Origin of the sequence: Streptomyces sp. NBC_01506 (assembly GCF_045040295.1) — a bacterium.
Taxonomy (GTDB): domain Bacteria; phylum Actinomycetota; class Actinomycetes; order Streptomycetales; family Streptomycetaceae; genus Streptomyces.
This window is the reverse complement of the sequence record NZ_CP109422.1, coordinates 2074042-2131712: the sequence shown is the minus strand read 5'-3', so window position 1 is coordinate 2131712 and position 57671 is coordinate 2074042. Positions and strand designations below refer to the sequence as shown.

49 protein-coding genes and 1 pseudogene (2 of these 50 only partly in view) are annotated in these 57671 nt (G+C 70.4%); 41 read left to right on the top strand and 9 right to left on the bottom strand.

The features are described 5' to 3' along the window. The 6 genes from OG329_RS08845 to OG329_RS08820 all read left to right on the top strand — a co-directional run. On the top strand, positions 1–1681 hold the 3' portion of the coding sequence (locus tag OG329_RS08845) for a GNAT family N-acetyltransferase (RefSeq protein ID WP_405793916.1). 1493 nt of this gene lie to the left of the window's left edge; the window shows 1681 of its 3174 coding nt (coding positions 1494–3174); the start codon falls outside the window, past its left edge; it ends in the stop codon at positions 1679–1681. A 229-nt stretch (positions 1682–1910) separates the two neighbouring features. After that, on the top strand, positions 1911–2510 hold the full coding sequence (locus tag OG329_RS08840) for a DUF5998 family protein (protein WP_405793914.1): 600 nt from the start codon (positions 1911–1913) through the stop codon (positions 2508–2510). Next, positions 2510–3730, top strand: a complete 1221-nt coding sequence (locus OG329_RS08835) for an alkaline phosphatase family protein (RefSeq protein WP_405793913.1) — start codon at positions 2510–2512, stop codon at positions 3728–3730. The genes OG329_RS08840 and OG329_RS08835 overlap by 1 nt, the downstream gene beginning before the upstream one ends. Before the next feature lie 43 nt (positions 3731–3773). Next, positions 3774–4424: a thymidine kinase gene (locus OG329_RS08830; RefSeq protein WP_405793911.1), complete on the top strand. Its 651-nt coding sequence runs from the start codon at positions 3774–3776 to the stop codon at positions 4422–4424. Between the two features lie 127 nt (positions 4425–4551). Then, positions 4552–5469, top strand: coding sequence for a ribokinase (locus OG329_RS08825; protein ID WP_405793910.1), 918 nt, complete (start codon positions 4552–4554; stop codon positions 5467–5469). Positions 5470–5527: 58 nt separating this feature from the next. Then, positions 5528–6595, top strand: a complete 1068-nt coding sequence (locus OG329_RS08820; RefSeq protein WP_405793908.1) for a LacI family DNA-binding transcriptional regulator — start codon at positions 5528–5530, stop codon at positions 6593–6595. Positions 6596–6821: 226 nt separating this feature from the next. Here OG329_RS08820 and OG329_RS08815 read toward each other — a convergent pair whose 3' ends face one another. Continuing rightward, positions 6822–7742, bottom strand: coding sequence for a ribokinase (locus OG329_RS08815; RefSeq protein ID WP_405793906.1), 921 nt, complete (start codon positions 7740–7742; stop codon positions 6822–6824). Between the two features lie 263 nt (positions 7743–8005). On the opposite strand from OG329_RS08815, the gene OG329_RS08810 reads away from it, so the two are divergent. The 5 genes from OG329_RS08810 to OG329_RS08790 all read left to right on the top strand — a co-directional run bounded on the left by OG329_RS08810 (position 8006) and on the right by OG329_RS08790 (position 15025). Then, positions 8006–9508 (top strand): MDR family MFS transporter, encoded by a 1503-nt coding sequence (locus OG329_RS08810; RefSeq protein ID WP_405793904.1) that lies wholly within the window; start codon positions 8006–8008, stop codon positions 9506–9508. 59 nt (positions 9509–9567) lie between these two features. Beyond that, complete coding sequence (locus tag OG329_RS08805; protein ID WP_405793903.1) at positions 9568–10602, top strand: NAD(P)-dependent oxidoreductase; 1035 nt, start codon at positions 9568–9570, stop codon at positions 10600–10602. Positions 10603–10629: 27 nt separating this feature from the next. Next, entirely contained in the window at positions 10630–11709 is a 1080-nt protein-coding gene (locus tag OG329_RS08800; RefSeq protein ID WP_405793902.1) for a Gfo/Idh/MocA family protein, read from the top strand. Between the two features lie 563 nt (positions 11710–12272). Continuing rightward, on the top strand, positions 12273–13640 hold the full coding sequence (locus OG329_RS08795; protein ID WP_405793901.1) for an ADP-ribosylglycohydrolase family protein: 1368 nt from the start codon (positions 12273–12275) through the stop codon (positions 13638–13640). A 95-nt stretch (positions 13641–13735) separates the two neighbouring features. Beyond that, entirely contained in the window at positions 13736–15025 is a 1290-nt protein-coding gene (locus OG329_RS08790; protein WP_405793899.1) for an MFS transporter, read from the top strand. 187 nt (positions 15026–15212) lie between these two features. Here OG329_RS08790 and OG329_RS08785 read toward each other — a convergent pair whose 3' ends face one another. Then, positions 15213–16013 carry a VOC family protein gene (locus tag OG329_RS08785; RefSeq protein ID WP_405793898.1) on the bottom strand — a complete coding sequence of 267 codons (801 nt, stop codon included), beginning with the start codon at positions 16011–16013 and terminating at the stop codon, positions 15213–15215. A gap of 263 nt (positions 16014–16276) precedes the next feature. Between OG329_RS08785 and OG329_RS08780 the strand changes: the two genes are divergently transcribed. Then, positions 16277–17113 (top strand): sulfurtransferase, encoded by an 837-nt coding sequence (locus OG329_RS08780; protein ID WP_405793897.1) that lies wholly within the window; start codon positions 16277–16279, stop codon positions 17111–17113. A 58-nt stretch (positions 17114–17171) separates the two neighbouring features. Here the strand turns inward: OG329_RS08780 and sepH are convergent, their stop codons facing one another. Beyond that, positions 17172–18224 (bottom strand): septation protein SepH, encoded by a 1053-nt coding sequence (gene sepH / locus OG329_RS08775; protein ID WP_405793895.1) that lies wholly within the window; start codon positions 18222–18224, stop codon positions 17172–17174. Between the two features lie 488 nt (positions 18225–18712). Here sepH and OG329_RS08770 point away from each other — a divergent pair, with 488 nt between their 5' ends. Next, positions 18713–19543 carry a hypothetical protein gene (locus OG329_RS08770; protein ID WP_405793894.1) on the top strand — a complete coding sequence of 277 codons (831 nt, stop codon included), beginning with the start codon at positions 18713–18715 and terminating at the stop codon, positions 19541–19543. Between the two features lie 12 nt (positions 19544–19555). Here OG329_RS08770 and OG329_RS08765 read toward each other — a convergent pair whose 3' ends face one another. Together OG329_RS08765 and OG329_RS08760 are read right to left on the bottom strand one after the other, a co-directional pair. Beyond that, positions 19556–20893, bottom strand: a complete 1338-nt coding sequence (locus tag OG329_RS08765; protein WP_405793892.1) for a D-arabinono-1,4-lactone oxidase — start codon at positions 20891–20893, stop codon at positions 19556–19558. Then, the gene (locus tag OG329_RS08760; protein ID WP_405793890.1) at positions 20835–22100 is read right to left on the bottom strand and encodes an MFS transporter; all 1266 of its coding nucleotides are present in this window, start codon (positions 22098–22100) and stop codon (positions 20835–20837) included. Before OG329_RS08760 ends, OG329_RS08765 begins: the two co-directional genes overlap by 59 nt. Positions 22101–22258: 158 nt before the next feature. On the opposite strand from OG329_RS08760, the gene OG329_RS08755 reads away from it, so the two are divergent. Then, entirely contained in the window at positions 22259–23413 is a 1155-nt protein-coding gene (locus tag OG329_RS08755) for a ferrochelatase (RefSeq protein WP_405793889.1), read from the top strand. Between the two features lie 76 nt (positions 23414–23489). Next, the gene (locus tag OG329_RS08750) at positions 23490–24317 is read left to right on the top strand and encodes an inositol monophosphatase family protein (protein ID WP_405793887.1); all 828 of its coding nucleotides are present in this window, start codon (positions 23490–23492) and stop codon (positions 24315–24317) included. A 110-nt stretch (positions 24318–24427) separates the two neighbouring features. Here the strand turns inward: OG329_RS08750 and OG329_RS08745 are convergent, their stop codons facing one another. Beyond that, entirely contained in the window at positions 24428–24601 is a 174-nt protein-coding gene (locus tag OG329_RS08745) for a hypothetical protein (RefSeq protein WP_187280419.1), read from the bottom strand. Positions 24602–24958: 357 nt separating this feature from the next. Between OG329_RS08745 and OG329_RS08740 the strand changes: the two genes are divergently transcribed. From OG329_RS08740 to OG329_RS08725, 4 genes are all read left to right on the top strand, one after another. Then, positions 24959–25612, top strand: coding sequence for a response regulator transcription factor (locus tag OG329_RS08740; protein WP_023538150.1), 654 nt, complete (start codon positions 24959–24961; stop codon positions 25610–25612). A gap of 5 nt (positions 25613–25617) precedes the next feature. Then, positions 25618–26859: a sensor histidine kinase gene (locus OG329_RS08735; protein ID WP_405793886.1), complete on the top strand. Its 1242-nt coding sequence runs from the start codon at positions 25618–25620 to the stop codon at positions 26857–26859. 388 nt (positions 26860–27247) lie between these two features. Next, positions 27248–27544 (top strand): DUF4193 domain-containing protein, encoded by a 297-nt coding sequence (locus tag OG329_RS08730; RefSeq protein WP_023538148.1) that lies wholly within the window; start codon positions 27248–27250, stop codon positions 27542–27544. Between the two features lie 13 nt (positions 27545–27557). Continuing rightward, the gene (locus OG329_RS08725; protein WP_405793884.1) at positions 27558–28472 is read left to right on the top strand and encodes a hypothetical protein; all 915 of its coding nucleotides are present in this window, start codon (positions 27558–27560) and stop codon (positions 28470–28472) included. 17 nt (positions 28473–28489) lie between these two features. On the opposite strand, the gene OG329_RS08720 is transcribed toward OG329_RS08725, so the two are convergent. After that, positions 28490–28981, bottom strand: coding sequence for a DUF3093 domain-containing protein (locus tag OG329_RS08720; RefSeq protein WP_405793882.1), 492 nt, complete (start codon positions 28979–28981; stop codon positions 28490–28492). Between the two features lie 58 nt (positions 28982–29039). On the opposite strand from OG329_RS08720, the gene OG329_RS08715 reads away from it, so the two are divergent. The 8 genes from OG329_RS08715 to OG329_RS08680 all read left to right on the top strand — a co-directional run bounded on the left by OG329_RS08715 (position 29040) and on the right by OG329_RS08680 (position 36460). After that, positions 29040–29660: a PaaI family thioesterase gene (locus tag OG329_RS08715; protein WP_405793880.1), complete on the top strand. Its 621-nt coding sequence runs from the start codon at positions 29040–29042 to the stop codon at positions 29658–29660. Beyond that, positions 29657–30181 (top strand): dUTP diphosphatase, encoded by a 525-nt coding sequence (dut, locus tag OG329_RS08710; RefSeq protein ID WP_405793878.1) that lies wholly within the window; start codon positions 29657–29659, stop codon positions 30179–30181. Before OG329_RS08715 ends, dut begins: the two co-directional genes overlap by 4 nt. Before the next feature lies 1 nt (position 30182). Then, positions 30183–30965 carry a DUF3710 domain-containing protein gene (locus tag OG329_RS08705; RefSeq protein ID WP_405793877.1) on the top strand — a complete coding sequence of 261 codons (783 nt, stop codon included), beginning with the start codon at positions 30183–30185 and terminating at the stop codon, positions 30963–30965. Positions 30966–31118: 153 nt separating this feature from the next. Beyond that, positions 31119–31859, top strand: a complete 741-nt coding sequence (locus tag OG329_RS08700; RefSeq protein ID WP_405793875.1) for an ABC transporter ATP-binding protein — start codon at positions 31119–31121, stop codon at positions 31857–31859. Positions 31860–31994: 135 nt separating this feature from the next. After that, positions 31995–34538 (top strand): DUF4118 domain-containing protein, encoded by a 2544-nt coding sequence (locus OG329_RS08695; protein WP_405793874.1) that lies wholly within the window; start codon positions 31995–31997, stop codon positions 34536–34538. Between the two features lie 29 nt (positions 34539–34567). Continuing rightward, a complete protein-coding gene (locus OG329_RS08690; protein ID WP_405801714.1) occupies positions 34568–35290 on the top strand; it encodes a response regulator in 723 nt (240 codons plus the stop codon). Positions 35291–35323: 33 nt separating this feature from the next. Further along, positions 35324–35710, top strand: coding sequence for an OB-fold nucleic acid binding domain-containing protein (locus tag OG329_RS08685; protein WP_405793873.1), 387 nt, complete (start codon positions 35324–35326; stop codon positions 35708–35710). A gap of 3 nt (positions 35711–35713) precedes the next feature. Beyond that, positions 35714–36460, top strand: a complete 747-nt coding sequence (locus OG329_RS08680; RefSeq protein ID WP_405793871.1) for a DUF3159 domain-containing protein — start codon at positions 35714–35716, stop codon at positions 36458–36460. A 701-nt stretch (positions 36461–37161) separates the two neighbouring features. Here the strand turns inward: OG329_RS08680 and OG329_RS08675 are convergent. Together OG329_RS08675 and OG329_RS08670 are read right to left on the bottom strand one after the other, a co-directional pair. After that, positions 37162–37833, bottom strand: coding sequence for a potassium channel family protein (locus OG329_RS08675; RefSeq protein ID WP_405793869.1), 672 nt, complete (start codon positions 37831–37833; stop codon positions 37162–37164). Then, entirely contained in the window at positions 37833–38501 is a 669-nt protein-coding gene (locus OG329_RS08670; protein WP_405793868.1) for a potassium channel family protein, read from the bottom strand. Before OG329_RS08670 ends, OG329_RS08675 begins: the two co-directional genes overlap by 1 nt. A 302-nt stretch (positions 38502–38803) precedes the next feature. Between OG329_RS08670 and OG329_RS08665 the strand changes: the two genes are divergently transcribed. From OG329_RS08665 to OG329_RS08600, 14 genes and pseudogenes are all read left to right on the top strand, one after another. Continuing rightward, positions 38804–39145, top strand: a complete 342-nt coding sequence (locus tag OG329_RS08665) for an ArsR/SmtB family transcription factor (RefSeq protein WP_405793867.1) — start codon at positions 38804–38806, stop codon at positions 39143–39145. Continuing rightward, positions 39142–39411, top strand: a complete 270-nt coding sequence (locus OG329_RS08660) for a hypothetical protein (RefSeq protein ID WP_405793865.1) — start codon at positions 39142–39144, stop codon at positions 39409–39411. The genes OG329_RS08665 and OG329_RS08660 overlap by 4 nt, the downstream gene beginning before the upstream one ends. A gap of 179 nt (positions 39412–39590) precedes the next feature. Further along, positions 39591–41702 (top strand): MMPL family transporter, encoded by a 2112-nt coding sequence (locus tag OG329_RS08655; protein WP_405793864.1) that lies wholly within the window; start codon positions 39591–39593, stop codon positions 41700–41702. 146 nt (positions 41703–41848) lie between these two features. Then, positions 41849–43900, top strand: a complete 2052-nt coding sequence (locus OG329_RS08650; protein WP_405793862.1) for an APC family permease — start codon at positions 41849–41851, stop codon at positions 43898–43900. A gap of 111 nt (positions 43901–44011) precedes the next feature. Next, positions 44012–45376, top strand: a complete 1365-nt coding sequence (locus OG329_RS08645; RefSeq protein ID WP_405793861.1) for a class I SAM-dependent RNA methyltransferase — start codon at positions 44012–44014, stop codon at positions 45374–45376. A 785-nt stretch (positions 45377–46161) separates the two neighbouring features. Continuing rightward, positions 46162–46443: pseudogene (locus OG329_RS08640) on the top strand (DUF4365 domain-containing protein); the annotation flags it as partial. A 58-nt stretch (positions 46444–46501) separates the two neighbouring features. Then, on the top strand, positions 46502–46825 hold the full coding sequence (locus OG329_RS08635; protein ID WP_405802235.1) for a hypothetical protein: 324 nt from the start codon (positions 46502–46504) through the stop codon (positions 46823–46825). 40 nt (positions 46826–46865) lie between these two features. After that, complete coding sequence (locus OG329_RS08630; RefSeq protein WP_405793859.1) at positions 46866–47258, top strand: hypothetical protein; 393 nt, start codon at positions 46866–46868, stop codon at positions 47256–47258. Beyond that, positions 47255–48589, top strand: coding sequence for a BREX system ATP-binding protein BrxD (gene brxD / locus OG329_RS08625; RefSeq protein WP_405793858.1), 1335 nt, complete (start codon positions 47255–47257; stop codon positions 48587–48589). The genes OG329_RS08630 and brxD overlap by 4 nt, the downstream gene beginning before the upstream one ends. Then, positions 48586–50799, top strand: coding sequence for a DEAD/DEAH box helicase (locus OG329_RS08620; RefSeq protein WP_405793856.1), 2214 nt, complete (start codon positions 48586–48588; stop codon positions 50797–50799). The genes brxD and OG329_RS08620 overlap by 4 nt, the downstream gene beginning before the upstream one ends. Positions 50800–51065: 266 nt before the next feature. Then, complete coding sequence (locus OG329_RS08615; RefSeq protein ID WP_405793854.1) at positions 51066–51227, top strand: hypothetical protein; 162 nt, start codon at positions 51066–51068, stop codon at positions 51225–51227. 565 nt (positions 51228–51792) lie between these two features. Then, positions 51793–53346, top strand: a complete 1554-nt coding sequence (locus OG329_RS08610; protein WP_405793852.1) for a TIGR02677 family protein — start codon at positions 51793–51795, stop codon at positions 53344–53346. Beyond that, entirely contained in the window at positions 53343–54689 is a 1347-nt protein-coding gene (locus OG329_RS08605; protein ID WP_405793851.1) for a TIGR02678 family protein, read from the top strand. The genes OG329_RS08610 and OG329_RS08605 overlap by 4 nt, the downstream gene beginning before the upstream one ends. Further along, positions 54686–57671, top strand: the 5' portion of a protein-coding gene (locus OG329_RS08600) for a TIGR02680 family protein (protein ID WP_405793849.1). 1172 nt of this gene lie beyond the right edge of the window; 2986 of the gene's 4158 nt are visible here — the first part of the coding sequence; it begins with the start codon at positions 54686–54688; its stop codon lies off the right edge, out of view. The genes OG329_RS08605 and OG329_RS08600 overlap by 4 nt, the downstream gene beginning before the upstream one ends.

Below are 57671 nucleotides of genomic sequence, written 5' to 3'. Positions count from 1 at the left end.
CCAGCCGCTGCCGGCCGGACCTCATGTGGCGATCCTCGGCAACTCCGAGTCGCTGGGCCTCCTTACGTATGACGCCTGTCTGACGGAAGGGCTGCGCCCGCTCCCACCGCTCGACCTCACGACATCGGCCCGCCCCGAGGACTTCGGTACGGCGCTGGCCGCCGCGCTGGCGGATCCGGGCTGCGACGCGGTCGTCGTCACGGCGATTCCCTGGGTCGGCGAGAACGGCGCGATGGAGTCGGGCGACGGCGAGGTCCTGGCGACGGTGCTCCGCGAGGCGGCCTCGACGGCGCCGGCGAAGCCGGTGGCGGTGGTCCACCTGGAGATCGGCGGCCTGGCGAAGGCCCTCTCGGCGGCCACGACGACGGCGCCGAGGCCGGGGGAGGGGGCGGGCGCGGTCCCTGGTGCCGCGCCGCCCGCGACCGGCCCGGCACCGGCCGCCGACGGGCCGGGGCCCGTGCCGGCGCCGCCGAGCGCCCGGGGCGCGTCGACAAGCCGGCCGACGGAAGCCGCCCCCCAGGGCACCGGCCGCGAAGGCCCGACCGCGCGGCCGGTGCCGGTGCCCGGCACCGTCACCGCCCCGCCCGCACCCGCGCCGCCGGGCGCGGACAGGGCGCCCGGCGACGCGGCGTCCTCGCGCGGTGGCGGCGACGCGGCGGAGGCGACCGGGTCGGTGACGGGGGACGGTTCGGCCGACCACGGACAGCCGCCCCCTCCCCCCGGATCCGGTGGCGACTCCCCGCCGGAGGCCGTCAGCACCGGCGCCGCGCCGGACGGCGAGAACGCGCCGGACGAAGCCGACGCCCCCCGGCGGATCCCCGCCTACCCCGCCGCCGAGCGCGCCGTGCGCGCGCTCGGCCAGGCCGTCACCTACGCGCAGTGGCGGCGACAGGCGGCGGAGCCCGGCAAGGTGCCCGAGTACGACGACATCGACGAGAGCGGGGCCGCCGGACTCATCGACCGGGCGCTCGGCGACGCGCCCGCCGACCCGCACGGGACGAGCCTCGGGGACGACGACACCCGCCAACTGCTCGGGCGGTACGGCATCGCCGTACGTCCCACCCTGCCCGCGCCCGGACCCGACGCCGCCGTCGAGGCCGCCGCCCGGCTCGGATACCCCGTCGCCCTCAAGACCACCGCGCCGCATCTGCGCCACCGGGCCGACCTCGGCGGCGTACGGCTCGATCTCGCCGACGAGAACCGGCTGCGCGCGGCGTACCGCGAACTGACCGAACTGCTCGGCGACCCCGCCGAACTGCGGCCCGTCGTCCAGGCGATGGCGCCGCGCGGGGTGGACACGGTCGTGCGCGCCGTGATCGACCCGGCCGCCGGCGCGGTGCTCTCGTTCGGGCTGGCCGGAGTGGCCTCCGAACTACTGGGTGACGTCGCGCACCGCCTCGTCCCGGTCACCGACCGCGAGGCGGCCGAACTGCTCCGGTCCATCCGGACGGCACCGCTCCTCTTCGGCTGGCGCGGCTCGGCGCCCGTCGACACCGACGCCCTCGAAGAACTGCTGCTGCGGGTGTCCCTGCTCGTCGACGACCACCCGGAGATCGTCTCCGTGGCGCTCGAACCGGTGGTGGTCGCCGCGCACGGCCTCTCGGTACTCGGCGCGAGCGTCCGGCTCGCCCCGCCCCCGTCCCACGACGACCTCGGACCGCGCCGTCTCCCCAGCTACTAGGTCCTGTCCGGCGGATCTTCGGGGATCAGGCCGGGGCGGCTGGTGCGGTGCATCGCAAGGCGGAGGATCATTCTCGTACTGGACGTACTTGGATGACTCCGACAACGCAGGGAGGTGCCGTGCCAGGCGTCCCGGACCCCCGAAGATCCGCCGGACAGGGCCTAGAGCCACCAGGCCCCCGGTCCCGCACGGTCCCGGCCATACATCCCGCCACCGTAGGATGGGGCCCATGGCGAAGACCGGTACGACGACCCAGGGGCTGCGCACGGCGATCGAGCGCAGTGGCTACTACCCGGCGCTCGTGGCCGAAGCGGTTGAGGCCGCTGTCGGCGGCGAGCCGATCGCGTCGTATCTGGTGCACCAGGAGACGACCTTCGACTCCAACGAGGTCCGCCGGCATGTCACCGTCCTCGTCCTCACCGCCCACCGCTTCATCGTCAGCCACACCGACGAGCAGGCCGCCGACACCAGTTCGGCGACCCCGTACGCCACCACCTCGACCGAGTCGGTCAAGCTGGACCGGATCTCGTCCGTCGTGGTCAGCCGCGTCGTCGCGAACCCCGAGTCGTACACCCCCGGCACCCTGCCCCGCGAGGTCGTCCTCACCATCGGCTGGGGCGCCGTCGCCCGTATCGATCTGGAGCCCGCCGCCTGCGGCGACCCCAACTGCGAGGCGGACCACGGTTACACCGGCAACTCAACCGCCGACGATCTGAGCCTGCGCGTCAGCGAGGCGGGTGACGGGCCCGACACCGTCCAGCAGACGCTCGTCTTCGCGCAGTCGCTCTCCGAGGCCACGGCCGCCGCCCCGTCCTCGACCGGCCGTTGATGACCGCGCAGCCCACCGACTGGCAGGACCCGGTCCCGCTCGCACTGAACACCGCGCCCGTCCCCGAGTACGGCGGCGGCTCGCTCGCCGACCTGCTGCCCACGCTCGTCGCGGGCCAGGGCGTCCCCGTCCCGGGTGCCGTTCCCGGCGCCCCGGCCGCCGTCATCCCCGAACTCACCCCGGCCGACCGCAACTGCGTCTTCCTGATCGACGGCCTCGGCTGGCAGCAGATCAAGGACCACCCCGACGAGGCGCCGTATCTGACGTCGCTGCTGGGCACCTCACGCGGCTCCACCGGCCGGCCGATCACCGTCGGTTTCCCCGCCACCACCGCGACATCCCTCGCCTCCGTCGGTACGGGCCTGCCGCCGGGCGCCCACGGTCTGCCCGGCTACACGGTGCGCGACCCGGCGACCGGCGCGCTGATGAACCAGCTCCGCTGGCGCCCGTGGACCGAGCCACACATATGGCAGCCGTATCCGACGATCTTCCAGCTCGCCGACGCCGCCGGGATCCACACCGCGCAGGTGTCCTCCCCGATCTTCGAACGCACCCCGCTCACCGAGGTCGCCCTGAGCGGCGGCACCTTCCACGGCCGGCTCTCCGGCGAGGAGCGGATGGACCTGGCCGCCGCCCAACTGGCCGCCGGGGACCGCTCGCTGGTCTACACGTACTACAGCGAGGTCGACGGCAAGGGCCACAAGTTCGGTATGGACTCCGACGCCTGGCGCGGCCAGTTGATGTACGTGGACCGGCTCGCCCAGCGTCTCGCCGAGCAACTGCCGCCCCGCGCCGCCCTGTACATCACCGCCGATCACGGCATGATCGACATCCCCTTCGACGAGCGGTCGCGCATCGACTTCGACGAGGACTGGGAGCTGCGTGCCGGCGTCGCCCTCCTCGGCGGCGAGGGCCGCGCCCGCCACGTCTACGCGGTGCCGGGCGCCGCGGCGGACGTCCTCACCGTCTGGCGCGAGGTGCTGGGTGAACAGTTCTGGGTCGCGAGCCGCGACGAGGCCATCGCCGCGGGCTGGTTCGGCCCGCCCGGCGCGGTGGAGGAGCGGGTGTACGGGCGGATCGGCGATGTGGTGGCCGCCGCCCACGACGACGTGGTGATCACCGCGTCCGTCAAGGAGCCGCGCGAGTCCGAGATGGTCGGTATGCACGGCTCGATGACCCCCGTCGAGCAGTTGGTACCACTCCTCGAAGTACGCTCCTAGCCCCCTCCGCGTACCCATATACCTGAAAGGCCGTCACTTCCTCATGCCCGAGCTGGTGTTCTTCTCCGGAACGATGGACTGCGGAAAGAGCACCCTGGCTCTGCAGATCGAGCACAACCGCTCCGCCCGCGGCCTGCTGGGCATGATCTTCACACGCGACGACCGCGCGGGCGAGGGCAAGCTCTCCTCCCGGCTCGGCCTGGTCACCGACGCCGTCGAGGCCGCCGACGGCTTCGACTTCTACGCGTACATCGTCGACCGCCTCTCCCAGGGCGGCCGTTGCGACTACGTCATCGCCGACGAGGCCCAGTTCCTCGCGCCCGACCAGATCGACCAGCTCGCCCGCATCGTGGACGACCTCGACCTGGACGTCTTCGCCTTCGGCATCACCACCGACTTCCGCACCGAACTCTTCCCGGGCTCCCGACGCCTGGTGGAACTCGCCGACCGCGTCGAGGTCCTTCAGGTCGAGGCCCTGTGCTGGTGCGGGGCGCGCGCCACGCACAACGCCCGTACGGTCGGCGGACAGATGGTGGTCGAGGGCGCCCAGGTCGTCGTCGGCGACGTGCACCACTCGGAGGACGAGGTCGGCTACGAGGTGCTGTGCCGCCGCCACCACCGCCGCCGCATGACGGCGGCGACGGCCAGGGCCGCCGCGCTCTCGCCGGACGTGCTGCCGATCAACCACGGCTGACCGTTCTTCACTCGGCCGGCGCCCGTCCCTCCCCGAACAGGGGAATAGCATTGCCCATGGTGCGGCCGTGCGGTCATCGGTGGCCACCACCGTGCGGCGATTCGACGAGCACCGACGAAGGGAAGCAATGGCCGGGAACCTCATCGTGGTCGGGTCGGCGAACCAGGACTACGTCCTGTCGGTGGACGCCCTGCCGACCGGCGGGGAGACCCGGTTGGCACGCAGCCTGCGCCGGTTCCCCGGTGGAAAGGGCGCGAATCAGGCCGTTGCCGCGGCACGGCTCGGGGCCGGGGTCGCGATCGTCGGCGCCGTCGGCGATGACGACGACGGGGCCCTGCTCATCCGCGAGTTGCGCGCCGAGGGCGTCGACACCAGCGAGATCGAGATCACCTCCGCCGACCGCACCGGGCTCGCCTTCGTCTCGCTCCTGCCGGGGGGCGACAGCGCCCAGACAGTCGTCCCGGGCGCGAACCACGCCCTCAGCGCCACCCGGGCCGCCCACGTGGTACGCCGCCTCGCCACTCCCGACTCCGTACTCGTCGTCCAGGCCGAGATCCCGGCGGACGTCGTTTCCGCTGTCGTTCGCGCGGCGTCCGAGAACGGCGTACGGAGCGTCGTGAATCTCTCGCCGCTCATCGACCTGGCGGAGTCGGTGCTGCGTCTCGCCGATCCCCTGGTGGTCTACGGCGTCGAGGTCCCGGCGCTGACGGGCTTCGCGATCGACGGCAGGGAACGCGCCGAGGAGGCCGCCACGGCACTCCTGCGGTCCGCCCGGTCCGTGGTCGTCGTCGCCGATCACGACGGCGCCGCGTGGGCCGACCCCAGCGGCGGCGGATATGTGATGTCGCCCCACGTCGGCGCGATCGTGGACGCGACCGGTGCGGGTGACGCGTTCGTCGGGGCTCTCGTCACCCTTCTCGCGGAAGGTGCGAGCCTGAAGGAAGCCGTCCGGATCGGCGTGGAGGCCGGCGCCGTCGCCGTGTCGAGGGTGGGAGCCCAGGCTTCGTATCCCTACCGGCGCGACATTCGGCAGCTCAGGCGCTGACGGGGACGTGGCGCGGCGAACTGCTTCGTCGCGGTATTTCGAGAGTAGGGATGAGCAGATGGCGTCGAAGGTCACCCGCGCGGACGTCGCGCGCATGGCGGGCGTCTCGCCGGCGGTCGTCAGCTATGTCACCAACGGTGGGCCCCGTCCCGTGTCGGCCGCGGCGCGGGCGCGTGTGGAGGCGGCGATCGAGGCTCTGAGGTACCGGCCCGACGCCTTGGCGACCGCCTTCCGGGACGGCAGGACCATGTCGGTCGGACTGCTGATGCCGAGCCCGATGAATCCGTACTACGCGGAGATGGCGCAGGCGGTGGAGGTCGAGCTGGTACGGCGGGGCTACGTCCTGTCCATCGGGATCAGCGCCTTCAACGCCGAGCAGGACGAAGCACAGATCCGCTCCTTCGAGGACCGTCGTACGACGGGGCTGCTCATCGCGTCGGCGGCCTCACTGCACGGCAATTTCGCCGCGCACCAGTGGTCGACGCCGCATGTGGTGCTGGACGACGTGACCGAGGTTTCGCCGGAATCCCCTTCGGTGTACACGGATTCGTATTACGACGTCCGCCGTGCCGTCGATCATCTTCAGTACCACGGCCATTCCGCCGTCGCGTGCGTCGCCGGGCCGCCCACGTGGCCGGACGAGGCGCGGCGGGTGCAGGCGTGGCGCGACCAGCAGTCGGAGGCGGGCTTCCCGGCCGGCGACGACCTTGTGGGCCATGCCGACGTGAGCGCGGAAGGCGGATCGATGGCGCTGAGAGTGCTGCTGGAAGAGGACTCCTACCGCCGCTCCCGCCGCGAGCGCATGCCCACGGCCGTGGTCGTCACCAGCGACGTCCAGGCGTTCGGCGTGCTGCGCGTCTGCCATGAGCTGGGCATCGGCGTCCCGGACGATCTCGCGATCATCTCGTGCGACGGGGTGCGTCAGAGCCTGTTCGGCTGGCCGCGTCTGACTTCGATGCGCCGCCCACTGCGGGAGGTCGTCCGGACGTCGATCTCACTGCTCACGGGCAGCGAGAGCCCCGAGGCCAGGAACCCGGCCCCGCACATCTCCCTGCGCGGCAATCTGCTCGTCGGCGAGAGCTGCGGATGCGAGCCCACCATCCAGTGGTCCGGCGGTATGAGCTGACGGGGGCCGACCACGGCCGGGCCATGACTGAGCAGTAGCGCCGTCCGCCCGCAGGGCGGGGCGTGCGGCCCGCCGCGGAGCGGCTGACGACTCGCTCGGCGCGTGCGATCGCCAGGCGCAGGTTCGGCGTTGTGGACGGCCCGGCCGTACGTGGGCGACTTTGACGACAACGACGCGAGGTGCCGTGCCAGGCGTTCCGGGCCCGCGAAGATCCGCCGGAGGGGTCCTATGCGCCGGGTGCCCCGGCGACATCGGCTCGCGAGGGATACGACGCCTGCGCTCCGACGCGCGTGACGGCGACCGTGCCGACCTCGACGGCGAAGCGCACCGCTGTCTCAAGATCCCGGCCCTCCGCCAGCATGGTCGCCAGACCGCCGACGAAGGCGTCGCCCGCGCCGGTCGTGTCCACGACCTGACGCACTTCGGGAGCGCGGACGGTGCCGCTGCCCGTTCGGTCGGCCCACACCGCACCTGCCCCGCCGAGAGTGATCACGGCTGAGCCGGCGCGTCCGGCGAGCGTCCGTGCGGCCTGCTCGGCGGACTCCTGAGCGGTGACCGGGGCTCCGAGCAGCGCTGACGCTTCCACCTCGTTGACGATCAGCGGGGCCGCCGGACGAAGGACTGCCGCGGGCAGCTCGACGAAGGGCGCGAGGTTGAGGACGGTACGCGCGCCGGCCTCCGTACTCGCCTCGACGGCCGCCTGAAGGGCGGGCACCGGGATCTCTCCTTGCAGGACGACGACGGACGAGGCGTCGGCCAGTCGTCGGACCGTGCGTGAGACGCGCCCCGCGGCGAGCGTGAAGTTCGCGCCGGAGACCACGGTGATGGCGTTCTCCCCGTCAGGGAGAACGGAGACGAAGGCGACCCCGGTGCGTTCGGCAGTCGTGATCTCGACGTCGCCCGCGTCCACGCCCTCCGAACGAAGCTCGCCGATGAGGAGGGCCCCGTCGGGGTCGTCACCGACCGCACCGACGAAGTGCACGTCCGCGCCGAGGCGAGCCGCCGCGACGGCCTGGTTGACGCCCTTTCCACCTGGGAATCGCCGCAGTCGCCCGCCCAGGCGCGTCTCTCCGGGGCGTGGCAGGGCGTCACAGTTGATGACGTAGTCCTGGTTCGCGGACCCGACAACGATCACAGCGCCGGTCACTTTACGTCTCCTTCGTCGATCCTGTGCAACACGAGTTGACCATAGCGGTAACTCGTGTTGACATGGAAGTGCGGTGGACGGTGAGCGGCCATTTGACGGATCCGGCCGGACCCTCCCACCACGCGTCTCCACCGCGTGGCCCCCACCCGGTGCCCCGCACGACCCGAGCGGCCCGCCGCCGTGCGACCGCCGGCTGCCGGACATGTCACCCGCTCCACCCATCGACATGCCGCCCTTCACCCACCGACGACAGGAACGCGACCTTGGCACAACGACACGGATCTCAGGCGCCGGCAAGGGCGCGCGTCGTCATCGGGGTGCTGCTCGCCTCCTCGTTCGTCGTGGTACTGAACGAGACGATCATGACCGTCGCGATCCCGAGGCTGGTGACCGAGCTTGAGATCTCCGTCAACACGGCCCAGTGGCTGACCACCGCGTACATGCTCACGATGGCGATCGTGATCCCGACCACCGGGTTCATCATCCAGCGGTTCTCGACGCGAGCGGTCTTCGTCACGGCTTCCGCGGTCTTCATAGGCGGCACGCTGGTCGCGTCGGTGTCGCCCGGCTTCGGCCTGCTTCTGATCGCGAGGATTGTGCAGGCGAGCGCGGCGGGCGTGCTGCTGCCGCTGCTCATGACGACCGTGCTCACGCTGGCTCCCGCCGCGCGCCGGGGGACGCTGATGGGCGTGGTGACGATCGTCCTCGCCGTCGCCCCGGCGATCGGGCCGGCGCTCGCGGGGCTGGTTCTGCACTATCTCCCCTGGCGGTACCTCTTCGTCGTCCTGCTGCCGGTCGCCGTGGGCGCGCTGATCGTCGGGCTGGTGTTCCTGAGCAACATCGGAACGACGAGACGGACCACGCTGGACGGCCTGTCGGTGCTGCTGGCCGTCATCGGATTCGGCCCGCTCATCCTCGGGCTGAGCCAGCTCGGCGAGGCCCGTCACGGGGCGCAACGGCTGCTGGTCGCGTCGGGGCTTGTCGTCGCCGGAGCCGGGGCCGTAGCACTCTTCGCCTGGCGTCAGACGTTCCTCGTGAGGAAGCGGGATCCGGTGCTGGACATCCGGGTGTTCGCGGCACCGCAGTTCCGCCTCAGCCTGAGCATTCTCCTGTTGTGCATGGCCGCCTACTACGGCGCGCTGCTCGCTCTGCCGTACTACCTTCAGCGCGTCACCGGGCTCGACACCCTCACCACCGGTATGGCCATGCTGCCGGGAGGTCTGCTGATGGGGATCATGGGCCCCGTCGCGGGGCGCTTCTTCGATCGTTTCGGCCCGCGTATTCCGATCGTCGCGGGGACCGGGGCACTGATCGTCTTCTACGCCTGTTTCGCGTTCCTCGACACGGGCACCCCGGTCTGGCTCATCGCCGTTCTGTATGCCGGGTTCATGGGGCTGGGCATGGGGGTGATCTCCACTCCGGCCGTGACCAGCGCGCTGGAAGCCCTGCCTCCGGAGCGGTACTCACACGGGAACGCCGTGATCGCGTCGTTGCAGCAGGTGGCCGGCGCCGCCGGCAGCGCGGCATTCGCCGCGGCGTTCTCCCTGTCGGCGCTGGCCACCGGGCCGGGCGACGACGCCGGGGGCGAACTCACGGCCATCCGGATCGGCTTCGGCGTCTCGGCCGGGGTCGCCGCCGTCGCCTTCGTTCTCGCGTTCCGGGTCGCCAGGAAGCGACGACCCGACCCGGACGGCGCCTGGCCGGACCACCCGGACACCGAGGCCCTTGTTCCCTCGGGGACGTCAACTGCCCCCGAGGCGCGATGAGGGCGCACCGGCCCGACTCCGTCGAGCCGAACCGACGACAGAAAGAGGAGTGATTTCACATGCGGGACGTCATAGTCGTCAATGAGTCATTCGAACGCCATTGGTCCTACAGCGCCGACTTCGCGCGGCAGAGCTGGCAGAACTCGCAGAGCGAGACTCTTCAATTCGTCCGGCTCGCGCCCGACGACCACCGGCCGCTGGACAGACTGGAACTCCCGCAGGACACCCGGCGGCTACTCGTCCTGAGCTTCGATCTGGATCTCGGCGACGGATCCTTCCCGGCACTTCCGCACCTGAAGGAGGCCGCGTTCGCCGAGAAGCCCGCAGCCGACGAATTCACCGCCAACGCCGCCGCACGCGGGGTCGACGTATATTTCCCCCGGAACGAAGGCTTCTGGGCCCAGTCGGTCGCCGAGTTCGCGATCGGGCTGACCGTCAACGGCCTGCGCCGAATTCCACAGACATACGCGGCGATGCGCGACAGTCTCGACATCTGGCGGTACTACCCCGGGGAAGGCAACGGGCGCCCGCGTACGAGGGCCGCCCAGTTCGGCGACGACCCCGGCTTCGTCTCCGGCACCGTCGCGGGAAAACGCGTCCGCGTCGTGGGCATGGGCAACATCGGTACTCGATACGCGTCGTTCTGCTCCGCGCTCGGCGCGGATGTCGTCGGCTGGAGCGCGTCCGCGCCCGATCCGGTGTTCCACCGCTCCGGTGCCCGCCGCCGCTTCCGGCTCGAGGAACTCGTGGCGGACGCTGACATCTTCGCGCCCATGATCCCGCATCTGCCGGCGACGGAGGGTCTGATCACGCGAGAGCTGATCGACGCGTTGCCGAAGGGATGCCTGGTCGTGTGCGTCACCCGTATGCAGATTCTGGACAGCGACGCGCTGCGGCGGCGCGTCGAGGCTGACGAACTCTCGCTCGCCGCCGATGTCTTCGACATCGAACCGCTGCCGCTCGACGACCCGTTGATCGGGCGTCACAACGTGGTGCACACGCCGCACAACGCCGGTCGGACCCTCGACTCGAATCGTGAGTTCGCCGATGGCCTCATCGAGCAGTTCCGCCGTGTCCGCCCATCCCACCCGTAGAAAAGACACAACAACAGGAGGCGCAACATGAGCGGGATCACCGTGGCCGTCGTCGGTCTCAATTTCGGTGAACTCTGGGTGCCGATCTATCAAGCCCACCCTGCGGTGGAACGGGTCGTGCTGTGCGATCCGGAGCCGAGCGTTCTCGAAAGGGTGGCGCGCGCGAACGCGGTGTCCGACATCTTCTCCACACTTGAAGACGTTCTGGCCTCGCCCGAGATCGACGCGGTCCATCTACTCACTCCGCTGCATCTGCATGCCGAGCAGACGTTCGCCGTCATGGGTGCGGGAAAGCACTGCGCCGTCGCGGTCACCCCGACGCTGGAATTCGACGATCTTCAGCGGATCGTCGACCTCCAGAACCTGACGGGGCTGAATTACATGATGATGGAGACGGGCGCGTACTCCGACCCGGTCGTGCACATCAAGCGGCTGGTCGATTCCGGAGAGTTCGGAAACGTGGTCTTCGGGCGCGGCGAACATCATCAGGACATGGAGGGATGGCCCGGCTACTGGGTCGGACTGCCGCCCATGTGGTACTCGACCCATGCGCTGGCCCCCGTGCTCGCGGTCCTGGGCAAGCGTCCCACCACCGTCCGCGCGCTCGGCGCCGGGCTGCTGCCGGAGGAAGCGCGGGGCGTCTGGGGGAATCCGTATCCGATGGAAACCGCGCTGTACGAGCTGGCGGATTCGACGGCCACCGTGCAGGTGACCAGGTCGATGTTCCAGACCGCGCGGGCACCGGTCGAGTCGTTCTCGCTCTACGGGGAGCGGCACGGTCTTGAGTGGGGCAGGACCACCGAGGAGGCGCCGCTGTACTTCTCGTGGGGCGAACGCGGACCCAACGGCCGGGGCCGCGTGGTCGACGCGGTCTCCTACCAGCCACCCGACCTGTCCGACACGATGCCGCCCGAGCTGGCGCGAGGCAGCCAGCTCTACTGGGGCGCGGCGCCGCGGCTGGTGCACGAATTCGTGAGCAGCATCGTCGAGCGGCGGCGGCCGAGCCTCGACGCGGTCGTCGCCGCGCAGTGGACGGCGGCAGGCTTCGCCGCCCATGAATCGGCGGTCGGCGGCGGGTCGGCGGTGGAGATTCCCGCCTTCTTCTAGTGCCGTCAGCGCCGTCAGCGCCGTCAGCGCCGTCAGCGCCGTCAGGGCAGTCGGTCAGGGCAGTCGGTCAGCCCTGACCGACTGCCCTGACGGCGCCGGTCCGGGCCTGCCCCGCCCACCGCCGCACCCGTTGCCACCCGGCGTCCCGGCCGGTGAAAAGATGTTGTGCAATTCGTGTTGACACTCCATGCAACCCGTGTTGATATATGGAAACGCAGATATGAGGACCAAGTCTCGCCACCCGCGATCCGGACCGAATCCTTGTATCAAGGAAAGACACGGCGCTCCGATACGTCGGATCCAAGCGTCCCCGTCGGCGAGATGCCCGCGAGAGCTGAATCGTCCACTCTGCCGAGGCCATCGCCGAAGGCGGAACGAACGTCTCCCGTATCTCCCGTACCTCCCCCATCGAACTGTTGGTGACCACCGGGTCGCCGGGCAAGCGATCGAGCTCGTGATTCATGTCGCTCGGAATTTCTGAACGGTCGTCCGCCGAGGTTCCCGGCAGGAGAAAGAGTTCCGCCGGCCGAACCTACTTTGACAGCGAAAGCACAGGAGTCACCTTGCATGCCGCACTCAACTACCAGCAGCTCCTTCGGGCGGAACTCGCGCAACGGCAGGAGAGCGGTTACGACGTGGCCGCGATCGAGGCGCGGATATCCGCCGACGGTGGAATCGCCGCCCTCGCCCAGGACCGGGCACGGAGCCTTCTCACGGAGCTCGAATCGACCACCGCGCGCCCCGGCTGGACCTTCTTCGAGCCGGAGTCGCTGGCGGAGATCATCTCCGAGGCGGACTGGCCCGCGCCGGATCACGCCGCCCCGGGGGCGGACTACGAGGCAAAGGCCGCTCGCGCGTGGAACGGCCGTATCGCCGGAAACATGCTCGGGAAACCGGTGGAGAGCCTGGGCGAATGGTCCCCGCCCGTGCTCCGCTCCTTCCTGGAGTCCCAGGACGCATGGCCGCTGACCGACTACTTTCCGGCCGTCGCCGATACGGGGGAGGACTTCCCGGAGTACGTCCCTTGCTGGACCGAGACGACGCGGGGCCGTATCAGCGGATCGGCGCGCGACGACGATCTCGACTACACGATCCTCAATCTGCACATCCTGCGGACCGTGGGCCCGGATTTCTCCACGGCCGATGTCGCCGCCGCCTGGCTGACCCTCCTTCCGTTCCTCCAGACCTTCACCGCCGAGCGCGTCGCCATCAGGAATCTCGTGGCGGGTGTCGACCCCGAGGACGCGGCGAATGTGCGCAATCCCTACCGCGAGTACATCGGCGCGGCGATACGTGCGGACGTCTTCGGATATGTGAGCCCCGGAGACGCCGCGGGAGCGGCGGAACTGGCATACCGGGACGCGGTTCTGTCGCACCGGGCCAACGGCGTCTACGGCGAGATGTGGTGTGCCGCGCTCGTGGCGTCGGCCTTTACGGCGAACGGAATACGAGAGGCGTTCGACAGGTCACTGACCGTGGTCCCGCACCGCTCCCGGCTCCACGCCGCGCTGAGCTCCGTCCGGGAGTGGAGGGACCGGGGACTGTCCTGGGAGGAAGCGCGCGCCCGTATCGACAGCGAACTCGGTTTCTACGGTTCGGTCCACACCGTTGTCAACGCGGCGGTCCTGGCGGCCGGCCTGCTGTGGGCCGACGGGGACTTCGACCGCTCGATCGCGCTGACGGTGCTCGGCGGACTGGACACCGACTCCAACGGCGCGACGGCCGGATCCGTCGCGGGTCTGCTCGCGCCGTCGATCGACGAACGGTGGACCGCACCGCTGGAGGACACCGTACGCAGCGCGGTGTTCGGCTACGACGGCATATCGATCTCGTCCCTGGTGGCGCACACCGTCGAGGTGGCGACTGCCCTGCGCGAGAAAAGCGTTTCGGCCGTGGCGGCCGAGGCGTACACGCCACGCGACATCTGGTGATGACCCACGGCAGTCCGGACTCCCGGCGGACAGTACTCGAATCGAGAAGTCGAATGACCCAATTGACAATGCCGTCAACGAATGAAGCAGAGAAGTTGCGTACGGCGAAACGTACGGCGTTCGCCAGCTTTCTCGGCACGACGTTCCAGTTCCTGGACGCCTCCATCTACGGCATCGTCGCCGCCGTCGTCTTCAGTAAGGTCTTCTTTCCCGCCGACAATCCCCAACTGGCGAGTGTCGGCGCGGTCGCGACCTTCGCCGTCGCTTACGTCACGGGACCGATCGGCGCATTCGTCCTCGGCCCACTGGGTGACCGAATCGGCCGGCAGAAGATGACCGTCATCACCATCACCGGCATGGGCGTGGCCACCTTCCTCATCGGCTGTCTGCCCGGGTACGGCACGATCGGGTTCGCGGCGCCCGTACTGCTCGTGATCCTGCGGATCTTCCAGGGCTTCTTCACCTCCAGTGAACAGGCCGGGACCAGCTCACTGACGATGGAGCACGCCCCCACCGAACGGCGCGGGTTCTTCGTCAGCTTCATCAACGTCGGTGTCGGTGTCGGCGCTGTCCTCGGCCAGCTCGCGTTCATCCCCATCCTGGCGCTGCCCGAGGACGATCTGCTCAGTTGGGGATGGCGGATACCGTTCCTCGCGAGCATCGTCTGGACGGCGATCGTGTTGATATTCCGGCGGAGCATCCACGATGCCGATGTGTTCGTCGAGACGAAGAACGAGGGCAAGGTGGCCCGTTACCCGGTCGCGCCGTTGTTCCGCGATCACTGGCGCAGCGTGATTCGGGTCATTCTGCTGTGCCTGATGGCGGTGCCCGGAACGGTCGTAGGCGTGTACGCCTTCGGCTACGGGGTGGACACGGTCGGCATTCCGGCCAGCGAACTCCTGACGGTGCAGCTCATCGTCATCGTCGTCACCACTCCGCTGCTGCCGCTGTGGGGGCTGCTGGGTGACCGAATAGGGCGCAAGCCGGTGTTCGCGGGGGGTGTGTTGATCGGCGGCCTGCTCATCTTCCCGCTTTTCCTCGCGCTCAAGAGCGGGAACCTCTTGCTGGTCGCGCTCCTGGAGATCCTGGCGTACGGGTTCCTCAACGCCGGGCAGGCGCTGCAACTGTCGATGTTCACAGAGATGTTCCCCACGAAAGTCCGCACGACCGGCGTCGCCATCGGCAGCCAACTCGGGTTCCTGGTCGCCGGTTTCGCACCGACGATCTGTTACGCGATCCAGCGGTCCGGGCCGTCGGGCTGGGTCCCGGCCGCCGTATTCACCACCGGGGTCTGTGTCATCGCCTCGATCGCCGCGTTCACCGGGCGGGAGACGGCCAACCGGGACGTGACCGTCCTGGACTCGGCGGAAGCGCCGACTCCGTAGCCGGCGCGGTGCGTCGGTGGCCCTTCCGGGTCACGGTGGCGTTCTGCCTGTCGCAGTGGGCCAGGGGCCGGTACGCCCCTGGCTGACTGACGCGCCCAACGGCCGCCGTGTCACCGGACAGGCGGCCGTTGAGGTCAGCGGCCGACCGGCCGTCCGGCCAACGGAGCACCCGGACCCGGGGCCCGGCTCAACGCGCCGTCGACCGCACCACGCTGAAGACCGCGCCCTCCGGGTCCGTCACCGTCGCGACCCGGCCCGTCGGGGTCTCCCACGGTGGGTCGATCACATGGCCGCCCAGTTCCGCGACGCGCAGCGCCGCCGCGTCCGTGTCGTCCACCTCGAAGTACGTCATCCAGTACGCGCCACGGACCCGGCCCAGGCCCTCGCCGACCCCGTGCAGCGTCGCCACCGCCTGCCCGTCGAGGCGCAGCGTCAGTACGTCGGCCCCGTCGCGGCCGGTCGCCTCCACGTCGTAACCGAAGACCGACCGGTAGAACGTGCCCACCCACGCCGCCTCGTGGGTCAACAGCTCGTTCCAGACCGGCGTTCCGTGCCCCGGCACGCCCTCCGCCACAGCGGTGCCGCCACCGGTGCGCGCCTTCCCCTGCTGCCGGACCCCGAAGACCGCGCCCGCCGGGTCCGACGCCAGCGCGACGCGCCCGTTCACTCCCGCGTCGAGCGGCCCCACCCCGACGGTGCCGCCGCAGCACCTGATCGCCTCCGCCGTCGCGTCCGCGTCGTCCGTCGCCAGATACGTCGTCCACGCGAGCGGCAGCCGCCGCTCCGGCGCCAGTTGGCCGATACCGGCGACCTCCTGCCCGTCGAGCACGCCGCGTACGTACGCGCCCAACGGCTCGGGCCCCGCGACGCGGACGAACTTCCAGCCGAACAGCGCTCCGTAGAAGTCCTGCGTCGTGCCAAGGCCGTGCACCATCAGACTCACCCAGCAAGGTGTGCCGGGTGTGCGCCGGATCGCTGCCTCGGTCATCGTCACTCTCTCCTCGGACCGTTCGGGGACGGTCGTGATCGCGATGGGCAAACGGAAGACGGGGCGCGCGCCTCGGACGGCGCGGCCGGGTGCCCGAGCAGATGGTTCCACTCCCCACCGCGCACCGCGCCCCGGCCGCGCCGCCTTTGGCGCGATCCAGCATGAGGATGACCGTTTTGACATTGACGTAACGTCGCCGTTGTATCACTCACCGGGGCTTGGTCAGGTCCGAACGCCCTTGCCGGTGCGCGAGGATGGCACGCATGACAGTCATCATCTCCGCGTCCGAACTCGCCGGTCTGATCGCCGGAGCCCGGCCGCCCGTCCTGCTCGACGTCCGTTACGCGCCCGGCGCCCCGCCCGGTCGTCCGGAGTACGAGGCCGGCCATCTGCCCGGCGCCGTCTTCGTCGACCTCGAAGCGGAACTGTCCGCCCCGCCCGGCGCCGGTGGCCGTCATCCGCTGCCCGACGTAACGGCGTTCGGCGCGGTGATGCGCCGCGCGGGCGTCTTCGCCGGCACACCCGTCGTCGTCTACGACGGAGGGCTCGGCTGGGCCGCGGCCCGCGCCTGGTGGATGCTGCGCTGGACCGGCCATGAGGACGTACGGGTGCTGGACGGCGGACTCGCGGGCTGGGACGGCCCGTTGACCACCGAGATCCCGACCCCGCGGGAGGGCGACTTCAGCCCCGTACCGGATTCGCTTCCGCTGCTCGACGCGGACGGCGCCGCCGCGCTGGCCCGCGACGGGCTCCTGTTCGACGCGCGGGCGGCGGAGCGCTACCGGGGCGACGTCGAACCGCTCGACCGCGTCGGCGGGCACATCCCGGGCGCGGTCTCGGCGCCCACCTCCGAGAACGTCGGCCCGGACGGCCGTTTCCTCCCGGCCGACGTGCTCGCCGCCCGGTTCAAGGCGCTGGGCGCGACGGGCGACCCCAACGGCCCCGAGGTCGGCGTCTACTGCGGCTCCGGGGTCTCGGCGGCGCACCAGTTGGTGGCGCTGGAGATCGCGGGCATCGAGGCGGCGCTGTACGCCGGTTCCTGGTCCGAGTGGACGGCGGACCCCGCGCGCCCGGTGGCAACGGGCCCCGACCCGCGGTAACTCGTGGAGGGATCGGGGCCGTACGCGTACGGCCCCGGCCCCTCGGCGACGACCGCGCTCAGTCCTGCTTCTTGCGGCGCGTGCCGAACACGATCTCGTCCCAGCTCGGCACGGCGGCCCGGCGGCCCGGCCGTACGCCGTCCGCCTCCGCCTGACGGTCCGTCGTACCGGTCAGCCGGTCGCGGTGACCGGCCACCGAACGCGGCATCAGCACATCCGCGTACGCCGATCCCGCGCCCGCCGAGGCGGCCGGTGCCACCGGCTCCTCGTCGTCGTCCACCTGACCGGGCTCGATCGCCGGCGGCTCGGGCGGCGAAGGCCGCTCCGGGACCACCATGTCGCCACGGAAGCTCGGCACCGCCTCCAGCAGGCTGGTCAGGGTGTCGCGCTCGCTGGTGTCCTCGTCCGGGTCCGGCGCGCTCGGGCGCTCCATCTGCCGTTCCAGGGCGCGGTCGAGCGGCCGTTCGCGATCCCTGGGCAGCCGCGCGATGCGCGGTACGAACGGGAAGCTCGGCTCCTTCGTACCGAGGGCGAGCGAGTCGTCCGTCTCGCCGATCAGCGAGCGCGCCTCGTCGTCCACCGCCTGGACGAGCCGCCGGGGCGGGTCGTACGTCCAGCTCGCCGAGTGCGGTTCGCCCGCGACCCGGTAGACGAGCAGGACTTCCCAGGTGCCGTCGTCGCGGCGCCACGAGTCCCACTGCGCGGTCTCCTTCTCGGCGCCGCGCATGAGCAGCCGCTCGTGCACCGCCTCGCCCAGTTGGGGACCGGTGTTCTCGCCGGGGCGGCGTACTGCCGTCTTTCTGGCGCGCTCGGCCATGAAGGCGCGCTCGGCCAGCACGGGACCCTCGAAGCGCCGGACCCGGTCGACCGGGATGCCGGCCATTTGGGCGACCTCCTCGGCGGAGGCTCCGGACCGTATACGCGCCTGGATGTCACGGGGCCTGAGGTGGCTCTCCACCTCGATCTCGATCTGGCCGAGACGGGCCCGGTCGTTACGTACGGCGGCCCGCAGCCGCTCGTCGATGGGGAGCGTGTACTCCGTGCTGTCGGCAGCCTTGAGCACCAGTCGTGTGCCGTCGTTGGAGACGGCCACGACACGCAGTTCGGGCATGGGGACCTCCCGGGTGGTGCCTGCCGACGTCACGTGCGTCGCTGCTTCCGCTAGTCGAGTGTGACCTGCCCGGGTGCAGCCTGCCACAACCTTGCCGAGTTGCCCGGCGTGTCGGGCATGGGCCCTGGAACGCCGTCATGACACGGTTGCCTGTTTGCGACTCAGAGTGACAGACCCGGTCACACTGTGTAGCAGGCGCCCGTGCGGTGCCATCGCGCCGCCGGATCGAGTGCCACTTCGGCCCCCCTCCCGCAGACCCGGACACCTGTGAGGGAGTCCGGCCCCAGGGCTCGCCACAGTACTCCATTCGGGCCATCGGGGTGGACTGCCACGCCACCGAAGTTCTCCGGGGGGAGGGGAGTTGAGGGGGTGTCCGTATCCCGCACGCGTGTCCCAATTCACACATTCTACAGAAGCGGAACTATCCGATTCGCTCAAATGTCCCTTCCTGGTGCACGGTGGCACAGATGGGCAAGCAGAGGTCGGAGATGGATCAGAGGCGGAACCCGGACATTCGGGCCGGTGACGGGGTGGCGACGCGACGGCTCGATCTGAGCGTGCCACAGGTCGCGGGCAGCGCGCTCGCGGCGGCGGTGTTCGCCTCCAAGCTCGGGGTGTACGGCACGATCATCGGCGCCGGAGTGGTGAGCGTGATCGCCACCTGCGGCGGCACGGTCTTCCAGCATCTGTTCCGGCGCACCGGTGACCAGATACGCGAGGTCTCGGTCCAGGTGAAGCCGAAGGCGCGCCAGGTGTACGACTCCGAGCCGGCCCCCGGCGTCCCGCGCCCGGCCCCCGCCGACCACTCTCCCCAGGAGCCCACCGCCCAGGACGAGTTCGGGGGAGCCACCACGTACGGCACCCGCGTACGCGGGTGGAAGCGGCCCGTTGTCGCGGCCGTGGTCGTCTTCGCCGTGGCGATGCTGGGCATCACCGGTTACGAGCTGGCCGCCGGGCAGGAGTTGAGCGGCGGCAAGGGAACGACCTTCAGCTCCGTCGTACGGGGCGGGGACAGCGGCAAGGACTCCACGCCCGACGGACCGGCCGGGCCGCAGGACGGCGGCACGGGCACGGGCACGGACACCGACCCGGGCACCGCCGACACCCCGACCCCTACCCCGTCCGCACCCGACACCGGTCAGAGCCCGAACCCCCCGCAGACCGGCGGCCCTTCGAACGAGCCGACCGTGCCGAACGAGCCGACCGTGCCGAACGAGCCGACCGTGCCGACGCCGGAGACGTCGCGACCGGGTGACTCCTCGGGCCAGGACGCCTCGCCGCCGCCTCAGCCCACGACCCCGACGCCCACCACGCCGTAGAGCAGTCCGGTCCTACGCCCCGATGACCCGCCGCAGATACGGGTTCCCGAACATCCGCTCCGGGTCCAGCCGGTCGCGTACCGCCGTGAACTCCTCGAAGCGCGGATAGACCCCGGCCAGATACGCCGCGTCCCGCGTGTGGACCTTGCCCCAGTGCGGCCGGCCGCCGTGCGCGGCCATGATCCGTTCCACCGCCGTGAAGTACGAGCGGTAAGGCGTGCCCCGGTACAGATGCACCGCGATGTACGCCGTCTCCCGGCCCGACGCCGTGGACAGCGGGATGTCGTCGGCGGGCGCGGTGCGCACCTCCACCGGGAAGCTCACCCGCAGGGGTGAGCGCTCGATCATGGCCTTGACCTCGCGCAGCGCGCCCACCACCGTCTCGCGCGGCAGGGCGTACTCCATCTCCACGAAACGCACGCGGCGCGGGCTCGTGAAGACCTTGTAAGGAATATCCGTGTACATACGGGCGGACAGCGCGCGGCTGGACACCCGGGCGATCGCGGGGATGGTCCGGGGCACCGCGCGGCCGACCGAACAGGCCACCTGGAACAGCCCGTTGGAGAGGAGTTCGTCCTCGATCCAACTACTGACCGGGCCGGGCGGGGCCGCCGGGCCGGCGCTGCGGTTGTTGCGCTTGGTGTTGCAGTTGCCGGTGTGCGGAAACCAGTAGAACTCGAAGTGCTCGTTCTCCGCGACGAGTTCGTCGAAGTCCGCCGTGACCCGGTCGAAGGACATCGGCTCCTCGCGCGCCGTCAGCAGGAACACCGGCTCCACGGCGAAGGTGATCGCGGAGACCACACCCAGCGCGCCCAGTCCGATCCGGGCGCTCGCGAAGATCTCCGGATTCTCGCTCCCGGAGCACGTCAGCACCGAACCGTCCGCCGTGACCAGCTCCAGGCCCCGGATCTGCGCGGCGATCGAGGCCGACTCGCGACCGGTGCCGTGCGTGCCCGTGGACGTCGCGCCGGCGACGGTCTGATCCATGATGTCGCCCATGTTCGTGAGCGACAGGCCCTCCCTGGCCAGCGCCTCGTTCAGACGCTTCAGCGGGGTGCCCGCCTCCACCGTGACGGTGCCGGCCGTCCGGTCGATCCCACGGATGCCGGTGAGCAGATCGGGCCGTATCAGCAGACCGTCGGTGGCCGCCGCGGACGTGAACGAGTGCCCCGTACCGACCGCCTTCACCCGCAAACCGTCCTCGGCGGCCGTACGGACCGCGTCGGCCAGCTCCGCCACGGAGGCGGGGGAGACCGCGCGGGTGGGACGCGCGCTCACGTTCCCCGCCCAGTTACGCCAGGTGCTTGTCGGGTTCCGCCTCGTCGCCGCGCCCGTACCGGTGTTGGTCATCAGCCCCGCGCCCCTCCCCATCCGTTGGCCGCTCCCGCAGCCGGCGGTGGCCCAGCAGCGCCACCAGGGCCGCGACGCCTCCCGCCACGACGGGCACAGCGAACCCCGCCCGCGCCCCGGAGGCGTCCACCACCCATCCCGCGGCGGACGAGCCGAGCGCCACTCCGACGGCGAGTCCCGTACTGGTCCAGGTCATGCCCTCGGTGAGCTTGGTACGAGGTACGTGCGCTTCGACGAGGGCCATCGTCGTCACCATCGTCGGTGCGATCGAGAGGCCGGCGACAAAGAGCGCCACAGCCAGGATCGGCAGACTCCCGGCCAGTTGGAGGGGGATCATACTCACGGCCATCGCGCAGACTCCCACCAGCCACCTCCTGGACGCGCTGCCCCGCGGGCGCAGCAGCCCGAAGACGGCGCCGGCGAGACAGGAGCCGAGCGCGTACACGGCGAGCACGAGGCTCGCCGCCGTCTTGTTCCCCCGCTCCTCGGCGAACGCCACGGTCACCACGTCGATGGCGCCGAAGATCGCGCCCGTCGCCACGAAGGTGACCACCAGCACCTGAAGACCGGGGGAGCGCAGCGCGATGCCCCCGGTGTGGTGCTCGCGCGACTGCGGCACCGGCTCGGTGGCGCGCTGCGCCGTCAGCCAGAACACCCCGACCACCAGGAACAGCGCGGCCAGCAGCGGCCCCGACTCGGGGAACCAGGCCGTGGACAGACCGATCGCGATGATCGGGCCGAAGATGAAGCACACCTCGTCGACGATCGACTCCCACGCGTACGCGGCATGCAGCTCGCGCGGCGACCCCCGGTAGATCTCCGCCCAGCGCGCCCGGACCATCGACCCCACGCTCGGCACACAGCCGGCGCCCGCGGCGAAGACGAAGAGTGTCCACTCGGGGGCCGAGCGCTGGGCGCACACCAGCAGTCCGGCGACGGCCGTCACGGCGATCAGCGTGGCCGGCCGCAGCACCCGCCGCTGGCCGTGCCGGTCCACCAGCCGCGAGATCAGCGGGCCCATCACGGCGGCGGACAGCGCCAGCGTCGCCGACAGCGCGCCCGCCAGCCCGTAACGCCCGGTGAGCTGGGAGATCATCGTCACGATGCCGATGCCCATCATGGACAGCGGCATCCGGCCGACGAGGCCGGCCGCGCTGAATCTCAGGGTGCCGGGCGCGGCGAAGATCGCGCGGTAGGGACTGGCCACGGTGTCGCTCCGGTTGGGCGCTGTCGCGAGTGACGGCGCGCGTACGGCCGCTGGGCACTGGCGGTAAGGAATGAACAGGCGCAGACAGCTTACGGCCCGAGGGTGCCCGAGCGCGCCGCGGTTTACCGCCGCCCAACGGCGGATGGCAGGATCGGAACATGCCCGAACAGCGTGCGACTTCTCCCTACGACGCCCTTCTGCTGCTGTCCTTCGGTGGACCCGAAGGCCCGGACGACGTGGTTCCGTTCCTTCGGAACGTGACGCGCGGCCGGGGCATCCCCGAGGAGCGGCTGAGGGAAGTCGGGCAGCACTACTTCCAGTTCGGCGGCGTCAGCCCGATCAACGAGCACAACCGCGTCCTGCTGGCGGCCCTGCGCGAGGACTTCGCCGAGCACGGCCTGGACCTGCCCGTCTACTGGGGCAACCGCAACTGGGCGCCGTATCTGACCGACACCCTGCGGGAGATGACCAGGGACGGCCGTCGCCGCGTCGCCGTCCTGGCCACCAGCGCCTACGCCTCCTACTCAGGTTGCCGCCAGTACCGCGAGAACCTCGCGGACGCGCTCGCCACACTCGTGGACGAGGGCCTCGAGCCGCCCCGTATCGACAAACTGCGGCACTACTTCAACCACCCCGGCTTCGTACGCCCCATGGCCGAGAGCGTGCTCGCGTCCCTCGCCGATCTTCCTCAGGAGGTACGCGCGGGGGCCCATCTCGCCTTCACCACCCACTCCGTGCCGGTGGCCGCCGCCGACACCTCGGGCCCTGTCGAGGACCACGGTGACGGCGGCGCGTACGTCGCCCAGCATCTGGACGTGGCGCGGCTGATCGCCGACACGGTGCGCGAGGAGACCGGTGTCGAGCGCCCCTGGGAACTCGTCTACCAGTCGCGCAGCGGCGCCCCGCACATCCCCTGGCTGGAGCCCGACATCTGCGACCACCTCCAGGCCCTGCACGGCGCGGGCGCCCCGGCGGTCGTCATGGTGCCCATCGGGTTCGTCTCGGACCATATGGAGGTGCTGTACGACCTCGACACCGAGGCCACGGCGAAGGCCGCCGAACTGGGCCTGCCGGTCCGGCGCTCGGCGACGGTCGGGGCGGACGGGCGGTTCGTCGCGGCCGTACGCGATCTGCTCCTGGAGCGCGCGGCGACCGAGCGGGGGCGCGCGGTGGAGCGCTGCGCGCTCGGGGCGCTCGGTCCGAGCCACGACCTCTGTCCGGTCGGCTGCTGCCCCGCCAGGACGCCCCGGCCGGCCGCCGCGGGCGCCGACAGCCCGTACGGCCCCTACAGCCCGCACAGCCCGTACGCCTGACGTCTCGCACGTCCGCCCCGTACGCCCCCACACACCGGCCCCGACGCCCGGTTTCCTCCCGAGGAGTGACCTGCCAGTGACTGACCCCGGATCCGCGCCCGACACCGACGCCGCCCTCACCTCCGAACTGCTCGCCCTCGCCCTGGAGGCCGCGAGCCGGGCCGGAGCGCTGCTGCGCGACGGCCGGCCCGCCGACCTGGGTGTGGCCGCGACGAAGTCCAGCCCCATCGACGTCGTCACGGAGATGGACATCGCGGCCGAGAAGCTGATCACGGGCTTTCTGGCCGAGAACCGCCCCGATGACGGCTTCCTCGGTGAGGAGGGCGCCAGTTCGGCGGGCAGCAGCGGTGTGCGCTGGGTGATCGACCCGCTGGACGGCACCGTCAACTATCTGTACGGGCTGCCCACCTGGGCCGTGTCCATCGCCGCCGAACGCGACGGCGTCAGGCTCGTCGGCGTCGTCGAGGCCCCGATGCGCCGCGAGACCTTCCGCGCGGTGCTCGGCGGCGGCGCGTACCTCAACGACCGGCCGGTGAGCTGCCGTCCCGCTCCGCCGCTGGAGCAGGCGCTGGTCTCCACGGGCTTCAACTACGTCACCACCGTCCGCACCCACCAGGCGTCCGTGGCGGCGCGGCTGATCCCGCTGCTGCGCGACATCCGGCGGGGCGGCTCGGCGGCCGTCGATCTGTGCGACGTCGCCGCGGGGCGGCTCGACGGCTACTACGAGCGCGGTCTGCATCCCTGGGACCTGGCGGCCGGCGATCTCGTCGCACGCGAGGCGGGCGCGCTCACCGGCGGCCGGCCCGGCGTCCCGGCGGACGGCGACCTCACGGTGGCGGCCACCCCCGGCGTCTTCGAACCGCTCCAGGCGATGCTGGAGGAGTACGGCGCCTGGCACGACTGACCGGATCCGGATCCGGTCAGTCGTGCCAGGCGGAAACAGGCCCCGGCCCCGGCCCGCACGTGGAAGGACCCCGGCGCCGTCCCATGGCACCGGGGTCCTTCCCGCGCGGGTCACACGTTCGCGGCGCCGAACTGAACGCCGTGCTCGGCGGCGAGGCGGTGCAGGTCCTCCAGCTCCTCCTGCTCGACCTCCGCGAGGAAGTCGTCGCCCGTCTCACGAGCTCGCGTGAGATCGGATTCCGTGGCCCTTATGCGCTGCAGAAGTCCTGCGGTGAATGCGTCCATTGCGCCCCCTCGGCGTGGGTCGATGGCACGGGGGTGTGCCGACGTCGTGGTCAAGTGGCACCTGGAAGTGCCGACGGCGGTCGATCACGCACCACTCCCTCTGGGGGACAGAGCGGGTAGTGGCATGCCACGTGAAGGGCGTGATCTCGGGTGTGCACTCGTCATCCCCAGGGCTTGTCCACGAGAAACCTCTCCACATTCAAGAATCTTCCGTATTCCTTCCGTATGCCGGACGGACGGCATTGTCTTACCGCCGGTTTATGCGCGTAGCGGGCAGGATGGGCCCGCACAACCAGTGCTACGACCTGCCCGGTTCCCCGGATCTCGGGCGACGGGCCCCACAGGAAGGACAGCGACGTGCGCGTACTCGTCGTCGAGGACGAGCAACTGCTCGCCGATGCGGTGGCCACCGGGCTGCGCCGGGAGGCCATGGCCGTCGACGTCGTGTACGACGGCGCCGCGGCCCTGGAGCGGATCGGGGTCAACGACTACGACGTCGTCGTGCTCGACCGCGACCTCCCACTGATCCACGGCGACGACGTCTGCCGCAAGATCGTCGAGCTGGGCATGCCCACCAGGGTGCTGATGCTCACGGCCTCCGGTGACGTCAGCGACCGGGTCGAGGGCCTGGAGCTGGGCGCCGACGACTATCTGCCCAAGCCCTTCGCCTTCACCGAGCTGACCGCCCGGGTGCGGGCGCTCGGCCGCCGTACGACCGTCCCGCTGCCGCCCGTCCTCGAGCGGTCGGGGATCAAGCTCGACCCGAACCGCCGCGAGGTCTTCCGCGACGGCAAGGAGATCCAGCTCGCGCCCAAGGAGTTCGCCGTCCTCGAAGTACTGATGCGCAGCGAGGGCGCCGTGGTCTCCGCCGAGCAGCTTCTGGAGAAGGCCTGGGACGAGAACACCGACCCGTTCACCAATGTCGTGCGCGTCACGGTCATGACGCTGCGCCGCAAGCTCGGCGAGCCGCCCGTGATCGTCACCGTGCCCGGCTCCGGTTACCGGATCTGATGCCCGTGGCGAGCACCCCGGCGCCGCCCACGGCGCCCCCCAAACCGACCTGGGACCCCAGACGGCCCGACCAGGCGCTGCCCTGGGTCCGGCCGACGATCCGGATACGTCTGACGCTGCTGTACGGCGGGATGTTCCTGATCGCCGGCATCCTGCTGCTGTCGATCATCTATCTGCTGGCGGCGCAGGCCATCAACGAGGGCAGCGAACTGGCCCTGAAGGTGACCGGGGTCAATGTCCAGTTGACGAGCCCCACCTGTCCCGGTCTCAACGAGGCCGTCAACAACGACCAGCTCAACGCGTCACTCAAGGCGTGCATGTCCGCGCAGCGCCAGCAGGCGCTGGACGACCTGCTCACCCGCTCGCTGTTCGCCCTGACCGGTCTGTCCATCATCGCTTTCGCGTTCGGTTTCGCGATGGCCGGACGGGTCCTGTCGCCGCTGGGCCGGATCACCCGCACCGCGCGCCGCGTGGTCGGTTCCGACCTCTCGCGCAGGATCGAACTGGACGGCCCGGACGACGAGCTGAAGGAGCTGGCCGACACCTTCGACGAGATGCTGGAGCGCCTGGAGCGGGCCTTCACGGCGCAGCAGCGCTTCGTCGCCAACGCCTCCCACGAGCTGCGTACGCCCCTGGCGATCAACCGGACACTGCTGGAGGTCCAGCTCTCCGATCCGGCGGCGCCCGTGGAGCTCCAGCAGCTCGGCAGGACGCTCCTGGCCACCAACGAACGCAGTGAACAACTGGTGGAGGGCCTGCTGCTGCTCGCCCGCAGCGACAACCAGCTCGTCGAGCGCAAGCCCGTCGACCTCGCCGAGGTCGCCACCCGCGCCGTCGACCAGACGCGCGGCGAGGCGGAGGCGAAGGGCGTGCGGATCCGCGGTGAGTGCGGGCCGGCGGTCGTCCAGGGCAACGGCGTCCTGCTGGAGCGGATCGCGCTCAACCTCGTACAGAACGCCGTGCGCTACAACGTGATGGAGGAGGGCTGGGTCGAGGTCACGACCATGATCGAGCACGGTCAGGCGGTGCTGCTGGTGTCGAACACGGGGCCGGTCGTTCCCGCGTACGAGATCGACAACATCTTCGAACCGTTCCGCCGCCTCCGTACGGAGCGCACCGGCAGCGACAAGGGCGTTGGCCTGGGCCTGTCGATCGCCCGCTCGGTCGCGCGGGCCCACGGGGGCCGTATCATCGCGGAGCCCCGCGAGGGAGGCGGGCTCGTGATGCGTGTCACTCTGCCTGTCTGAACTTTCGCTCCGGGTCGGAGCGAAGTTCGCTTTACGCGGAATTTTCGGGACCCGTTCCCGGTTGGGCCGTGTGTGATCGATCACAGGGGCGAATTCAAGCCTCGCACTCTCTGTGATCAAGCCCCTGTCGGAAAGCCGGGAAAATGCGGGTTTCCGGGGGTGGGGATCACGGGAAGTACACGGGGTGGCGCCCGTGAAGTACGACATTCGGACCGTGTACGGTCCGGTTCGCACCCAAAGCCGATCACTCGGAAAGAGTCCGGTTGGGTGTCGATTGAGTAACAGACCTTGATGTGAGGCAAAATCTCCGCCTCAGGTCGGGCACAAGTCCGGCCTCTCACGCGTTACGCGCTGAGACACCGATGACACCCAGAGGGGGAGAAGCGACATGGCAACGGATTACGACACCCCACGCAAGACCGACGACGACGTCGATTCCGACAGCCTTGAGGAACTGAAGGCCCGTCGGAACGACAAGTCGACTTCCGCGGTCGACGTGGACGAGTTCGAGCAGGCCGAGGGACTTGAGCTGCCCGGGGCCGACCTCTCCAACGAGGAGCTGTCGGTTCGTGTACTGCCCAGGCAGGCCGACGAGTTCACCTGCATGAGCTGCTTCCTGGTGCACCACCGCAGTCAGCTTTCCCGGGAGAAGAACGGTCAGCCGATCTGCCGCGACTGCGACTGAGGAGCGGTCGGCCGTGGCAGGTGACACACCGTCCAGGAAACGGCGCTTCCGGCGCGCGAGCGCGCCGGAGGCGCACCAGAGCGGCCCGCGCCCGGCGGAAGGCACCACGCCCGCTGCCGAGCACTCCGCTCTCCTGCCCCACCCCGGCGTATCCGACGACGAGCGGGGCCTGACGGCCTCGCTCGAAGCGGCCCGGGGCGACCACGACGGGCCCGTGACCGGGGCCCGCCGCCTGGACAAGGTCAAGCGGGGCATACAGAAGGGCGGCGCGAGCGCCAGAGCGGGACTCGCGCATCTCGCGGACCGGATCATCGACAACGCCCCGCGCGTCCCCGTCCGTGATCTGGCCACGCTCCGCGGGCAGTTTCCGGGCCTGGGGCCCGAAGCGCTCGCCGACAAACTCGTCGCGGGCGCGGCGAACAGCAGCTCCACGGTGGGCGCCGGAATCGGCGCCGTCGCGATGATGCCCGTACCGCCCGCGATGCCGGCCGAACTGGCCGCCGAGATCACGGCGGTCGCCGCGATCGAGATGAAGCTCATCGCCGAGCTGCACGAGGTCTACGGCCTGCGTCCGCCCGGCAATCTCAAACAGCGCAGCACCGCGTATCTGACCTCGTGGACCGAGGAGCGCGGCGTCGACATCACGAAACCGGCGACGCTGAACTCGGCGCTCTCCGGCCGTATGAAGCGCGAGCTGCGCCAGCAGATCATGAAGCGCACCGTCCGCAGCCTGCCGAACCTGGTCCCGTTCATGATCGGGGCGGCCGTGGGCGCGATGATGAACCGGCGTGACACCCGCAAGGTCGCCGAGCGCATCCGTAAGGACCTGCGCACCCGCCAGGTCCCCTGGGACGCCCTGCCCGCGCTGCCGCCGCTGGAGCAGCCGTCGGTGCTGCCTCCCGAGCTCCCGAAGGAACTGGGCCGCTAGGGTCCGCGGGTCGTCCGCTAAGGCCGCTCGGCCGTGTCCCGCGTGCCGTTCTCGCTCCGCCGTACCGCCTCCAGCGCCGCCGCGAGCGCCTTCGGCCTGCGGGTCGACACATAGACGTACGGCGTGGGGTCGGTCTCGTCCGTGACCTCCACCCGCAGCGCCGTCGGGATGTAACTGCGCAGCAGCATGAAAGCGCGCGGATCGGCCTTGTGCATGCGCCAGGCGCGCGCCTCCTCACCGGCCAGCACCTGCGCGTCGCCGAGTGCCGCGACCGGGATACGGGCGTCGCCCGCGACCAGCGAGCCGGCCACCACCCGGATCCGCGCGGAGCCGTACGAACTGACGCCCACCGCGGCCAGCAGCCCCGTCACGACCACCGCCCCGAGCATCGGCACCGTGCCCAGCGGCAACAGGATGAGACCGCCCGACAGCGCGACGAGAGCGGTGATCACCCACCAGGAGGCGGGGGCGGCGAGACGTTCGTCGTAAGGCACGGCTGAATGCTCCATGCCGCCAAGCTTGGCACGGTGCGCCCGGCGGGTAACCGCGCGGGTAAGGTCTGCGCCTGTGAGTACTGTGCCCTCCGGGGGGAAGACACCCCGTTCCGCCGCCCGGTCCCCGGCCCTGACGCCGCCGGCCGACGCCCTGGCGCCGGTACGGCACCCGGACGCCCCGGCCCCCGGCGAACCGCTCGGTTCCCACTACGCGCACTGCTTCGGCTGCGGCGACGAGCAGCCCCACGGCCTGCACCTTCAGTCCAGGGCCGGCGAAGGCGTGACCATCACCGCCGAGTTCACCGTACGGCCCGCCCACCAGGGCGCCCCCGGCCTCGCCCACGGCGGCGTGCTCGCCACCGCGCTCGACGAATCGCTCGGCGCGCTGAGCTGGCTGCTGCGCGTGGTCGCCGTCACCGGCAAACTGGAGACGGACTTCGTGCGCCCCGTACCCGTGGGTACGGTGCTGTTCCTGGCGGCCGAGGCCACCGCCGTCAGCGGCCGCAAGATCTTCTGTTCCGCGACCGGCCGGCTCGGCGGCCCCGAGGGCCCCGTCGCGCTGCGCGCCGACGCCCTCTTCGTCGAGGTCAAGGTCGACCACTTCATCGACAACGGCCGCCAGGAGGAGATCCGGGCGGCGATGGCCGATCCCGACCAGGTCAGGCGCGCCCGCGCCTTCGAGGTGAACCCATGAGCCCCGATCCCCGCACTCCTGTCGACGTGCTGATCCGCCGGACGGACCCGCAGGTGCCGCTCCCCTCGTACGCGCACCCGGGCGACGCCGGCGTCGATCTGGTCACCACCGAGGCCGCCGATCTCGCTCCGGGCGAACGCGCCGTGCTGCCCACCGGGGTTTCCCTCGCGCTGCCCGACGGGTACGCCGCCTTCGTGCACCCGAGATCCGGGCTGGCCGCCCGCTGTGGGGTGGCCCTGGTGAATGCCCCGGGGACGGTGGATGCCGGGTACCGTGGGGAGATCAAGGTGATCGTGGTCAATCTCGATCCGCGCGAGACGGTGCGGTTCGAGCGGTTCGACCGGATTGCCCAACTGGTCGTCCAGCAGGTCGAGAAGGTGCGCTTCCACGAGGTGGCGGAGCTTCCCGGCTCGGCAAGGGCCGAGGGGGGCTTCGGGTCCACCGGAGGTCATGCCGCGGTGGGCGGTTCACAGGGCGGGAATCGATACGCATCGGTCGTATCCGACCGGGAAGGACAGTGACGTGTTCGGACGTCGCAAGAAGAGCGGTGCCGCCGATGACACGGCGGGCGAGGCCGAGCAGGTCGTCGACGACATCGACGCCGATGACACGGAGGACACGGAGGACGGGGCCGAGAAGCCCCGCCGGGTGAATCTTCCCCCGGCTCCCCGGCCCGACGGGCCGTGGGACATCTCCGAGGTCTCCAAGCCCGACGAGGGCCGGGTCGACCTGGGCGGCATCTTCGTCCCCGGGGTCGAGGGAATGGAGCTTCGTGTAGAGGTCGCGGGTGACGCGATCGTCGCGGCGACCGTCGTCGTGCGCGACAGCGCCGTACAGCTCCAGGCGTTCGCCGCTCCTAAGAAGGAGGGCATCTGGAGCGAGGTGCGCGAGGAGATCGCCTCGGGCATCACGCAGCAGGGCGGCATCATCGACGAGGTCGAGGGCCCGCTCGGCTGGGAGCTGCGGGCCCAGGTGCCGGTGCAGTTGCCGGACGGCACCGGCGGCGTACAGCTCGTGCGCTTCATCGGGGTCGACGGACCGCGCTGGTTCCTGCGCGGAGTGATCTCCGGACAGGGCGCGGTGCAGCCCGAGGCCGCCGGACTGCTGGAGCAGATCTTCCGGGACACGGTCGTCGTGCGCGGTGAGGGCCCGATGGCCCCCCGCGACCCGATCGTCCTCAAGCTCCCCGACGACGCGCAGATGGTCGCCGAAGGCGTCCAGCAGGCCGAGGAGCAGGAAGGTTCACGCTTCGCCGGTGGCATGGGGCAGCTCCAGCGCGGCCCCGAGATCACCGAGGTGCGCTGACCCGGGGGTTCGCCTGCTCGGACACACGCCGGTGGGCCGCACTCCCGTGACGGGGGCGCGGCCCACCGGCGTGTGTGGCCGCCACCATTGCCCGGCCGTACGGGTCCCGCACATACTGACGCCCGGTAAACCGCACCGCACGGGGGACGACTCATGACCGAGACCAGCAGCACCGCGACGGCCGTCGCCGGCGAGACGGCGGGACCCATGGTGCGGGTGACCGGCCTGCACCGCTCGTACGGCACCGGTGCCGCCGCCGTCCACGCGCTGCGCGGGGTGTCCTTCACCGTGCCGCGCGGCGAGCTGATCGCGCTCAAGGGCCGCTCGGGTTCGGGCAAGACGACCCTGCTCAACCTGGTCGGCGGTCTCGACACCCCGGACGACGGACAGATCACCGTCGACGGCACCGACCTCGCCACCCTCGGCGAGAACGGTCTGCTCGAAATGCGCCGCGACCGCATCGGCTTCATCTTCCAGTCCTTCGGACTGATCCCGATCCTCACCGCCGCCGAGAACGTCGGGGTGCCCCTGCGGCTGCGCAGGGCCGACCCGCGCGAGCGCGAGGAGCGCGTGGCGCTGCTGCTCGCCCTCGTCGGCCTCGGCGACCACGCGGCCCAGCGCCCCGGCGAGCTGTCCGGCGGCCAGCAGCAGCGCGTGGCCATCGCCCGCGCCCTCGCGAACCGCCCCGCCCTGCTGATCGCCGACGAACCCACCGGACAGCTCGACGCGGAGACCGGGCTCGCCGTCATGGAGCTGCTGCGCGCGGTCGTACGCAGCGAGGGCGTCACCGCGCTGGTGGCCACCCACGACGCCCAGCTCCTCGGCCTCGCCGACCGGGTGCTGGAACTCGCCGACGGCCACCTCGTGGAACACGAACCCACCCCGCGTTCGTAACCCCACGTCCATCAGAATCGTGTCAAGACGGACCCCGCACCCCGCCGGATGTCCGTTTTGGTGCCATCGCGCGCTGTAACTTCGGGCACGAGGCCGCGAGGGGACGCAGCGGCTCGTCGGGAAGACAATGGGGCCATGGGACGCGGCAAGCTGAGGATCTACCTGGGCGCGGCACCGGGCGTCGGCAAGACGTACGCGATGCTCTCCGAGGCACACCGGCGGGTGGAACGCGGCACCGACTGCGTCGTGGCGTTCGTCGAGCACCACAACCGGCCACGTACCGAGGTCATGCTCCAGGGCCTCGAACAGATCCACCGCAGGGAGCTGCCGCACCGGGGCACCGTCTTCACCGAGATGGACGTCGACGCGGTCATCGAGCGCCGCCCCGCCGTGGCCCTGGTGGACGAGCTGGCCCATACCAACGTGCCGGGCTCCCGCAACTCCAAACGCTGGCAGGACGTCGAGGAACTGCTCCAGGCCGGTATCGACGTCGTCTCGACCGTCAACATCCAGCACCTGGAATCACTCGGTGATGTCGTCGAGTCGATAACGGGCGTACGGCAGCGCGAGACCGTCCCCGACGAGGTGGTCAGACGGGCCGACCAGATCGAGCTTGTCGACATGTCGCCCCAGGCGCTGCGCCGCCGTATGGCACACGGCAACATCTACCAGCCCGACAAGGTCAACGCCGCGCTCTCGCACTACTTCCGCCCCGGCAACCTCACCGCGCTGCGCGAACTCGCCCTGCTGTGGACCGCCGACCGGGTGGACGAGTACCTCCAGCAGTACCGCGGCGAGCACAACATCCGCACCACCTGGCAGGCCCGCGAGCGCATCGCCGTCGGCCTCACCGGCGGGCCCGAAGGCCGTACGCTCATCCGCCGCGCCGCCCGCATGGCCGCCAAGGGCTCCGGCAGCGAGATCCTCGCCGTCTACATCGCCCGCAGCGACGGCCTCACCTCCGCGTCGCCCAAGGAGCTGACCGTCCAGCGCACCCTGGTCGAAGACCTCGGCGGCACCTTCCACCATGTCATCGGGGACGACGTGCCCTCAGCCCTGCTGGAGTTCGCACGCGGCGTCAACGCCTCACAGATCGTGCTCGGCTCCAGCCGCCGCAAAGCCTGGCAGTACGTCTTCGGGCCCGGCGTCGGCGCCACCGTCGCCCGCGAGTCCGGACCCGACCTGGACGTCCACATCGTCACCCACGAGGAGGTCGCCAAGGGCCGCGGCCTGCCCGTCGCGCACGGCGCCCGCCTCGGCCGCTCCCGGATCATCTCCGGCTGGCTGGCCGGCGTCGTCGCCCCGGTCCTGCTGACGCTGCTGCTCACCGCGTTGGACGACACCCTGGGGCTGGCCAACGACGTCCTGCTCTTCCTCTTCCTGACCGTCCTCGCCGCGCTGCTCGGCGGACTTCGCCCGGCCCTCGCGTCGGCCGCCGTCGGCTCGCTCCTGCTGAACTTCTACTTCACCCCACCCACCCACAACCTCACCATCCAGGACCCCAGGAACATCGTCGCCATCGTGATCTTCTTCGCGGTGGCCGTCTCCGTGGCATCCGTGGTCGACCTCGCCGCCCGCCGCACCCACCAGGCCGCCAGACTGCGCGCCGAATCGGAGATCCTGTCCTTCCTGGCCGGCAGTGTGCTGCGCGGCGAGACCACCCTGGACGCCCTGCTGGAACGCGTACGCGAGACGTTCTCCATGGAGTCCGTGGCGCTGCTGGAACGCGCCGGCGACGTCGACCCGTGGACCCGCGCGGGCAGCGTCGGGCCCAAGCCCGTCGACCGCCCCGAGGACGCCGACGTCGACATGCCCGTCGGCGACCACATGGCGCTCGCCCTCTCCGGCCGGGTCCTGCCCGCCGAGGACCGCCGGGTGCTCTCCGCCTTCGCCGCCCAGGCCGCCGTCGTACTGGACCGCCAACGCCTGGTGGGGGAGGCTGAGGGCGCCCGCAGGCTCGCGGAGGGCAACCGGATACGTACGGCCCTGCTCGCCGCCGTCAGCCACGACCTGCGCACCCCCCTCGCCGCCATCAAGGCCGCCGTCACCTCGCTGCGCTCCGACGACGTCGAATGGTCCGAGGAGGACCACGCCGAACTCCTCGAAGGCATCGAGAACGGCGCCGACCGCCTCGACCACCTGGTGGGCAACCTCCTCGACATGTCACGGCTCCAGACCGGCACCGTCACCCCGCTGATCCGCGAGATCGACCTGGACGAGGTCGTCCCCATGGCGCTCGGCGGCGTCCCCGAGGACAGCGTCGACCTCGACATCCCGGAGTCGCTGCCGATGGTCGCCGTCGACCCCGGCCTGCTGGAGCGCGCCGTGGCCAACATCGTCGAGAACGCCGTCAAGTACAGCCCCGCCGGCACCCGCGTCACCGTCGCCGCCAGCTCGCTCGGCGCCCGCGTCCAGGTACGCGTCGTGGACCGCGGCCCCGGCGTCCCCGACGAGGCCAAGGAACGCATCTTCGAGCCCTTCCAGCGCCACGGGGACGCCCCTCGCGGGGCCGGCGTGGGCCTCGGCCTCGCCGTCGCCCGCGGCTTCGCGGACGCGATGGACGGCACCCTCACCGCCGAGGACACCCCCGGCGGCGGACTGACCATGGTCCTCGATCTCACGGCCGTACCGGGCCTCGCCCCGGCCGGCCCCGAACTACCCGCGCAGGTCGTCTCATGACCGGCGGCACAGCAGAAAGGCAGGCCACCATGGCGCCTCCCGCCGGGGGAGACTCCCGAGGGCCCGTGAGGGTGCTCGTGGTCGACGACGAGCCGCAGATCGTGCGCGCCCTCGTGATCAACCTGAAGGCCCGCAAGTACGAGGTCGACGCCGCCGCCGACGGGGCGAGCGCCCTGGAGCTGGCCGCCGCCCGCCACCCGGACGTCGTCGTGCTGGACCTCGGGCTGCCCGACATGGACGGTGTGGAGGTCATCAGGGGCCTGCGCGGCTGGACCCGCGTACCGATCCTGGTGCTCTCCGCGCGCCAGACCTCCGACGAGAAGGTCGAGGCGCTGGACGCGGGAGCCGACGACTACGTCACCAAGCCCTTCGGCATGGACGAACTCCTCGCCCGGCTGCGCGCCGCCGTCCGCCGCGCCGAGCCGGTCGGCGCCGGCGACGAGGACAGCGTGGCGATGGTCGAGACGGAGGGCTTCACCGTCGACCTGGTGGCCAAGAAGGTGCACCGGGAGGGCCGCGACGTACGGCTCACCCCGACCGAGTGGCACCTGCTGGAAGTCCTCGTACGCAACACCGGCCGCCTCGTCAGCCAGAAACAGCTCCTCCAGGAGGTCTGGGGGCCGTCCTACGGCACGGAGACCAACTATCTGCGGGTCTACATGGCCCAGCTCCGCCGCAAGCTGGAGGCGGACCCCTCGCACCCCAGGCACTTCGTCACCGAGCCCGGCATGGGCTACCGGTTCGACCGATGATCGGGGCCCGCGGACCCCGGTACGCTCTGTGTCATGAGTGCTGAGAAGCCGACCGGCCGCTTCCGCCGGATGCTCGACCGGCTGTCCAGCTCCCAGGAGGACCTGGAATCCGAGGAGCTGCGGGAGGACACGCAGTCCTCGGGCTGCACACGCATCTGCGACTGCGGCGACCGTCAGATAGTGAAGGTGACTGGTACGTTGCGGACGGTCACTTTGCGTCCGCGGGCCGGCGTGCCCGCGTTGGAGGCGGAGCTGTTCGACGGCACCGCGCCGCTGGACGTGGTGTGGCTGGGACGGCGCTCCATCGCGGGCATAGAGCCGGGCCGCAAACTCATCGCATCGGGCCGGATCTCCATGAGCCACGGCCGCAGGGTGCTGTTCAACCCCAAATACGAACTCCGACCGCTCGGACAGGAGTAGCCGGTGACGTCAATCGACAAGCCTGCCGCGACCACAGACCCCAACGCGCCCGAGGGCCCCGACCCGCAGACCGACGCCGAGGCCGAGGCCGCCGCCAAGGCCGTGACCGAGGCCGCGCTGTTCGAGGCGTTCGGCGGCGTGCGCGGCCTGGTGGAGACGGTCGTCCCCGGACTGCTCTTCGTCACGATCTTCACGATCAACAAGAACCTGTACGCCTCGGCGATCGCGGCACTCGTGGTCTCGCTGCTGCTGGTCGCCGTCCGGCTGATCCGCCGCGACACCGTGAAGCACGCCTTCAGCGGCGTCTTCGGGGTCGCCTTCGGCGCGGTCTTCGCGATGATGACCGACAACGCGAAGGACTTCTATCTGCCGGGCATGGTGTACACCCTGGGGCTGGCTGTCGCGTACATCGCGACCAGCGTCGCGGGAGTGCCGCTGATCGGGCTGATCCTCGGACCGGTCTTCAAGGAGAACCTGTCCTGGCGTACGCGGAACCCGGGGCGCAAGTCGGCGTACACGAAGGCGAGTTACGCGTGGGGCTTCATCCTCCTCGCGAAGTGCGCGATCCTCTTCCCGCTGTACTGGTGGGCGGACACGGCGCAGCTCGGCTGGGTGCTGGTGTCACTGAAGATCCCGCCGTTCCTGCTGGCGGTGTATCTGACGTGGGTGTTCCTGGTGAAGGCGCCGGCGCCGATTGACGTCTTCGCTGAGATGGAGGCGGAGGAGGCGAAGGCCGCTTCGCGGGAGTAGCCGGGTTGCGGGGTTCGCGCCTGCGGGCCGGTTTCGTCCTCAAGCGCCGGACGGGCTGGGTGGTTGCGGTGGTGGCCGGGGGCGACTCCGGGGGGCCGGGGTTGCGTTTGCCGGGTGCGGGCCGGTGGTCGTTGGCCTCAAGCGCCGGCCGGGCTTGGGTGGTTGCGGTGGTGGCCGGGTGCCGCTCCGGGGTCATGCCCGGACGGCATGATTTACGGCGCCCAGCGGTGTTGGTGTGGTGCTGGTCCGGGTTGCGCCACAAATCACGCTTTAGTGTCCGGACACGACCCCTGCGCGTCCCCCTTCAACCCGCAGGGGGTGGGGGTTGTCTGCACTGCGGGCCGGGGCGGCGTGGAGGGGTGTGGGGTCGGAGGGTGGGTGTGTTCGGACACTCAGGCTGATTTGTGTCGCGTGAACAAGTTGGTCTCGTCGAGACCAACGAGCGTTGCACGCGGCGTAAATCATGCCGTCCGGACATACCCACCCGGAGGGCCCGCACGCCGCCCCCGGCAACGAGACCGCAACCACCCAGCCCGTCCGGCGCTTGAGGACGAAACCGACCCGCAGGCGGAAAACGCAACCCCGGGCCACCCCGGAGTCGCACCCGGCCACCACCGCAACCACCAAGCCCGTCCGGCGCTTGAGGACGAAACCGACCCGCAGGCGCGGACCGGCACACGCAACCCCGCAACAGCTCAGCGCTAAGCGTCCTCGCGGCGGACGGACAGTAGGTCCTCCAGTTGTTCCTCCCGTGCCTGCGCCGCCACGAACAGCAGTTCGTCGCCCGCCTCCAGCGTTTCCTCCGCGTTCGGCGTCAGCACCCGGGACCCGCGGATGATCGTCACCAGCGACGTGTCCTCCGGCCAGAGCACGTCCCCGACCTGCGTCCCCGTGACCGCCGACTCCGGCGGCAGCGTCAGCTCCACCAGGTTCGCGTCGCCGTGGCTGAAGCGCAGCAGCCGTACGAGATCGCCGACGCTCACCGCCTCCTCCACCAGCGCCGACATCAGACGCGGCGTCGACACCGCGACGTCCACGCCCCACGACTCGTTGAACAGCCACTCGTTCTTCGGGTTGTTGACGCGGGCGACCACTCTCGGTACGCCGTACTCCGTCTTGGCCAGCAGCGAGACGACCAGGTTGACCTTGTCGTCGCCGGTCGCCGCGATCACGACGTTGCAGCGCTGGAGCGCCGCCTCGTCGAGCGAGGTGATCTCGCACGCGTCGGCCAGCAGCCATTCCGCCATCGGGACCCGCTCGACCGAGATGGCGGTGGGCGCCTTGTCGATGAGCAGGACCTCGTGGCCGTTCTCCAGCAGTTCGCCCGCGATGGAACGACCCACCGCGCCGGCTCCGGCAATCGCGACGCGCATCAGTGACCGCCTTCCTCAGGGCCCTCGGCGAAAGCCGCCTCGACCTTCTGGATGTCGTCCGTACGCATCATCACGTGGACGAGGTCGCCCTCCTGGAGCACCGTCTGCGACGTGGGCAGTATGGCCTCGCCGAGCCGGGTGAGGAACGCGACGCGTACCCCCGTCTCCTCCTGGAGCGTGCTGATCTTGTGGCCGATCCAGGCGGCCGAGGTGTGGACCTCGGCGAGCTGGACGCCACCGCTCGGGTCGCGCCACAGCGGCTCCGCGCCGGACGGCAGCAGCCGCCGCAGCATCTGGTCGGCGGTCCAGCGGACGGTCGCCACGGTCGGGATGCCGAGCCGTTGGTAGACCTCCGCGCGCCGGGGGTCGTAGATGCGCGCGGCGACGTTCTCGATGCCGAACATCTCGCGGGCCACCCGGGCGGCGATGATGTTCGAGTTGTCGCCGCTGCTGACCGCGGCGAACGCGCCCGCGTCCTCGATGCCCGCGTCGCGCAAGGTGTCCTGGTCGAAGCCGACGCCGTTGACACGCCGCCCGCCGAAGCCGGAGCCGAGCCGGCGGAAGGCCGTGGGGTCCTGGTCGATGACCGCGACCGTGTGCCCCTGCCGCTCGAGGCTGGTCGCGAGTGCGGCTCCCACCCGGCCGCAGCCCATGATGACGATGTGCACGTCCTCTTTACCCCGCAGTCCTGTTCGCCGAGCTGACCTGCGTAAACACCTGATTCATTCCTTCTTCTCCGTGCGCCGGGCCACGGACGGGACAACCGTACGGGGCGCCGCCCGGTGATGAGCTTATGCGTCCGCGTCCGCCGTGCCGTCACCCGTGTCGGGGATCTTCCGGGAGACGACAGGGGGACCCTGAGACGACCCCGACTTCCCCTCAGTCCACCCTGATATGTGTCAGGTTTCTTTGACAGGTCCGGACGACCCCTGTCAGTCTTCTCTGACAGGTGCTGATGAAGGGGGCTGCGATGCAAGAGGTCCCGACCGGCGACGAGCTGCTGAAAGTACTCGGCGCACTCGGCAATCCGCACCGGATGCGGATCGTCGGCGCGCTCCTGGAGGGCCGTAACTACGTCAGCAGGCTCGCCCGCGAACTCGGCATCGGCCGCCCGCTGCTGCATATGCATCTCCAGCGGCTGGAGGCGGCCGGACTGGTCGTCGGGACGCTGGAGCTGTCCGAGAGCGGCAAGTCGATGAAGTTCTTCGAGCTGACGCCGTTCTGTTTCGCCCTGACCCCTCAGTCCGTCGCGACGGCGGCGCTGACGCTTCCCGAAGAAGAGAGAACGACCGTGAAGGAGTCCGCGAAATGAATGAATCGAGCGGCTGGACGGACCTGGCCGGAGCCATCGGCGCCGGCGGTGTCTTCCTGTTCCTCATCGTGGTCGTCTGGCAGATCGCGGCGACCTGGCGCGCACGCATGCTGGCCTCGCGCGAGGAGCAGTACAAGAAGCTCGCCACGAAGTACGCGCAGTTGTTGGAGGACAACGTCGAGTTGCACCGCCGCACGCTCGACGAGCTGACGCAGGCCCGTGGCTCCATCGCGTCGATGGAGAAGATGATGCGCGAGATCGAGTAGCCAGGGCCGGCGGTCGTAGCACCAAGTCAAGCCGTACGGCCGGGAGTTGCAGCTCCCGGCCGTACTCATGGAGATCCATCACCCGGGGCACCACCCCCACGCGCCACGGCAGGTCGCCAAACCATCACGCCGCGGTGCGGGAGGAGTGTGCCCCTCACTCCATACCGAGGAGATTACTCATGACCACGCTGCCCAAGCGGCTCGCCGGCGCACCCGGCGGCAGCCGCGGGAAGTGGTTCGTCCTGGTCGCCTGGCTGATCCTCGTCGTCGCGCTCGGCCCGCTCGCCGGGAAGCTCGGCGAGGTCGAGGAGTCGGGGCCCAACGCGTTCCTGCCCCGTGGCGCGGAATCCGCCCGGGTCAACACCGAGCTGGAGAAGTTCCGCACCGACACCCTGATGCCCGCCGTCGTCGTCTACACCGGCGAGGGGGCGGCGGCGAAGGCCGGGGCGGACCGCGCGCGTTTCGCGCCGTACGTCGCCGAGGGCGAGCAACTGCCGCCCGCCGCACCGTCCGACGACGGCGAGGCGCTGCTGGCCGTCGTACCCCTGTCGTACGAGGACGAGCTCACCGACACCGTCGACAAGCTCCGCGACATCGCCGGCGCCAACGCGCCGCCGGGCGTCGAGGCCGAGATCGGCGGCCCCGCCGCCGCACTGACCGACTCCGTCGCCGTCTTCGACACCCTCGACTCGACCCTGATGATCGCGACCGGCCTCGTCGTCGCCGTCCTGCTGCTGATCACCTACCGCAGCCCCCTGCTGTGGCTGTTCCCGCTGATGTCCGTCGGCTTCGCCGCCGTACTCACCCAGGTCGGCACGTATCTGCTCGCCAAGTACGGCCATCTGCCCGTCGATCCGCAGAGCGCGGGCATCCTGATGGTGCTCGTCTTCGGCGTCGGTACGGACTACGCGCTGCTGCTCATCGCCCGCTACCGCGAGGAGCTGCACCGGCAGGAGGACCGGCACGAGGCCATGAAGACCGCGCTGCGCCGCTCGGGTCCGGCGATCCTCGCCTCGGCGGGCACCGTCGCGGTCGGGCTGGCCGCTCTGGCGTTCGCCGACATCAACTCCTCGCGCTCCCTGGGGCTGGTCGGCGCCGTCGGTGTGGTCTGCGCGTTCCTCGCGATGATCACGGTCCTGCCCGCGCTGCTGGTGATCGCCGGCCGCTGGGTCTTCTGGCCGTTCGTCCCCCGCTTCGGCACTCCCTCCCGTAGGGAGGGGACGGTGTGGTCGCGGATCGGTGCCCTGGTCGCCCGGCGTCCGCGCTGGTCCTGGCTGATGTCGGTCGGTGTCACCGGCGTACTGGCGCTCAGCGCGTTCGGCATCGACATGGGGCTGCGGCAGTCGCAGATGTTCCAGGACAAGCCCGAGTCGGTCGTGGCGCAGGAACTGATCTCCGCGCACTACCCGTCGGGCGCCTCCGACCCGGCGAAGGTCGTCACCCGCGCCGACCGGGCCGCCGACGTCGAGTCGGCCGTACGGGACGTCAAGGGCGTCGCGCGCGTCGAGGACGGCGGCGAGCGTACGCCCGACGGCCGGCTCGCCACGCTCTCGGTGGTGCTGACCGACACCCCGGACAGCGCGGCGGCCAAGGACACCGTCGACCGGCTCCGGGACGCCGTACGGACGGTGGACGGCGCCGACGCTCTCGTCGGCGGGGCCACCGCGCAGACCCTGGACACGCAGCGGGCCGCCGACCGCGATCTGCGGACCGTCATCCCCGTGGTGCTGGTGGTGGTGCTGGTCGTACTGATCCTGCTGTTGCGCGCCCTGGTCGCGCCGCTGCTGCTGCTCGCGACGGTCGTCCTGTCGTACTTCGCCGCGCTCGGTGCCTCGAACCTGCTGTTCGAGAGCGTCTTCGGCTTCGCCGGCGTCGACTGGTCGATCCCGCTGATGGGCTTCGTGTTCCTGGTCGCCCTGGGCATCGACTACAACATCTTCCTGATGCACCGGGTCCGCGAGGAGGCGCTGCGGATCGGCCATACACGCGGCGTACTGGAGGGCCTGACCAGCACCGGCGGCGTCATCACCTCGGCGGGTGTCGTGCTCGCCGCGACCTTCGCCGTCTTCGCGGCGCTGCCACTGGTGACGATGGCGCAGATGGGCGTGATCGTCGGCATCGGCGTCCTGCTGGACACCTTCCTGGTCCGTACGGTGCTGGTGCCCGCGCTCGCGCTGGACCTGGGGCGCCGGTTCTGGTGGCCGGGGCGGCTCGTCGCCCGGGGTGCCCCCGGCGGCCCGGCGGGGCCGGCCGGGCGGCCTGCGGGGGAGCGCTCGCCCGAGCGCGTCTGAGACCGCCGGCCGGTGCCCCGCCGTCCCTTTCGCCGCAGCCCCGTCGTCGCGCGCGCTGGACGGCGCGGTGGACGGCGGGGCTCCGGCCCGGCCCGAGCGGGGTGGTGCTTGGGACCGCCCAGGCCGGACCGCTTACGATCCTCATCGTGCCGAAATTGACCGACGTGCCCAAACGGATCCTGATCGGCAGGGCGCTGCGTAGCGACAGGTTGGGAGAAACGCTTCTCCCTAAACGCATCGCACTGCCCGTCTTCGCCTCCGACCCGCTTTCCTCGGTGGCCTACGCGCCGGGGGAAGTCCTCCTGGTGCTCTCCATCGCGGGCGCGTCGGCGTACCACTTCAGCCCGTGGATCGCACTGGCCGTCGTGGTCCTGATGTTCACCGTCGTCGCCTCCTACCGGCAGAACGTGCACGCCTACCCGAGCGGCGGCGGCGACTACGAGGTCGCCAACACCAACCTCGGCCGCAGGGCCGGTCTGACCGTCGCGAGCGCGCTGCTCGTCGACTACGTCCTGACCGTGGCCGTGTCGATCTCCTCCGGCGTGGAGAACCTCGGCTCGGCGATCCCCTTCGTCATCGAGAACAAGGTCCTGTGCGCGATCGGGATAATCGTCATCCTGACCCTGATGAATCTGCGCGGCGTACGGGAGTCGGGCAAGCTTTTCGCCATTCCGACGTACATCTTCGTCACCGGCGTCTTCATCATGATCCTGTGGGGCGCCTACCGCGGCCTGGTGCGCGACGACACCATGGCCGCGCCCACCGCCCACTTCGAGATCAAGGCGGAGGAAGGCGGGCTGGCCGGATTCGCCCTGGTCTTCCTGCTGCTGCGCGCGTTCTCCTCCGGCTGCGCGGCCCTCACCGGCGTCGAGGCCATCAGCAACGGCGTCCCCGCCTTTCGTAAGCCCAAGAGCAAAAACGCCGCGACGACGCTGGCGCTCATGGGCACCCTGGCCGTCACCATGTTCTGCGGCATCATCGGGCTGGCCATGGCCACCGATGTGAAGATGGCCGAGTTCCCGGGCAAGGACCTGCTCCGCGAGGGTGTGCCGGTCGGCGACGGCTACATCCAGAATCCGGTCATCAGCCAGGTCGCCGCCGCCGTCTTCGGCCCGGACACCTTCTTCTTCGTCCTGCTCGCCGCGGCCACCGCGCTCGTGCTGTTCCTGGCCGCCAACACCGCGTACAACGGCTTCCCGCTGCTCGGCTCGATCCTCGCCCAGGACCGCTATCTGCCGCGCCAGCTCCACACCCGCGGCGACCGGCTCGCCTTCTCCAACGGCATCGTGCTGCTGGCCGGCGCCGCGATCCTGCTGGTGTGGTTCTACGGGGCGGACTCGACCAAGCTCATCCAGCTCTACATCGTCGGCGTCTTCGTCTCGTTCACCCTCAGCCAGACGGGCATGGTCCGGCACTGGAACCGCCATCTGCGCACCGAGCGGGACAAGGCCAAGCGCCGCCACATGATCCGCTCGCGCGCGATCAACACCTTCGGCGCCTTCTTCACCGGGCTCGTCCTGATCGTCGTGCTGGCCACCAAGTTCACGCACGGGGCATGGGTCGCCCTGCTCGGCATGGTGATCTTCTACGGCACGATGACCGCGATCCGCCGGCACTACGACCGCGTGGCCGAGGAGATCGCCGCCTCCGAGGGCCCCGGCCCCGACAGCACACGGCCGTCGCGCGTCCACACCATCGTGCTCGTCTCCAAGGTCCACAAGCCGACGCTGCGCGCCCTGGCGTTCGCGAAGCTGACCCGCTCGGACCGGCTGGAGGCGCTGAGCATCAACGTCGACGCCGCAGAGACCAAGCTGCTCAAGGAGGAGTGGGAGCGGCGGGGCATCAACGTGCCGCTGAAGATCCTCGACTCCCCGTACCGCGAGATCACCCGCCCCGTCATCGAGTACGTACGGGGCCTGCGCACCGAGAATCCGCGTGACGTGGTCAGCATCTTCATCCCCGAGTACGTGGTCGGCCGCTGGTTCGAGCAGGTGCTGCACAACCAGAGCGCGCTACGGCTCAAGGGGCGGCTCCTGTTCACCCCGGGTGTGATGGTGACCTCGGTGCCGTATCAACTCGAATCCTCCGAGGTCGCGAAGAAGCGGGCCAGACGGCGGGCGGAGTGGAGCGCGCCCGGCGCGGTGCGGCGGGGGCCGGTGGACACGCGCCCGAAGAAGGAACCGACGGACAAGCCCTGAGGGCTTCCGGGTGGCGGTGCGGGGTGCCGCGCACACGTAGACTGATCGGCTGCCCGTCCGGCCGTATCTTCCGGTCCTCCCGACTTTTGACCCTTTGGAGCCCAACCCGTCATGCAGACAGAACCGCAGCCTTCGGAGCAGGCTCCTGAGGAAGCTCCAGAGCAGGCTTCGCTGGTCGGGGAGGAGTACGAGGTCGAGGTCGGCCCCGTCGCGCACGGCGGCCACTGCATCGCCCGCACCGACGAGGGCCGGGTGCTGTTCGTACGGCACGCACTGCCCGGCGAGAAGATCGTCGCCCGCGTCACGGACGGCGACGAGGGCTCGCGCTATCTGCGCGCCGACGCGGTCACGATCCTGGACGCCTCCAAGGAACGCGTCGAGGCCCCCTGCCCCTACGCGGGCCCCGGCATGTGCGGCGGCTGCGACTGGCAGCACGCCAAGCCGGGCGCGCAGCGCCGCCTCAAGGGCGACGTCATCACCGAGCAGCTTCAGCGACTGGCGGGGCTCACGCCGGAGGAAGCGGGCTGGGACGGCACGGTCATGCCCGCGCCCGGCGACAAACTGCCCGCCGGCGAGGTGCCCCAGTGGCGTACCCGCGTGCAGTACGCCGTCGACGCCGACGGCCGGGCCGGACTGCGCAAGCACCGCTCGCACGACGTACAGCCCGTCGACCACTGCATGATCGCCTCCGAGGGCGTCAGCGAACTCGGCGTCGAGAAGCGCGAATGGCCGCAGATGGCCTCGGTCGAGGCGATCGCCGCCTCCGGCTCCGGCGACCGCCAGGTGATCCTCGCCCCCCTCAAGGGCGGCCGGCTCCCGCTGGTCGAGCTGGACAAGCCGGTGTCGGTCCTGCGGATCGAGGAACACGACGGGGGAGTGCACCGCGTCCACGGCCGCGCCTTCGTCCGCGAACGCGCCGACGACCGCACCTGGCGCATCGGCATGGGCGGCTTCTGGCAGGTCCACCCGAAGGCCCCCGAGGTGCTGGTGGAGGCCGTGATGCAGGGCCTGATGCCGCGCAAGGGCGAGACGGCACTCGACCTCTACTGCGGGGTGGGCCTGTTCGCGGGCGCGATCGCCCAACGCGTCGGCGAGACGGGCGCGGTGCTCGGCATCGAATCCGGCCGACGCGCGGCGGAGGACGCCCAGTACAACCTCCAGGACCTCCCCCGGGTCCGCATCGAACACGGCAAGGTCGACACGGTCCTGCCCCGCACCCAGATCACCGAGACGGACCTGATCGTCCTGGACCCCCCACGCGCGGGCGCCGGCAAACAGGTCGTCAACCACCTCGCGACCCTGGGCGCCCGCCGCATCGCCTACGTGGCCTGCGACCCGGCGGCACTGGCCCGCGACCTGGCGTACTTCCGGGAAGCGGGCTACAAGCCGCGTACGTTGCGGGCGTTCGACCTGTTTCCGATGACGCATCATGTGGAGTGCGTGGCGATCCTTGAGCCGGTTGCGAAGAGTGCCTGAACTGCCAGTTCGGGTGGTGTGCGTTAGGTGCGGTGTGGGCGTTACGGGCGATATCCTGACGCTGAAATGACGCTCTGCGAGACGCCTTGACGCTCATCCGACGCTCGTCCTGATGGTCCGTCAGGCCCTTTGTGTCGCTGGTCAAACGGTCTCCTGGTTGCGCGGGTGTGGCAGGTCGCCGGGGAATGTTCGTAGTGCCAAGCGTTCTTGCTCAGCCACATGTGCGTAGTGCCCTGTAGGTTCTTCGTCTGCTGCTAGCGCCTCGCTGGCCGGCCGAAACGAGGGCTTCTCAGTCGTGTGGATCGGGTCGGCCCGTGAAGGCCGGGATCTTGTTCCTCTGGCAGTGAGTTGTCAACCCTGCGCTCTGCTGTGCATCGGTGTTCACGCTGACGTCATGCAGGACGCTGGCGTGGTGGAGTCCCGGTTCGGTGTATGAACTCCACACGTCGCTGACCTGGGGAAAAGAGATACGGAGGCACAACTGGCCCGCGATGCCGGGTTGGTTCAGCCCGGCATCGCCGGCCATTCGCTGTCGTCGTTGGTGACGGTCTTGAAAGCGAGGCCGTCACAGGCATTCGTCATGGCTGATCGCCAGCGGAGCGCTGCATGCGGTCGGGCTCGACTGTCAGTGGTGTCGCATACGCCGAATGAGCACCTCGTTCGGCTCCTCGTCGAACTGCCGTGTCCAGCAAGGAGGGTGGGGCGATGGCTGATCGCAAGACCGTGACGCGTCAGACGTTCATCGGTGAGAAGGCATCGCCCTGATCGAACGGCGCTGCCTGGAGATGGGCCACATCTTCCACCCCCGGCGAGTCGACCACGGCATCGACGGACACATCGATCTGGTCGACCCTGACAGCCGGGCCGTTCTGAACCTGACCCTGCTGGTCCAGAGCAAGGCGCAGGGCCGGCGCTTCTCCGGCGAGACGGACGACGGCTTTCAGTACCTCTGCGACCAGCGCGATCTTGATCACTGGCTGTCCGGCAACTCGCCGGTCATCCTGGTCTTTTCCCACCCCGAGAGCCATGAGGCGTGGTGGGCGGAGGTCAAGGCGGCGTTCCCGGACGCGGTCAGCCGTGCTACCCGCCGCGTGGACATCGACAAGCACACCCAGCGCTTCGACCGTGGACGCCGCCCAGGCACTGCTGCACTTGGCGATGCCTCGGACAACGGGCCTGTACCTGCGCCCCGCGCCGATCACCGAAGTGCTGACCACGAACCTGCTGCCCGTCATCGAGATGCCGCCGACCGTGCTTCTGGCCCCGACGGCCTTCACCGACTACCGCGCGGCCGGTGGCGCACTGGAGGGGCAAGGTCGGCGCGAGTCCGGCTGGATTCTGCGGGACAACCTGGTCCTGTCGTTCCACGACCTGCGGGACTCGCCTCTGCGGGTGCTCGGCGACGGAGATCCTGAGCGGCGCGAGACCGGAGTGGGCGGACAGCGATGACCTCCAGCAGAGCGAAGAGCTGTTCGGCGCCGACGATGTCGTGACGCCCGAAGCCGAACCCACGGCACCACCCGCTCCCGCGACCCTCGGAGCGCGCGTCGTGGCGAGCGAGGTGTACGAGGCGCAGAAGGAGTACGTCCGCAAGGCTCCCGAAGGCAAGGTCGTCGCCGCCGTCGTCGACGCCCTCGCCGTCGCCGGGGGCACCATGTCGCCCGCAGCACTGGCGGCAGCCATCTCGGCGACCGGCCGGGTGCGGCGCAACATCGAGGGCTTCGTCGCCACCGTGCAGCGCCTGCTCAACGTGGAGGGGTACCCGGTGCTCGGCTTCGTCGACGCCGGTCACGCGGTCAAGCTCGACGTCGCCCTGTTGCGCGACCAGTTCCTGGCCGCCGACACCAAGGTCGCCGGGCCGCCGAGGAAGGACACGCCATGAACGCGGTGGCACCCGCCAGTCCCGTACGCCTGCGCGAGGTCGTGGACGCCCTGCGGCGCGGCACCGTACCGCAGGGCGGACTTGACCTGCTCGCCGTCGGCCTGGGCCGGTTCGAGGCTGCGCTCGACGACGACCTGGCCGGAGCGGCACGAGGCGGAGCGGCGTTCCACGCCATCCGCGGCGAGTACGGCTCCGGGAAGACGTTCTTCGCACGGTGGCTTGCCGAGCGCGCCAAACGAGCCGGACTCGCCACCGCCGAGGTCCAGATCTCCGAGACCGAGACTCCGCTTCACCGGCTGGAAACGGCCTACCGCAGACTCACCGAACGCCTGACGACCGCCACCCACCAGCCCAGCGCACTGCGCGCGGTCATCGACTCATGGTTCTACACACTGGAAGAGGAGGTCCTCGACGCCGGAGAGGCCGACGAGGAGGACGAAGCGGCGCTCACGGAGGCCGTCGACGCGCTCATGGAACGCAGACTCGCCGACGTCGCCCGGACCACGCCCGCCTTCGCCGCCGCGCTGCGCGGCTACCGCCGGGCCGTGGCCGCCGGAGACGGGGCGACTGCGGAAGCGCTCATTGCCTGGCTCGGCGGCCAGAAGTCGGTCGCGGCCTTCGCCCGCCGCAGCGCCGGGGTTCGCGGCGACCTCGACCACTTCGCGGCCCTCGGCTTCCTGCAGGGGCTGCTCACGGTGCTCCGCGACTGCGGCCACCCCGGCCTCCTCCTCGTCCTGGACGAGATCGAGACCCTCCAACGGGTGCGGGGCGATGTCCGGGAGAAGGGCCTCAACGCGCTGAGGCAGCTCCTCGACGAGATCGACGCGGGCCGGTTCCCGGGGCTGTTCCTCGTTATCACGGGAACCCCGGCGTTCTACGACGGACAACAGGGCGCGCAGCGGCTGCCTCCGCTTGCGCAACGGCTGGCCACCGATTTCACGACCGACCCGCGCTTCGACTCGCCGCGTGCCGTTCAGCTCCGGCTGCCGGGCTTCGACCTGACGCAGCTCGCCGAACTCGGCCGCAGCGTACGCGACTTGTACACACAGATTGCCCGCAATCCCGAGCGGGTGATCGAGCGGGCCGACGATGCGTATCTGGCGGAGCTGGCCAGGGCCGTCACTGGCGGGCTCGGCGGAAAGGTCGGCATCGCGCCCCGCGTGTTCCTGCGCAAGCTGGTGGCCGACGTCCTGGACCGTGTCGACGAGTTCGAGGACTTCGATCCGCGCACGCACTACGCGCTCACCCTCACCTCGTCCGAGCTGACCGAGACCGAGCGCAACGCGGCCGCTTCAGGGGATTCCGGCGCCGTCGAACTGGAGCTGCCGTGAGCCCCGGTGACCTGGACCCGGCGCTCACCCACCACATCGTCAACACCCTTGGCTGGCGGAGCCTGCACCCGCTCCAGGAAGCCGCCGTCACCCCCCTCGTCTGCGGCGACGATGCCGTCCTGCTCGCTCCCACCGCAGGCGGCAAGACCGAGGCAGCCGCCTTCCCTCTGCTGACCCGGATGGCGGGCGAACGGTGGAGCGGTACCTCCGTCCTTTACGTCTGTCCGCTGAAGGCCCTGCTCAACAACCTGCTGCCACGGCTGGAGACCTACACTTCCTGGCTCGGCCGTACCGTGGCTCTGTGGCACGGCGACACCACGGCTGGCGTCCGTAAACGCATCCTTGCCGCACGCCCCGACATCCTGCTCACCACCCCGGAATCACTGGAAGCGATGCTGGTGAGCGCCAACGTCGACCACACCTCGTTCTTCTCGGGGCTCCAAGCCGTCGTGGTGGACGAGGTGCACGCCTTCGCCGGCGACGACCGGGGATGGCACCTCCTCGCCGTACTCGAACGGCTCCAACGGGTCGCGGGACGGCCGATGCAACGCGTCGGTCTGTCGGCGACCGTCGGCAACCCGGACACGCTGCTTACCTGGCTGCAGGGTTCGGGAGCCGGTAAACGACCGGGGCAGGTAGTCGCCCCCCACCTCTCCGAGCCCGCGTCCTCGCCGACGGGATCCGGGGGCTTGCCCATGACGGCGGGATCCGGCGTTCCGCCCACGACGACCGGAGCTGGGGCTGTCCCCGAGGCGACCATCGGCCCGGCCGCCCTACCGCAGGGAGACATCCAGCTCGACCACGTCGGCTCGCTCGATAACGCGGCCACCGTCATTGCCGCGTTGCACCATGGCGAGAAGCGACTCGTCTTCTGCGAGTCGCGGCGTTACGTGGAGGAACTCGGCGAGAAGCTGCGGGCGAAGGGCGTCACCACGTTCCTCTCGCACGCCTCGCTCTCCCTCGAGGAGCGCCGACGTGCCGAAGCAGCCTTCGCCGAGGCCCGCGACTGCGTGATCATTTCCACCAGCACCCTGGAACTCGGCATCGATGTCGGTGATCTGGACCGTGTCATCCAGATCGACGCCCCCGCCTCGGTCGCCTCCTTCCTCCAGCGCCTCGGCCGCTCCGGACGCCGCGAAGGCGCCGCACGCAACTGCCTGTTCCTGGCCCTGGACGAGGACGGTCTGCTGAGCGCGGCAGGACTGCTGCTCAAGTGGTCGCAAGGATGGGTGGAACCGGTCTTGGCCCCACCGGAGCCCCGGCACATCGTCGCCCAGCAACTCCTCGCACTGTGCCTGCAGGAAAGCCGCGTCGGTGAGCACCTCTGGCAGGAATGGTGGAACGGGTTCGGCCCCTTCGGTATGTCGGCCGAGCCGATCGTGCGCCATCTCGTCGACCAGGGCTATCTGGACCAGGACGGCGGGATGCTGTTCATCGGTCCGGAAGCGGAACGGCGCTTCGGGCACCGTCACTTCATGAACCTCACCGCTGTGTTCACCGCACCCCCGCAGTTCACGGTCCTGCAAGGGCGTGGGGAGATCGGCCGCACCGACCCCAGCCTCCTCACAGAACGGGTCGACGGTCCGCGTCGGCTGCTGCTGGGCGGCCGAAGCTGGCAGGTCACGTACATCGACTGGCGGCGCAGGCGCTGCTTCGTCGAGCCCGTCGACGGGGGAGGCAAAGCAAAGTGGAGCAGCGCCGGTTTCGGCCTGGCCGGTTCCCATGAGCTCATTCGTGCCGAACGCCGGGTACTGCTGGGGGAGGACCCGCCCGTGAAGATGACGGGGCGGGCAGCCGGCGCCCTGCGCGCGGTCCGCGAGAAGTATCTGGAGCGGGTGCATCCCGGAGGCACCCTGGTGATTCAGGAGAGGGGCGGCCATCTGCGCTGGTGGACCTGGGCGGGCCACCGCACGAACGCCACACTCGCTGCGACCCTCAGCACGGTCGTTGTGCCGAGGCAGCACATCAACGACCGCTGGATCCGGTTGCGGGAGGACGTCACCGCGCACAGCTGGGTCGACGCGACGAAGGACGCGGCAGACCGGCTGTGTCTGCCGGACGTCGACGAACGCGCACTGCGCGGCATGAAGTTCGCGGAAGCCCTTCCACCGCGCCTAGCAGAGGCAACACTGTCGGCCCGGCTGGCCGACACGAAGTTCGCCGCCGCCGTACTCACGGAACCGGTGCGTTTCCTCCGGTGTGCGGGGTGACATCGAGGTGCCGGGACGACGATGCGGTTGAGGCGTGGAAGAAGGAGACGCGGCCGCCGGTAAGAGCACCGCGGCGGAGCGCGGCGCCCGGATCGTCTTTGAGGACGAGGTCAGGCAGTCGATGACTCCACCGCGTGCCAGGACCTGGGGCCGGATCGGTCAGAACCCGGTCGTGCGGGTGCAGGGCCCAGGGAGGCTGCCGATGGTGGGCATGGCCTGCTTCAAACCTGGTCGTCCGTGCCCGTGTCTAGCTTGTGGGTCTGATCGTGCTGATCTGGGACAATGTCCGCCTCCACCTGACCGCCGGTGTGGAGGAGTTCATCGTCGCGAATGCCGAGTGGGTAAGTTTGTCCCAACTCCGGGCCTACCCCACTGACCCCAATCCGACCGAGGGCATCTGGGCGCTGGCCAAGCGCGACCTGGGCTGACTTGGCTCTGGTCGAACTTCGGTCGGCCTAGAGCGAGCTGCTCGATCGTGTGCTCATGTCACCGCTGGTCAGCATCGCCGAGTTGCAACGTCGGCACCTTCTGCCGGTCCCGGACACTGCCCGTCGTTCCGCACCCGCACCACAACAGACCCAACCCATCCCCGGGACCGAGGGAATCGTGGCGCGCGAGCCGCATGCCGTAAGGCCACTCACCGCAGAGAGGAGCGCTCCGGCAGGCGCTCCCGCGCGGCCACGGAGGAGCAGGAATTCCGGCGACACGCAGTCGTCCCGCAGAAAGCGACAATATCCGTAGAGGTCTTGATGACGGTGACGCATTTGCCCCACCGAGGGCGGGTGCCCGGCGCTACCTCCCGACTCACGGACCGGCCCCTGCTTCTGCACGGAGACGAGCAGCGGACCGTGTTCGCCGTCGAGTCCGAGCGCGCCGTGCCACGAGACCGCCCGATTCTCGCCGGTTGAGTCTGTTGTTCCGTGACTCGCCCCTGAATGCCGGTGCCTCCCTCTACGGTGGAGATCCGGGGGTAACGGGGGAGGGGCGACAGGCGTGCGCAGGGTTCCACCGGAGATGTTCCGGTTCACGACGGTGGAGAGGTCCGATCTGTACGGGTCGGTGCTGGACGTCTTTGGCGTGGCCGGTGAACACCTGGAGACGGCGCTGGGGCTCGACGCGGTGCGAGAGCGGCTGCGCGGGGTCGGCTGGGTGGCGGCGGTCGAGGATGAGGAACTGCATGAGGCGCTGAGAAAGCTCGTGGAGTGGGAGCTCCTGGACGTGGTGCACAACCACGCGGAGAACTACCGCACGGCCGAGGAATACGAACGGCGCAACCTGCAGTATTCGCTGACCCGCCGGGGCGAGGCCGCACTTGCCGGAGTGCGGCACGCGCTTGAGGTTCTCGCCTCCACAGGCGCGCTGCAGACGGCCGTGCTGGAGGCAATCACGGACCGGCTCGACGAGCTGTGCCTGCTCTCCGGTGAACCCGCGTCGGCCGATCGGCGGATCTTCAGCACGCTGCGGGAGCTGGAGGGACATCTGGACGCTCTGGTCGAGAACACCAAGGCGTTCAACGGTGAACTGCAGCGCCTCCTGCGCGCCGAGGGCGCGGATCTGGAGGTGTTCCGCGAGGTCAAGGCCGCCACCGTCGCGTATCTGCAGGAGTTCCTGGTCAACCTCGACCGGCGCGGGCAGGCGGTCGCCGCCGCCGTGGCCCGGGTGGAGGAGCGGGGGACCGCCGTACTGCGCGAGCGGGCCTTGCGAGGGGCAGAGCTCCCGCCGGTGGCCGGTGAGGATCCCGCGGCCGGCTGGCTGGAGAGCAGGAGGGCACGCTGGGCGGGCCTGCGTGCGTGGTTCCTGGCGGACGACGGTGCCCGACCGCGTATCGAGCAACTGCACGACATAGCCCGGCGAGCCATCCTCTCGCTCTTGCAGGTTCTGGAACGGATCAACGAGTCGCGGCGCCGCTCCTCCAGCGCCGTGCAGGACTTCCGGGAGCTGGCACGCTGGTTCGCGGCGGCCCCCGCGGAAGAGGACCTGCACCGGCTGTGGTCGACGGCCTTCGGGCTCGGTTCGGCACGCCATGCCCATCTCGCCCACTCCGACCCCGAGCTGATCCCGTCGTCCCATTCCTGGTCCGAGGCCCCGCCGGTGGAGGTGTCGGCGCTGCTGCGGACCAGTGGTCGGACGGAGCGGTTCACTCGCACGGCCAAGGTGCGGGACGTCGCGGCTGTCAGGGCGGAGCGTGCCGAGCGGGCTCGCGCGGAGCGAGCGGAACTCGCAGTCGCCTGGCAGGTGCTGGAGACGGACGAACCTGTCCGTCTGTCCTCCTTCGGCACGTTGGATCCCGCCGTCTTCGACCGATTGCTCGACCTGTTCGGCCGCGCCCTGGCCGCCCGGCCGGACGCGAGCGGCTTGCGGCGCGCCACGACGGGAGACGGCCGGGTGGAGATCGCCCTGGCACCGCCTTCTGATGAGCGCACCGCTGTACTGAACACCGAGAGGGGCTCACTGACCGGACCGGACTACGTCGTCCACATCACGGCGGCGGGTGGAGCGAGCGCCTCCTCGGCCCTCCGTGCCACGCCGCAGGAGGCCGCGGGATGAGCACCCTCGCCAACCAACTGGCCGCCGCGGAACGGGAGGAGGTCGCCCGCGCCATCCGTCTCCTCCTGGCCCGCCCCCTGCTTACCGAGACCGCCGACCCGACTGGCTTCGAACTGGTACGACGCCGTCGCGAGCCGCTCGCCCAATGGTTCGACTACACCTGCGGCTGGAGCCTGGTGGTGGAGCCCCGCCGCGGTTATGCCCGCCTCACCAAGGTGCGCGCCGACCCGGACGGCTCCCGTCCGGCTCGTAGGGCACGTTCCGGCCGGGCCCCGTTCGACCGGCTGCGCTATGTGCTGTTGTGCGTGACCGCGGCCGAGCTGCTGTCGATGCCGATGACGACCATCGGCATGCTCGCCGACCGCGTCGTGCAGGCCACAGCGGCCGACCGGGCACTGGCCGCGTTCGACCCGGTCCGCAAGCCGGAGCGGATGGCGTTCGTCGACGTGCTCAAGCTGCTGGAGTCCTGCGACGTGCTGCGCGCGGTGGATGGCACGACCGAGGCGTACGTCGAGTCCGCGGAGGCCAAGGTCCTCTACCGCGTGGACACCACCCTGCTGATGCGGTTGCCCGCCGCGCCCGTCGGCGCCTCCCGACTCGCCGTGCCCCCGGATGAGGTGCCCGCGCGGTTCGACGAACTCCTCACCGGGCTGGTGCGGGAGCGCCGCTACGGCGGCGCGGTCGTGGACGCGACGGTCGACGAGACGCACGGTGAGAGTGTCGCCACCGACGCACAACGCAATCTGAGGCTGCGCCACTCGGTGCTGCGTCGCCTCTTCGACGACCCCGTGCTGCACCGGGCGGACCTCGCCGATGACGAGCTGGCCTACGTCTCGTCTCTGACTGGACGCCAGATCCTGCGTCGCTCGGTCGAACAGGCCGGCTTCCTCCTGGAGGAACGCGCGGAGGGCTTCCTGCTCGTGGACCCGGACGGGATCGCCACCGATATCCGCTTCCCCGACGACACCTCCACGGCCAGGGTTGCCGCACTGCTCCTTCTGGAGCCGCTCTGCGCCACTCCCGCCGGAATGCTGCCCGAACAGCTTGCCCAGGCCGGAGCGGGTCTCCTGCGCCGCTTCCCGCGCTGGGCCAAGGCGTATCAGTCCGAGGACGGCGCGGTGCGGCTTTCCGACGACGCGGTACGTGTCCTGCGTGATGTCGGACTCGTCCGCGCGGCCGGGGGGCGTGTCGTCGCATGCCCGGCCGCGTACCGCTATCGCCTGATGGAGACGACGAGTCCGGATCCACATGACGAGCTCGGACCGGGGCGGGACGTGAGCCGGCGTGAGAGGGCAGGCGCCGTGGTTTCCGGTGGCGTTGCGGCAGAAGGGGATCAGCAATGAGTGTGACAGAGCTTCCGGTTCCGCGGAGGCCGGAGTCCGCCGAGTCGCACGTGGCAGCGGCGACGGCGGTGGATGCGGCCCGCAGCCGCTGGCAGCCGCACCGCACGGGCATCCTCAACGTCTGGCGCTACTACGACGAGACCTTCACCTTCCACCAGGGTCGCCTGCTGCTCCGCGGCCAGAACGGTTCCGGCAAGTCCAAGGCCCTTGAGCTTCTGCTGCCCTTCCTCTTCGACGCCAGCCTGCGCCCCAACCGCCTGTCCACGTTCGGCGGTTCGGAACGCACCATGCACTGGAACCTGCTCGGCGAAGGCGCCTCCGGCAAGACCCGTGTCGGGTATGTGTGGATGGAATTCCGCCGCGTCGGCGACGACGGCACCGAGCGGTGGTTCGGCTGTGGTGCGCGTCTCCAGGCGAGCGTGCACACCAGCGGGGTACATGCCGACTACTTCACCACCGGCTCCAGGATCGCCCACCCCACCGGCGTGTTCCTCGTCAACGAGGCAGGGCAGCCGCTGACACGCGCAGCGCTGGTGGAGGCCCTGCGCGACCGCGGCGACGTCCATGCCTCGGCCACCGACTACCGCACGGCCGTACGACGTGAGTTGTTCGCCGGCATGGGGGAGCAGCGTTATGAGTCGCTGTTGTCCGCCCTGCTCCAGTTGCGCCAGCCCAAACTGTCCGAACGGCTCGATCCGTCCTTGCTCTCCACGTTGTTGTCCCGCGCCCTTCCCCCCTTGGCTGAAGGCGAGATCGCCGAACTCGCCGAAGGCTTCGAGCGGTTGGACCGCCAGCGCGAACACCTCAAACGGCTCGACGACGAGGTGACAGCGGCAGAGACCGTCGCATCCCGGCAGCGCGCCTACGCACGACGTGTCCTGCGTGCCGGCTCGGCAGCGCTGATCTCGGCGACCACGGAGATGGACGACCTCACCCGCGCCGCACGCCAGAGCGCCGAGGAACTCGAACAGGCTCTGACAGAAAGGGAGTCCGCTCAGGCCCGCCGTGAGGAAAAGGAACTGCGCGCGCACGCCCTGGAGGAGACCGTCGAGGGGCTGCGCGACAGCGACGCGTACAAGCAGGGCGAGGAACTCGACCGGCTTCGCCGTCGCTCGGACGAAGCGGCAGCCGTCGCCGGGCGACAGCGTGCCACCGCGCAGGCCACGCAGATCAGCGCGGAGGAGGACCAGAGACACGCCGACGAGGCGGCGGCCCGGGCCCGCACCTTCGACGAGCACGCGCGTGAAGCCGCCGAGGAAGCACGCAGGTCGGCCCGGGCGGCGGGTATGGAGTCGATCCATCATGAGGTGAAGACGCTCCTCGACGCGGATTCCGCAGGGAACCTCGCAGACAGCCCGGGGCACGAGGCCGGTGGCCGTAGGCCCTCGGATTCGGCCGGTACACCCACGGCGGGCAAGGACGGGGCACGACAGGCCCGCAGGCTGCTGCGGGGTGCGGTCACCGCCCGACGCCAGCAGGTCCTCCTTGTCACCGAGGCGATGGACGAGCACGATCGCGCGGTACGCGACCGGGGTGTCGCCGAGAGTCTGCTGGAGGACGCCCGTGCCCGGCTCGCGGAGGCTATCGCCCAGCGGGACGAGGCGTCCGAAGCCTGGGACAGTGCTCTTGCCGTACAGGCGGAACGGCTGCTCGCCTGGGCCGGCGACTGCGCGGAACTGTGTATTGCCGACGCCGGGGAACTGGCGGCCAGAGCCGCGACCGAGGCCGAGGTGACGGCCCTGGTCGACGCCGCCGCACGCCCGCTGGAACAAGAGATCGCCACAGCGGAGGCCACCGCGCGAGCCGCACGTATGAAGCTGCGGGACGAGCGGAGCCGACTTGAGGAGGAAGTCCGACGGCTGAGCGACGAGACCGACCTGCCGCCCTTGCCCCCTCCCACCCGCACCACCGTCCGCTCGGCGACGGCGGGCGCACCCCTGTGGCGACTGATCAGCTTCCACGAAGGTGTTCCGCTCCCCGTGCAGGCCGCAGTGGAAGCGGCACTGGAGGCATCGGGCCTCCTGGATGCATGGGTCAGCCCCTACGACGGGATCGTCCTGCCGGGGCACGACACCCGAGCCGAGGCGGCCCTGGCTGTGAGCGCCTCGGGGCCCAGTCTGCTGGAGGTGCTGAAACCCGAGGAGGACATCCCCGTCCCGGTCGACACCGTGACCCGCATCCTCGCCGGTGTCGCATACGGCACTTCACTGCCCGGCGGTCACCCCGCGGCCGTCTCCGCAGCCGGTGCCTGGCGTCTCGCGCTCGCCACTGGAACGTGGGACAAGCCGGAACCCGCTTACATCGGTGCCCTCGCGCGGCAACGGGCCCGGCAGCGCAGGATCGGTGAACTGACCGAGCACATCAGCGAGACGAACGCCTCCCTCACCGCGCTCGACGACCAACTGCGCGGCCTCGGCGCTCGCCGCGCCCTGCTGGACGCAGACCGCGCGGCTCGCCCCGACCACCGGAAACTCGACATCCGTCGGCGTGACTGGGACCGAGCCGAGGAGAAGGTGGCTGCCCGGGACGATGCCGTGCGCGACGCGTCTGCCCATCTTGGCCGGTGCGAGACGATGGTGGCAGACGCTCTGCGCATGCTCAGCCGACGGGCGGCCGAACATGGACTGCCCACCGATCGCGACCGGCTGCATGAGCTCTCCTCCGACATCGATAAGTTCAGGGACATCGCCGACAGTTGGGTGGACGCTTGTCTCACCGCGACCGCCGCCGCCGACAGGGCTCGTCAGATCACCGCGCAGGCAGTCCGCTCGCACCGAGCTGCCGAGGAGCAGTGCGAGAACAGCGCTGCCGCCGAAGCCGAGGCGACGGGACTCAAGGCGCGCCTGGAGGCGGTGGCGGCCACCGTCGGCGAGGACTACCGGCAGATCGTCGCGCGCGTCGCCGAGGCGCGCGACGAACTGCGACGCTGCCGTGACGAGGCCGGCCGGGCGGCCGATCTCCTCCTGCGACTGGAAGGCCGTA

What these genes read in the sequence shown, in the direction of transcription:
- OG329_RS08840 (WP_405793914.1), top strand. Translation starts at nt 1,911, where the DNA reads ATGGCGAAGACCGGTACGACGACCCAGGGGCTGCGCACGGCGATCGAG.
- OG329_RS08835 (WP_405793913.1), top strand. Translation starts at nt 2,510, where the DNA reads ATGACCGCGCAGCCCACCGACTGGCAGGACCCGGTCCCGCTCGCACTG.
- OG329_RS08830 (WP_405793911.1), top strand. Translation starts at nt 3,774, where the DNA reads ATGCCCGAGCTGGTGTTCTTCTCCGGAACGATGGACTGCGGAAAGAGC.
- OG329_RS08825 (WP_405793910.1), top strand. Translation starts at nt 4,552, where the DNA reads ATGGCCGGGAACCTCATCGTGGTCGGGTCGGCGAACCAGGACTACGTC.
- OG329_RS08820 (WP_405793908.1), top strand. Translation starts at nt 5,528, where the DNA reads ATGGCGTCGAAGGTCACCCGCGCGGACGTCGCGCGCATGGCGGGCGTC.
- OG329_RS08805 (WP_405793903.1), top strand. Translation starts at nt 9,568, where the DNA reads ATGCGGGACGTCATAGTCGTCAATGAGTCATTCGAACGCCATTGGTCC.
- OG329_RS08800 (WP_405793902.1), top strand. Translation starts at nt 10,630, where the DNA reads ATGAGCGGGATCACCGTGGCCGTCGTCGGTCTCAATTTCGGTGAACTC.
- OG329_RS08785 (WP_405793898.1), bottom strand. Translation starts at nt 16,013, where the DNA reads ATGACCGAGGCAGCGATCCGGCGCACACCCGGCACACCTTGCTGGGTG.
- OG329_RS08780 (WP_405793897.1), top strand. Translation starts at nt 16,277, where the DNA reads ATGACAGTCATCATCTCCGCGTCCGAACTCGCCGGTCTGATCGCCGGA.
- sepH (WP_405793895.1), bottom strand. Translation starts at nt 18,224, where the DNA reads ATGCCCGAACTGCGTGTCGTGGCCGTCTCCAACGACGGCACACGACTG.
- OG329_RS08770 (WP_405793894.1), top strand. Translation starts at nt 18,713, where the DNA reads ATGGATCAGAGGCGGAACCCGGACATTCGGGCCGGTGACGGGGTGGCG.
- OG329_RS08765 (WP_405793892.1), bottom strand. Translation starts at nt 20,893, where the DNA reads ATGACCAACACCGGTACGGGCGCGGCGACGAGGCGGAACCCGACAAGC.
- OG329_RS08755 (WP_405793889.1), top strand. Translation starts at nt 22,259, where the DNA reads ATGCCCGAACAGCGTGCGACTTCTCCCTACGACGCCCTTCTGCTGCTG.
- OG329_RS08745 (WP_187280419.1), bottom strand. Translation starts at nt 24,601, where the DNA reads ATGGACGCATTCACCGCAGGACTTCTGCAGCGCATAAGGGCCACGGAA.
- OG329_RS08730 (WP_023538148.1), top strand. Translation starts at nt 27,248, where the DNA reads ATGGCAACGGATTACGACACCCCACGCAAGACCGACGACGACGTCGAT.
- OG329_RS08720 (WP_405793882.1), bottom strand. Translation starts at nt 28,981, where the DNA reads ATGGAGCATTCAGCCGTGCCTTACGACGAACGTCTCGCCGCCCCCGCC.
- dut (WP_405793878.1), top strand. Translation starts at nt 29,657, where the DNA reads ATGAGCCCCGATCCCCGCACTCCTGTCGACGTGCTGATCCGCCGGACG.
- OG329_RS08700 (WP_405793875.1), top strand. Translation starts at nt 31,119, where the DNA reads ATGACCGAGACCAGCAGCACCGCGACGGCCGTCGCCGGCGAGACGGCG.
- OG329_RS08695 (WP_405793874.1), top strand. Translation starts at nt 31,995, where the DNA reads ATGGGACGCGGCAAGCTGAGGATCTACCTGGGCGCGGCACCGGGCGTC.
- OG329_RS08690 (WP_405801714.1), top strand. Translation starts at nt 34,568, where the DNA reads ATGGCGCCTCCCGCCGGGGGAGACTCCCGAGGGCCCGTGAGGGTGCTC.
- OG329_RS08685 (WP_405793873.1), top strand. Translation starts at nt 35,324, where the DNA reads ATGAGTGCTGAGAAGCCGACCGGCCGCTTCCGCCGGATGCTCGACCGG.
- OG329_RS08675 (WP_405793869.1), bottom strand. Translation starts at nt 37,833, where the DNA reads ATGCGCGTCGCGATTGCCGGAGCCGGCGCGGTGGGTCGTTCCATCGCG.
- OG329_RS08665 (WP_405793867.1), top strand. Translation starts at nt 38,804, where the DNA reads ATGCAAGAGGTCCCGACCGGCGACGAGCTGCTGAAAGTACTCGGCGCA.
- OG329_RS08660 (WP_405793865.1), top strand. Translation starts at nt 39,142, where the DNA reads ATGAATGAATCGAGCGGCTGGACGGACCTGGCCGGAGCCATCGGCGCC.
- OG329_RS08655 (WP_405793864.1), top strand. Translation starts at nt 39,591, where the DNA reads ATGACCACGCTGCCCAAGCGGCTCGCCGGCGCACCCGGCGGCAGCCGC.
- OG329_RS08645 (WP_405793861.1), top strand. Translation starts at nt 44,012, where the DNA reads ATGCAGACAGAACCGCAGCCTTCGGAGCAGGCTCCTGAGGAAGCTCCA.
- brxD (WP_405793858.1), top strand. Translation starts at nt 47,255, where the DNA reads ATGAACGCGGTGGCACCCGCCAGTCCCGTACGCCTGCGCGAGGTCGTG.
- OG329_RS08605 (WP_405793851.1), top strand. Translation starts at nt 53,343, where the DNA reads ATGAGCACCCTCGCCAACCAACTGGCCGCCGCGGAACGGGAGGAGGTC.